The organism is Thauera butanivorans NBRC 103042 (assembly GCF_001591165.1).
Lineage (GTDB): Bacteria > Pseudomonadota > Gammaproteobacteria > Burkholderiales > Rhodocyclaceae > Thauera > Thauera butanivorans.
On sequence record NZ_BCUG01000045.1, the window covers coordinates 1 to 41551 of the forward strand.

A 41551-nucleotide genomic window follows, 5' to 3' on the forward strand; every position below is an offset into this window, starting at 1 on the left:
AAGGCCGACATCCAGATCGCGGACATGGATCGCGGCCACTATGCCGACTACGGCCTGACGCTTGCCCGCCATCCGTCCGAGACCGACGAGCGGATGATGGTGCGGCTGCTGGCCTTCGCGCTGTTCGCCGATCCGGCGCTGGGCTTCGGCAAGGGCTTGTGCGTGGACGACGAGCCGGACCTGTGGCGCAAGGACCTGACCGGCGCGATCGAGTGCTGGATCGACGTCGGCCAGCCCGACGAGAAATGGGTGCGCAAGGCCTGCGGACGGGCGGACGAGGTGATCGTGCTCGCCTACGGCCGCGCGCTGGACGTATGGTGGAACGGCGTGCGCGAGAAACTGGCGCGCCAGCCTTCGCTGCAGGTCATCGAGCTGGCACGCGAGGCGAGCGGCGAACTGGCGAAACTGGCCGAGCGCACGATGCGCCTGCAGTTCAGCATCCAGGACGGCCACGTCTGGGTGACCAACGGTCGCGATAGTGTGTCCATCGAACCCCGCTTCCTGCTGGGCGGCGGCCAGGCCTGACCGGCGTGCCGATGCGCGGCGGATGAATTCCCCGCGTACGCCTTTTGCAGCATGCGCGGGTGAAGAACGCCGGGCAGGGTGCTGCCGATCCTGCGCGGCCGAATACCCGCGGCAGGCGCGCTTCAGCCAAGGGCCTGGAGAAAGCGCTTGATTTCGGCCGCCGCCGCGTCCGGTGTCTCCTGCATGAAGCAGTGCCCGCCCGGCACCAGTTGCTCGCGTATTGCCGGGTTGCCCGCGCACCAGCGCGCGATGCTCTTGGCGGCGAAAGGGTAGCTGCGATCGCCGCGCAACACCAGCGTGGGGGTACGTACCCGTGCCAGCGAGGACCACAGGCGGCGGGGATAGGAGCCGAAGATCTCGGCTTCGCGGCTGGGCCGGCACTTGAGTTCGACGCCGCCTGCCGGACTTTCACGCAGGGCGTGGTCGACGTAGGCTTGCAGCGCGTCCTCGTGCCAGCCGCGGAACATGCCGCGCTCCTGCAGCCCGAGGTAGGCGGCGGTGCGGTCCGGCCAGTGGTGGCGGCGCTTGCGTGCGCGGCTGGCGAGCGTGTTGCGCGACAGCAGGCCGACGACGTCGGACAGTGCCATCAGGCCGATCATCGCCGGCGGGAACAGCACCGGATCGAGCAGCACTGCACCACGCGCGAACAGATCCGGCTCGCGGGCCAGCATCAGGCAACTGATGACACTGCCGAAGCTGTGGCCGACGGCGTAGGCCGGCACATCGCCGAACTGTGCCAACTGCGCCCGCCAGGCCTCGGCGGCGAATTCCGCGGTCCGGTTCCAGCCGTGGAAACGGCCGCCCTGGTCGCTGTCGCCATGACCCTGGATGTCGGACAGGAAGAGATCGAAGTCTTCCGCCAGGCGCTCCAGCATCGGCGCATAGGTCAGCCCGCAATAGCCGTTGCCGTGCAGGAAGTGGATCACCGGGCGGCCGGAGGGCGGGCTGTGTTGCCCGCGCAGGGTGAATCCGGCCGTGGTGGTGTGATGCCAGGGCTGCAGCTTCATGCTTGGTCCAGCGTTCATGTCGGGTAGGCGGCACGGCTGCTGAGCGCCTCAGTGGCCCGGGCGTCGATGCGGAGCAGGGTGTCCGGGCCGAGTGCCGCCAGTGGTTCAGCTTTCCCTGCGTTTGCGGGGCTTGCCCGCGCCGTGCGAGGCTGGGCGCGGCGTGTCGGCGGGGCGACTGAAGTTGCGGTGGTGGCCACCGGCGTCCGGGCGCGACGGACCATGGTCTTGCCGCTGCTGGCCGTCCGACGAGCGCTCGCGTGCCTTCCAGTCGCCTTTCGGGTAGCCGCCTGTCGGTCTGGATTCGCGGCGCTCGAAGCCGCCTGGTTTGCGCTCCTGTTTGTTGTCGCGCCAACCGCCGTCGTCGCGCGGCGGGCGGCGGCGTTCCGGCGTGGCGGCGGCTTCGGCCGCCGACAGCGCACGGATATTCAATTGCATCTGCCGCACGCGGGTGCGCTTCAGGGTGTCCATCAGCTCGGCCGGCAGGTTGGCCGGCAGCTCGACGGTGGAGAAATCGTCGAACAGATGGATCTGGCCGATGAAGCGGCCTTCGATGCCGCCTTCGTTGGCGATCGCGCCGACGATCTCCTTCGGGCTGGCGCCCTGGTTGCGGCCGACTTCGATGCGATAGCGCACCAGTGCGCCGTCGGCGAAGGCACGGCGGCGGGCAAGGATCTCGTCGCGGTTGGGGCGGGGCGTGCGTTCGCGCGGCGCGCCGGTGGTGAAATGCTCGTCGCGCGGCGGCCGGCCGCCGCTGCCCGGCTGGGCGGTGGCCAGATCCCAGCCGCGGCCGGCCTGCTCGATCAGCAGCGGCCGATCGCGCTGGGCGAGATAGGCGAGCGCGGCGGCGATCTCATGCACGTCCAGCTCGTTCTCGTCGGCGAGGTTGTTGACCACGTCCATGTAGAAACCCAGTTCCTGCTCCGCGGCCGTCTCGACCACCGTGCGCTTGAACTGCGCCACGCGCAGGTTGGTCACTTCCTCGCTGCTCGGCAGCGCGATCGGCGTGATCGGCTGGCGGGTGGCGCGCTCGATCATCTTCAGCATGCGCGTCTCGCGCGGCGCGACGAACAGGATCGCGACGCCTTCGCGGCCGGCGCGGCCGGTGCGGCCGATCCGATGCACATAGGCCTCGGTGTCGTAGGGAATGTCGTAGTTGATGACGTGGCTGACGCGCGGCACGTCGATGCCGCGCGCGGCGACGTCGGTGGCGATGACGATGTCGAGCGCGCCGCTCTTCAGCTGCTCGATCACGCGCTCGCGCAGGCCCTGGGTCATGTCGCCGTTCAGCGCTGCCGCTGCATAGCCGCGTGCGGCGAGCTTGTCGGCGAGTTCCTCGGTGGCGATCTTGGTGCGCACGAAGACGATTGCGGCATCGAAGCTTTCCTCGGCGTCGAGGATGCGGGTCAACGCGTCGAGTTTGTCGACGCCGCGCACCAGCCAGTAGCGCTGGCTGATCTTCGCCACCGTGGCGGTGGCGGCGCGGATCCTGATTTCTTCGGGCTCGCGCAGATGGCGGCGGGCGACGTCGCGGATCGCGTGCGGCATCGTCGCCGAGAACAGCGCGGTCTGGCGTTCTGCCGGCGTGTGCTCGAGAATCCATTCGACGTCGTCGATGAAGCCCATGCGCAGCATTTCGTCGGCTTCGTCGAGCACGATCGCCTTCAGCGCGTCGAGCTTCAGGCTCTCGCGCTCGAGGTGGTCCATGACGCGGCCGGGCGTGCCGACGATGACCTGGGCGCCGCGCGACAGCTGGCGCAGCTGCACCACCATGCTCTGGCCGCCGTAGATCGGCAGCACATGGAAGTTCTTCAGGTGGTGCGCATATTTGGCGAAGGCTTCGGCGACCTGGATGGCCAGTTCGCGGGTCGGTGTCAGCACCAGCACCTGCGGCCGGCTGTCGGCCAGATCGAGACGGGCCAGCATCGGCAGCGCGAAGGCGGCGGTCTTGCCGGTGCCGGTCTGGGCTTCACCGAGGATGTCGCGCCCGGCCAGCAGTTGCGGAATGCAGGCGGCCTGGATCGGCGAGGGTGTTTCGTAGCCGACTTCGGCCAGCGCGGAGAGGATGGGCGCGGGAAGGTCGAGATCGGTGAAGCGCAGCGTCTCCCGCGAGGCGGGCTCGTGGCTGGGAGATTCGTTGGGAACGGTGTCGGTCATGGCAGTCGAGCCGCGTTGGCGGCAATGGGCAGCGATGCTGCGAAGTCGCGATTATCGGCGAATCCGGCGCAGCAAACGAGTGAGGCGGCGTAAAGGGGTGTGAAGCGGGGGTATACGGGGGAGCGGGGCGCGACAGGCGGCCGTGCTTGCCGCGACCTCCTGGTGCAGCGCCTGGAGGGTGTTGGTGCCTTGCAGCAGAAAAGCAAAAAACGCGGCGCAAGGCCGCGTTTCGTCTTGAATCGATCGACGTCGCCGACGTCGAAGCGATTACAGCGGGCGGATGTTGGCCGCCTGCAGGCCCTTCGGGCCGGTCTTGACTTCGAATTCGACGCGCTGGTTTTCAGCCAGGCTCTTGAAACCCTTGCTCTGGATTTCGGAGAAGTGGGCGAACAGGTCGTCGCCGCCGTTTTCCGGGGTGATGAAGCCGAAGCCCTTGGCGTCGTTGAACCACTTGACGGTACCGGTTTGAGTGCTCATTTGCGTTCCATATAAAAAATGACTGGGCATGCGCCCCAAAATGCAGGAACGATCAAGAAACGTAATCCAGAGGAATCAGACCGGCACGCGTTCTTGTAGAACACGCTGGACAACCACCAGAACAACCACTGCTTGAATCGACTGCGAGCCGCACGATACACCGTTTCCGGGGCATGGGGAATTTATTTTGCGTGCCGGGCGAAAAAAATTTCTGCCGGAGAGGGCGCGCGGAGAACGGGCAGGTGGCGCCTGAAATTGTTGTGCATTGCATCATGCAGGGCGCGGTGCGCCAGCCGGGAAAGAAGGTGTAAAGCGGCGGGGCGATGGGATAATGCGCGCACCCGAAAAAACGGCGATGAGCTAAAGCATGTCAATCCAGTGGTTTCCCGGTCACATGGCGTCGGCGCGGAAGAAGGCGGCCGAGGCCATGGCGGCCATCGACGTCGTCATCGAAGTGACCGATGCGCGCCTGCCCGAGGCCAGCAGCAATCCGATGATTTCCGAGCTGCGGCGCTTCCGCAACCGTCCCTGCCTGAAGCTGCTGAACAAGGCCGACCTGGCCGATCCGGCGGTGACCCGGGTCTGGATGGACTTCTACAATCGCCAGCCGGGCGTCAAGGCGGTTGCGGTTTCGGCCAGGAATGCGTCCGATGCCGCGCGCGTGCCGGCCCTGTGCCGCCAGCTCGCGCCGCATCGCGACGACGGCACCAAGCCGCTGCGGATGATGATCATGGGCATTCCCAACGTCGGCAAATCGACGCTGATGAATGCGCTGCTGAAGCGCAAGGTGGCCAAGGTCGGCGACGAGCCGGCGGTGACCAAGCACCAGCAGACGCTGGACCTGGGGCCGGGCATGACGCTGACCGACACGCCGGGAATGATGTGGCCCAAGATCGACTACGACCCGGATGGCTACATGCTGGCGGCCAGCCATGCGATCGGCCGCAATGCCGTCATCGACGAAGAGGTCGCGGCCTTCCTCGGCAGCATCCTGCTGGAGCGTTATCCGGCGCTGCTGGCGGCCCGCTACCGTATCGATCCGTCGTCGCTGGATGCACAGGCGCTGGTGGAGGCGATCGGGCGCAGGCGGGGCTGCCTGGTCAAGGGCGGCGGGCTGGATCTGGAAAAGGCCTCGCTGATCCTGCTGCAGGATTACCGCGATGGCGTGATCGGCCGCATCAGCCTGGAAACGCCGGAGTCGCGGGCGGCGATGATCGCGCGGATCGAGACCGAGCGCGCCGAGGCTGCTGCCGGCGATGGCCAGGCGGATGACGGCGAGGAATAAGACCTGAAACACCTGCGGGTCCCGGATGCGGCCCGCAGGACTGCGCTCAGCCTCCGGCCGCGATCTCGACCCAGCGCAGCCACTGGCCGCAGGCATTGCGCGGCCCGCGCAGGCTGCCGTGCCAAGGAGGTGCCGCGGCTGTCCTCGGGGTCGATGCGGACCGTGCTGCCGTCTTCCGCCAGCGTGCGCTTGCCGCCCCAGCGGTTGCAGGTGGGGCAGCGGCGAAGCTCTGCAATCGGAGAAATGCTCGTCGGCCGCATGGCTGAGGTGGATCCGGGCAGGATGCGTTCGGCCGGGCGATGATGCGCGAGCCGTCCGCATCGCGGCTGTCGGGGCGCCGGAGGGGCTTTGCTATCATTCGGCGATGAAAAGTTCTCGTTCCCGTTTCCTGGATATCCGTGGCCTGCGCCTGCATCTGCGCGAGTGGGGCAGGGAAGGCGCGCCCCGGCTTTACCTGCTGCACGGCTGGATGGATGCGTCGGCATCGTTCCAGTTCATGGTCGATGCGCTGGCCGGCGACTGGCATGTGGTCGCACCCGACTGGCGCGGTTTCGGCCTCAGCGCCTGGAGCCATGCCGACGGCTACTGGTATCCGGATTACTTTGCCGACCTCGATGCGATCCTGCGCGCGGTCGAAGGGGAGGATGCGGCGCCGGTGCGTCTCGTCGGCCACAGCATGGGCGGCAATGTCGCGCTGATGTATGCCGGCATCCGCCCGGCACGGGTCGGCCGCGTCGTCGCGCTCGATGCCTTCGGCCTGCCGGACCGTCCGGCCGGCGAGGCGCCCGGACGCTATCAGAAGTGGCTGCGGGAACTGACCGAAGTGCCGCGGCCGCGGATCTACCCCAGCCTCGACGCGCTGGCCGAGCGCCTGCGGCGGGACAATCCGCGCCTCGACGCGGCGCGCGCGGGCTGGCTGGCGGAAACGCTGGCGCAGCCCGACGACGGTGATGGCGGCAGGGGCTGGCGGATTGCCGGCGACCCCTTGCATCGCCGGGTCAATCCGGTGCTCTACCGCCGTGCCGAGGCCGAGGCCTGCTGGCGGCGGGTGACGGCACCGGTGCTGGCGATCGAGCCCGCCAATGCCGACTTGCGCGAGCGTATCGGCGTCAGCGACGAGGACCACGCGGCGGCCTTCGCATGCTTCGCATCGATCGAGGTGCGCAGCATCGATGATGCCGGCCACAATCTGCACCACGACCAGCCGCAGCGGATCGCGGAGATCGTCGAAGCGTTTTTCCTGTCCGATGGACAATGACGCTTCTTTCCGGAGCCTTCAGATGAAATTCGCCGACCTGCATGCACTCAATGCCGACCTCCATTGCCATTCCACCGTGTCCGACGGCTGGCTGGAGCCTGCCGACGTGGTTGCGCGGGCGAAGGCGAACGGCGTCGAACTGCTGGCACTGACCGACCATGACGAACTCGGCGGGCTCGGCATCGCCGCCGCGGCGGCGGCCGGCCTGGGACTGCGTTTCGTTCCGGGGGTGGAAATCTCGGTGTCCTTCGCCGATGAGACGATCCACATCGTCGGCCTCGGCATCGACCCGCAGGAGCCCGGCATCATTGCCGGCCTGCAGCAGATCCGCTCGGGGCGCGATGCGCGCGCCGCGCGCATCGGCGAAGCGCTGGCCGAAGCCGGCATCCGCGGCGCACTCGAAGGCGCGCGCCGCTTCGCGCGCAACCCGGCGCTGGTCAGCCGGGCCCATTTCGCCCGCCATCTGGTCGCCAGTGGCGTGATGCCGGACGTCAGGACGGTGTTCGACCATTACCTGGTGCGCGGCAAGCCCGGCTTCGTCGACCACGAGTGGGCCTCGCTCGAGGATGCGGTGGGCTGGATCCGCGGCGCCGGCGGCACCGCCGTCGTCGCCCATCCTGCGCGCTACCGGCTGTCCAATGCCGGCATGGAACGCCTGCTCGACCGCTTCGTGGCTGCCGGCGGCGAGGCGATCGAAGTCGTGTCCGGCGCCCACTCCGAGGATGAGATGCGCCGTTTCGCCACCGTCGCCCGCCGCCGCGGGCTGCTCGCCTCGCGCGCATCCGACTTCCACGGCGAAAACGAAAGTCCGGTCGACCTTGGCCGCTGCAACCCCCTTCCGCCCGACCTCACGCCGGTGTGGTCGCGCTTCATTTGAGAAAAAACGACGATCATGGCCCAGTTCTTTTCCCTCCACCCCGAGCAGCCCCAGCCGCGCCTGATCCGCCAGGCGGCGGAAATCATCCGCGGCGGCGGGCTGGTCGTGCTGCCGACGGATTCGGCCTACGCGCTGGCGTGTACGGTCGGCGATGCCGGCCTGCTCGAGCGTATCCGCAAGATTCGCGGCGTCGACGAACGGCATCACTTCACCCTGATGTGCCGCGACCTGTCCGAGATCGCCACCTACGCCCGGGTCGACAACAGCCAGTACCGTCTGCTCAAGGCGACCACGCCGGGGGCCTACACTTTCATTCTCGAAGGCACCAAGGAGCTGCCGCGCCGGGTGCTGCATCCCCGGCGCAAGACCATCGGCCTGCGCATTCCCGAGCACGCGGTGGTGTCGGCGCTGCTGGCCGAACTGGACGGCCCGATGCTGACTTCGACCTTGCTGCTGCCCGATGAGGATCTGCCGCTGACCGATGCCGAGGAGATCCGCGACCGCCTCGGCAAGCAGGTCGATCTGGTGATCGAGGCTGGCTATTGCGGTCCGGCAGCGACGACGGTGATCGATCTGACCACCGGCACGCCGCAACTGGTGCGCGCCGGCTGCGGCGCGCTCGAACCCTTCGGCCTGGAGGCGGACTGAGAAGGCGGCTGCAGCCGTGGTTCGCAGTGGCCTCGGCCGTGGGCTGCCGTGGGCGCATGTGCGCTCTGCTAGAATGCACGCTTTACTGCCGACGCTTCCATGGATTCTCTGATTTCGACGCTGGCGATCTGGGCGCTGCCCGTGGTGCTCGCCATCACCCTGCATGAGGCGGCGCACGGCTATGTCGCCCGCCATTTCGGCGATCCCACTGCCGATCTGGCCGGCCGCATCACGCTCAACCCCTTGCGCCACATCGATCCGGTGGGCACGATCCTGGTGCCGGCGGGCATCCTGGCGCTGAGTTCGCTGGCCGGCATCGGCGGCATCCTGTTCGGCTGGGCCAAGCCGGTGCCGGTCAATTTCGGCCGTCTGCGCAACCCGAAGGCGGACATGCTGTGGGTGGCCGCGGCCGGGCCGTTCATGAATCTGCTGATGGCGCTGGGCTGGGCGATCCTGTTCCGCATCGCGATGGCCGGTGAGCCGGGTGATTACACCTTGCCGATGATGAAGATGGCCGACGCCGGCATGCAGATCAACGCGGTGCTGATGGTATTGAACCTGTTGCCGATCCCGCCGCTGGACGGCGGCCGGATCGCCGTCAGCTTGCTGCCGAATCGCCTCGCCTGGGGCTTCGCCCGGCTCGAGCCTTATGGGTTTCCAATTCTGCTGGTGCTGTTGTTCACCGGTGTGCTGGGCACCATCCTGTGGCCGCTGATCGCGGGTTTCCGCTACCTGCTCGGCGTGATCGTGGGCATCTGACGCATATGTGCCGATGAACCTGTCGCTGGAACTGGCGCCGGTCGAGGAGCCCGGAGTGCTGGAGCACGTGGCGCGCATTTATGGCGAACCGCTGCTCGAACTGCCGAAAGACCTGTATATTCCGCCCGATGCGCTGGAAGTCTTCCTCGACGCTTTCGAGGGGCCGCTCGATCTGCTGCTGTACCTGATCCGCAAGGCCAACCTCGACGTCCTCGACATTCCGATGGCGCCGTTGACGGCGCAGTACCTCGAATACGTCGATGCGATGCGGGCGAGCAACCTGGAGCTGGCTGCCGAATATCTGCTGATGGCGGCGATGCTGCTCGAGATCAAGTCGCGCATGCTGCTGCCGCGGCCGCCGCGCGAGCATGCGGAAGAGGAAGATCCGCGCGCCGAACTGGTACGCCGCCTGCTGGAGTACGAACGCATGAAGCTGGCCGCGGCGCGGCTCGACACGCTGCCGCGTGCCGAGCGCGATTTCGAGTGGGTCGGCGTCTTCGTCGCCGAAAAGGTCGTCGAACGCCAGCCCGAAGTCAGCCTGCACGATCTGCAGCTTGCCTGGCTGCGGATCATGAAGAATGCGCGCCTGACCCAGCACCATCGTGTCGGGCGCGAGCAGCTTTCGGTGCGGGAGCACATGACCGGCATCCTGCGCAAGCTGGGCGGTGGCGGTTTCGTCGTTTTCGACGCCTTGTTCGATGTGAAGCTCGGCACGGCGGGCCTGGTCGTGAGCTTTCTCGCCGTGCTCGAGCTGGTGAAGGAAAAACTGGTGGAAGTGAGCCAGAACGAGGCCTTTGCGCCGATCTACGTGAAATTGGCCGATGCAGCCGGCGACGACGCCTGAAGCCTGGTCGCGCGTCATCGAGGCCGCGTTGTTCGCCGCGCCGGCGCCGCTGCCGGTGTCCGAACTGCGCCGCCTGTTCGACGAGGACCCGGGGCCGGAGCTGGTGCGCAAGCTGCTGGAAGAGCTGCGCGCCGAATGGGCGGCGGCCGAGCGCGGCATCGAGCTGGTGCAGCTCGCCAGCGGCTGGCGCTTCCAGACGCGCGCCGGCTACCAGGCTTATCTGGACCGCCTGAAGGAAGAAAAGCCGCCGCGCTACTCGCGCGCGGTCATGGAAACGCTGGCGATCATCGCCTACCGGCAGCCCGTCACGCGCGGCGACATCGAGGATGTGCGCGGCGTGGCGGTGTCGCCCAACATATTGAAGACTCTGGAATCGCGCGGCTGGATCGACATCGTCGGCCACCGCGACACGCCGGGCCGCCCGGCATTGTTCGCCACCACCCGGCGCTTTCTCGATGACATGGGCCTGCGCAGCCTCACCGAGCTGCCTGCGCTGACCGAAATCGAAAAAATCATGGACCTCGTCGATGCCTCGCAAACCGAACAGCCCGCTCCGCCCTCCGCAGAAGAAGTCTGACGCGATCGAGATCCTCGACCGTCCCCGCCGCGCGCCGCGCAAGGATGGGCGCGACGAGGACGCTCAGCCGCGCGACCCCAATGCCCATCTCAACGCCGATCCCCGTGGCCCGCGCGGGCAGGGCGGCCGGGGGGGCCAGGGCAGCGGCCGGCCGGGCGGCGGTGGTGACCCCGCACGCCGGCCGGATGCGCACAAGTCCGCGCTCGGCATGCCCGAGCGCGGCGACCGCGCGCCGCGCGCCCGGCCTCAGGGGCAGGGCGGCGGACGCAATGCGCCAATGACGCTGACCGAGCCCGAGCGCCTGCAGAAAGTGCTGGCCCAGGCCGGCGTGGCCTCGCGGCGGGAAATCGAGGAATGGGTGATCGCCGGCCGCATTTCGGTCAACGGCCTGCCGGCCGCGCTGGGCCAGAAGATCGGGCCGGGCGACCGCGTCAAGGTCAATGGCAAGCTGGTGCCGCTGCGCTTCACCCAGCGTTCGCCGAGGGTGCTGATCTACCACAAGCCGGAAGGCGAGATCGTCTCGCGCGACGATCCTGAAGGCCGTCCGACCGTGTTCGAGCGCCTGCCGCTGCTGCGCAAGGGCCGTTGGCTCGCCGTCGGCCGGCTGGACTTCAACACCTCGGGCCTGCTGCTGTTCACCAACGACGGCGATCTCGCCAACCGCCTGATGCATCCGCGCTACGAGCTGGAGCGCGAATACGCGGTGCGCCTGCTGGGCGAACTGACCGAGGAGCAGGCGAAGTCCTTGACCGAAGGCATCCAGCTCGCCGACGGCCCGGCGCGCTTCAACAGCCTGCGCGACGAGGGCGGCGAAGGCGCCAACCACTGGTACCGGGTGACGATCTCGGAAGGCCGCAACCGCGAGGTGCGGCGCATGTTCGAGGCAGTCGGCCTGACCGTCAGCCGCCTGATGCGGGTGCGCTACGGCACGGTGGAGCTGCCGACCCGCCTGAAGCGCGGCATGTGGATGGAGATGCCCGAAGCCGAGGCCTGTCGGCTCGCCGGCCTGCCGGAGCCGCAGCGCCAGGTGCAGAAAGGCGAACGGGCGAAACGTCCGCCGAAGATGCATCGGACCACGCCCGTGGCGCGCTGATCTTCAAGTTCCTGCGTCACCATGGCTGACGGCCGGGCCGGATTGCTGCGTTGCGGCAGTTTGCCCGGCTATCGGTTTTGAGGCTATACTCTCAAGGCTTTGATGGATGGCTTTCGTCCGCTCGCATCTTTGGGCGCACGGGAGCAGTCCTGCGGTTGTGATCAGCGGCGTGTTCCGGACAGGGGCGATGGGTTGATGGGCGTTAGGCCCATTTTTTATTTGTGCGCGGCAATCGTGTGCGCGGCGGAAGACAGGTATGCGAGCAGGAATCGAGAATCTGATCGAACAGGTGGTGACCGGCCTCGGCTATGAACTCGTGGACATCGAGTTTTCGCCGCGCGGGCGTCTGTTGCGCGTCTTCCTCGACATCGAGCGCGGCATCACCGTCGATGATTGCGCCACGGTGAGCAACCAGCTCCAGCGCGTGTTCGAGGTCGAGAACATCGACTACGACCGCCTCGAAGTGTCGTCGCCCGGCCTGGATCGTCCGCTGAAGAAGCTGGCCGATTTCGAGCGCTTCGCCGGCCAGGAAGCGCAGGTCCGGTTGTCGCTGCCGATCGGCAACCAACGTAATTTTGCCGGCGTGCTCGGCGGTGTGCGCGATGGCGCCGTGGTGCTCACGACCGAGAAGGGCGAGCAGTCGCTGCCTTTCGAGGACATCGAGAAAGCACGCCTTGTACCCAAATTCTGAGACTGTGGATGTGGAGGTTTTCCTGAAATGAGCCGCGAGATCCTGCTGCTTGTTGATGCATTGGCGCGTGAGAAGAACGTCGCCAAGGACATCGTTTTCGCCGCGCTGGAGTCCGCGCTGGCCTCCGCAACCAAGAAGCGCATCCATGACGACGCCGACGTGGCGGTGTCGATCGACCGCGAGACGGGCGACTACACCTCGTGCCGCCGCTGGGTGGTCATGCTCGACGAGGAAGTCACCAACGACGAAGCCGAGATGGGCATCATCGATGCGCGCGACATCCGCGCCGACGTGCAGCTCGGCGAATACATCGAGGAAGAACTCGAACCGATCGACTTCGGCCGCATCGGCGCACAGGCTGCCAAGCAGGTCATCCTGCAGAAGATCCGCGACGCCGAGCGCGAGCAGGTGCTGAACGACTTTCTCGAACGCAAGGAATTCCTCGTCTCCGGCGCGATCAAGCGCATGGAGCGCGGCAACGCCATCATCGAAGTCGGCCGCATGGAAGCCGTGCTGCCGCGCGACCAGCAGATCCCGCGCGAGAACCTGCGCGTCGGCGACCGCGTCAAGGCCTTCCTGCTGCGCATCGACCGCGGCGCCCGCGGCCCGCAGCTGATCCTGTCGCGCACCGCGCCCGAGTTCCTGATGAAACTGTTCGAACTCGAAGTCCCCGAGATCGAGGACGGCCTGCTCGAGATCAAGGCCTGCGCCCGCGACCCCGGCCTGCGCGCCAAGATCGCGGTCAAGTCGAACGACCCGCGCATCGACCCGATCGGCACCTGCGTCGGCCTGCGCGGCTCGCGCGTCACCGCGGTGCGCAACGAGATCGGCGGCGAGCAGATCGACATCATCGTGTGGGCCGCCGATCCGGCCCAGTTCGTCGTCGCCGCGCTGCAGCCGGCCGAAGTGGTGTCCATCGTCGTCGATGAGGAAGCCCACGCGATGGACGTGGTGGTCGACGAGAACAACCTCGCCATCGCCATCGGCCGCAACGGCCAGAACGTCAAGCTCGCTTCCGAGCTCACCGCCTGGACGATCAACCTGATGAGCGAGCAGGAGTCGGCCGAGAAGACCGCGCAGGAACAGCAGGGCCTGCGCGCGCTGTTCATGGAAAAACTGGATGTCGACGAGGAAATCGCCGACATCCTGATCGAGGAGGGGTTCTCCTCCCTGGAAGAAATCGCCTACGTGCCGCTGGCCGAGATGCTCGAGATCGAAGCCTTCGACGAAGAGACGGTCAACGAGCTGCGCAACCGCGCACGCAACGTGTTGCTGACCGAGGCGATCGTGACCGAAGAGCAGCTGGAGAACGTCTCCGACGATCTGCTCAATCTCGACGGCATGGAGAAATCCCTTGCCGCCAAACTGGCCCAGCAGGGTGTCCGCACCCGTGACGACCTCGCCGACCTCGCGGTCGACGAATTGGTCGAAATGGCCGGGATCGACGAAGAAAGAGCCAAGGCGCTGATTTCCGTTGCGCGCGCCCATTGGTTCCAGGAATGATGGGAGGGCAGTAATGGAAAACATGAGCGTGACCCAGTTTGCCGGCGAACTGAAGATGCCGGCCGCGGCGCTGCTCGAGCAGTTGAAGCGTGCCGGCGTCGACAAATCCGGTCCGACCGATCTGCTGACAGAACAGGACAAGGCGAGACTGCTGGAATACCTGCGCCGTTCGCACGGCGATACCGAGCCCAAGGGCAAGATCACCCTGACCCGCAAGCAGACGACCGAGATCCGCGCCACCGATTCGACCGGCCGCGCGCGTACCGTGCAGGTCGAAGTCCGCAAGAAGCGGACCTTCGTCAAGCGTGACGAAGTCGCCGCGGAGGCCCAGGCCGCCGCCGCTCCGGCACCGGAAGCGCTGGAAGAAGCGCCGCTGGCCGATCTGCCGCCCGTGCAGGCCGAAGCACCGGCGCCCGAGCCGGTGGCCGCAGCCGCCGCGCCGGCTGCGGCAGAGCCTGTACCGGCTGAAGCCGAAGCCCCGGTGGTGGAACAGCCCGTGGTGGCCGAGCCGCCTGCTCCGGAGCCCGCTCCGGCTGCCCAGCCCGAACCGGTCGCTGCCGAGCCTGAGCCCGAGCCGGCGGCCGAGCCCGCTCCGGCCGCCGTGCCGGCGGCATCGGCACCGACGAAAACCACCACCACGCTGGTGCGCTCGAAGCCGCTGCCGATCAACGAGATCCTCAGCGACGAGGAAATCGCCGCACGCAAGCGCGACGAAGAGCGCCTGCGTGCGCTCAGGGAGCGTCAGGCCGCCGATCTCCGTGCCCGCCAGGAACGCGAGGCCGCTGCACGCGCGGCGGCCGATGCGCGCCGTGCCGAGGAAGAAGCGCGTGTCGCTGCCGCATTGAAGAAGCAGGAAGAGCCGGCCAAGCCCGCTGCGGCCAAGCCGGGCAGCGGTACGCTGCACCGTCCGGCCAAGGCCGACGACAAGCCGGGTGCCAAGGATGCCAAGCGCGGTGCGCCTGGCCGCGATGCTGCCGATGGCGGCAAGCGCCGCGGCGGCCTGAAGACCCGCGGCGAAGTGGGCTCGGGCGGCAACAACTGGCGTGGCGCCGGCAAGGGCGGCGGCCGCCATGGCCGCCACCAGAGCGACGAACGCAGCAATTTCCAGGCACCGAGCGAGCCGATCGTGCGTGAAGTGCACGTGCCCGAGACCATCACCGTGGCCGATCTCGCCCACAAGATGGCGGTGAAGGCCACCGAAGTGATCAAGGTGCTGATGAAGATGGGCACCATGGTCACGATCAACCAGGTGCTCGACCAGGATACGGCGATGATCATCGTCGAGGAAATGGGCCATACCGCGCTGGCGGCCAAGCTGGACGATCCGGACGCCTTCCTCGACGAGCACGACGAGCACAAGGACGTCGAGCTGCTGCCGCGTGCGCCGGTGGTCACCGTCATGGGCCACGTCGACCACGGCAAGACCTCGCTGCTCGACTACATCCGCCGCGCCAAGGTGGCGTCGGGCGAATTCGGCGGCATCACCCAGCACATCGGCGCCTATCACGTCGAGACTTCGCGCGGCGTCGTCACCTTCCTCGACACGCCGGGCCACGAGGCCTTCACGGCGATGCGTGCGCGCGGCGCGAAGGCGACCGACATCGTCATCCTGGTGGTGGCGGCGGACGACGGCGTGATGCCGCAGACGCGCGAAGCCATCCACCACGCCCAGGCTGCCGGCGTGCCGCTGGTGGTGGCGATCAACAAGATCGACAAACCCGAAGCCAACCCCGAGCGGGTCAAGCAGGAACTGATTGCCGAGAGCGTGGTGCCGGAAGAGTACGGCGGCGACGTGATCTTCGTGCCGGTGTCGGCGAAGAAGGGCACGGGCGTCGACGAACTGCTCGAAGCCGTGCTGCTGCAGGCCGAAGTGCTGGAGCTGACCGCAGCGATCGATGCACCGGCCAAGGGCCTGATCATCGAAGCCCGCCTCGACAAGGGGCGCGGCCCGGTGGCTTCGCTGCTGGTGCAGTCCGGCACCCTGCGCAAGGGCGACGTGCTGCTGGCTGGTGCCACCTTCGGCCGCATCCGCGCGATGCTGGACGAGAACGGCAAGCAGATCGAGGAAGCCGGCCCGTCTATCCCGGTCGAGATCCTCGGCCTGTCGGACGTGCCGTCCGCCGGCGACGAGGCGATCGCGCTGGCCGACGAGCGCAAGGCGCGCGAGATCGCGCTGTTCCGCCAGGGCAAGTTCCGCGACGTCAAGCTGGCCAAGCAGCAGGCCGCCAAGCTCGAGACCCTGATGGAGCAGATGGCCGACGGCGAGGTCAAGAGCCTGCCACTGATCATCAAGGCCGACGTGCAGGGTTCGCAGGAAGCCTTGGTGCAGTCGCTGCTCAAGCTCTCCACCGACGAAGTGCGGGTCAACGTCATCCACGCCGCGGTGGGCGCGATCTCCGAATCCGACGTCAACCTGGCGCAGGCCTCGGGCGCGGTCATCCTCGGCTTCAGCATCCGTGCCGATGCCGGCGCGCGCAAGCTGGCCGAAACCTTCGGCGTCGATATCCGCTACTACAACATCATCTACGACGCGGTCGATGAGGTGAAGGCGGCGCTGTCCGGCATGCTGGCGCCCGAGAAGCGCGAGGAAGTCATCGGCATGGTCGAGATCCGCCAGGTGTTCACGATCTCCAGGGTCGGTTCGATCGCCGGCTGCTACGTGCTCGAAGGCATGGTCAAGCGCGGTTCGCACGTTCGCCTGCTGCGCAACCACACGGTGTTGTGGACCGGCGAGCTCGAATCGCTCAAGCGCTTCAAGGACGACGTCAAGGAAGTCAAGTTCGGCTACGAGTGCGGCCTGCAGCTCAAGAACTACAACGACATCCAGGAAGGCGACCAGCTCGAGGTGTTCGAGATCAAGGAAGTGGCGAGGACGCTGTAAGCGATGCCCAAGGAGTATTCCCGCAGCCAGCGCGTGGTGGAGCAGATCCGCCGCGAGCTGGCCGAGCTGATCCGGCTCGAAGTCAAGGATCCGCGCGTCGGCTTCATCACGCTGACCGACGTCGAGATCACGCCCGACTACGCCCACGCCAAGGTGTTCTTCACCTCGATGACGGGCGAGGCGGACGTGCCCGAAATCCTCAAGGGCCTGCGCCGGGCCGGCGGCTTCCTGCGCCGCGAGCTCGGCCGCCGCATCCGCATCCACACCATTCCCGAGCTGCATTTCCACTACGACCGCTCGGTGGAAGAAGGCTCGCGCCTGTCCCGGCTGATCGACGAAGTGGTGCGCGAGGACGAAGCGCGCAGCCAGGACGGCGACAAAGGCAAGGATGGCGGTGACGGTACGGATGGCAGCCGCGCCGCGGACGATGACGGCAAGGCCGGCGGCTGAGATGCAGGAGCTTGCGGCGCGTCCGCGCCGGCCGAAGCAGGTGCAGCGCAAGATCGTCCGCGCCATCGTCGATGGCGTGCTGCTGCTCGACAAGCCTCGGGGCATGAGTTCGAACGGCGCGCTGCAGACGGCGCGCCGCCTGCTCAACGCCGCCAAGGCCGGCCATACCGGCACGCTCGACCCGATGGCCAGCGGCCTGCTGCCGCTGACCTTCGGCGAGGCGACCAAGTTCTCGCAGATGCTGCTCGACGCCGACAAGACCTACGAAGCCGTCGTCCAGCTGGGTATCGAGACCGACAGCGGCGACGCCGAAGGGGCGGTGCTGGCGAGCCGGCCGGTGGCCGTCGAGCGGGCGCAGCTCGACGCCGTGCTCGAGAACTTCCGCGGCGACATCGAGCAGGTGCCGCCGATGTATTCGGCGCTGAAGCGCGACGGCAAGGCCTTGTACGAGTATGCGCGGGCGGGGATCGAGATCGAGCGCGAAGCGCGCAAGGTACGGATCCATGCGCTCGAACTGCTCGATTTCGCCGCTACCCGCTTCAGCATCCGCGTGGCCTGCAGCAAGGGCACCTACATCCGCAGCCTGGCGATGGACATCGGTTCGGCGCTGGGTTGCGGCGCGCATCTGTGCGCCCTGCGCCGCACCCGCATCGGCGCCTTCGACGTCGCCGATGCGCTGACGCTGGAAGCGCTGGAAGCGCAGCCGGCCGAAGCCCGCGCCGGCCTGCTGGCACCGGCCGATACGCTGGTGGCCGCATATCCGGCCTGCCATCTCGACGCCGAGCAGGCGCGCGGGCTGCTGCAGGGCAGGGTGCTGGCGCTGGGTGATGCTGGCACCGAAGGGCTCGCCGTGGGCCTGGTACGCGTCTACGGCCCGCAGGGCTTCCTCGGCCTGGGGCAGTGGCAGCTGGGCGGCAAGCTGGCGGCACGCCGGCTGATCGCCACCGGGGCGGATGCGCCTGGCGCATCTGCATGATTATCGATTGAGTTTCTGGCGCGGCTTTGGGTATAATCCTCCGCTTCTGATTGGCAGAAAAACACGAGTAAAGACACACATGGCTCTTGATACCGCATCCAAGTCGAAGATCGTCTCCGACTTCCAGCGCGCCCAGGGCGACACCGGTTCGCCGGAAGTCCAGGTTGCGCTCCTGACCGCCCGCATCAACGGGCTCGCCCCCCACTTCAAGGCCCACGGCAAGGATCACCACTCCCGCCGCGGCCTGCTGAAGATGGTCAGCCAGCGCCGCAAGCTGCTGGACTACCTGAAGGGCCGCAACGCCGAAAGCTATCGCAACCTGATCGAGCGTCTGGGCCTGCGCAAGTAATTGCGTCCATGACCAGCCCGACAGCGCCCGCCAGGGCGAGGTAAGCGACAAAGCCGGTGCGTGCCTCCGCGGCACCGCCGGCTTTGTGCCGTTTGCGGCACCGCAAACACCGGCTGGTTCTCCCGCGGCAGGATGCTTCCATCCGCAGCCGCCCGCAGTTGTGGTTCGCTGCATTCATCGTTAAAGGAATTCCCTTGCTGAACGCTATCAAGAAAACTTTTGCCTACGGCGCGCACACCGTCACTCTGGAAACCGGCGAGATCGCTCGCCAGGCCGGCGGCGCCGTCATCGTGAACATGGACGAGACCGTGGTGCTGGCCACCGTGGTGGCCGCCAAGGAAGCGCGCCCGGGCCAGGACTTCTTCCCGCTCACCGTCGACTACGTCGAGAAGTTCTATGCCGCGGGCCGCATCCCCGGCGGCTTCTTCAAGCGCGAAGGCCGCCCGAGCGAGAAGGAAATCCTCACCTCGCGCCTGATCGACCGCCCGATCCGCCCGCTTTTCCCCGAAGGCTTCATGAACGAAGTCCAGGTGATCGTGACCGTGCTGTCGCTGAACCCCGAAATCGACGCCGACATCCCGGCGATGATCGGCGCCTCCGCCGCGCTGGCGATCTCGGGCATTCCGTTCGACGGCCCGATCGGTGCCGCCCGCGTCGGCTATGCCGACGGCCAGTACATCCTGAACCCGACCGCGACCGAGCTGCAGACCAGCCAGATGAACCTGGTGGTCGCCGGTACCCAGGCCGCCGTGCTGATGGTCGAGTCCGAAGCGCAGGAGCTGCCCGAGCAGGTCATGCTGGGCGCGGTCGTGTTCGGCCACGAGCAGATGCAGAACGCGATCAAGGCCATCAACGAACTGGTCGAAGTCGCCGGCAAGCCCGAATGGGACTGGCAGGCAGCGGCGGGCAACGACGCGCTGATCGCCCGCGTCACCGAACTGGCCAAGGCCGACATGGAAGAAGCCTTCCGCATCACCAGCAAGCAGGAGCGCTCGGCCCGCCTAGGCGAGATCCGCAAGCGCGTGGCGGCGGCGCTGAGCGAAGGCGTCGACAACCCGCCGGCGGCCACCGAGCTGAAGGACATCTTCTTCAACATCGAATCGGGCATCGTCCGCAGCCGCATCCTGAACGGCGAGCCGCGCATCGACGGCCGCGACACCCGCACCGTGCGTCCGATCACGATCCGCACCGGCGTGCTGCCGCGCACCCACGGTTCGGCGCTGTTCACCCGAGGCGAGACCCAGGCGCTGGTCGTCGCCACGCTGGGCACCGGCCGCGACGAGCAGATCATCGACGCCATCGCCGGCGAGTACAAGGAGCGCTTCCTGCTCCACTACAACTTCCCGCCCTTCTGCACCGGCGAAACCGGCCGCTTCGGCGTCACCAAGCGCCGCGAAGTGGGTCACGGCCGCCTGGCCAAGCGCTCGCTGGTGGCGATGCTGCCGAAGGCCGAGGACTTCTCCTACACCGTGCGCGTGGTGTCCGAGATCACCGAGTCCAACGGTTCGTCGTCGATGGCTTCGGTCTGCGGCGGCTCGCTGGCGATGATGGATGCCGGCGTGCCGTTGAAGGACCACGTCGCCGGCATCGCCATGGGCCTGATCAAGGAAGGCAACCGTTTCGCCGTGCTGACCGACATCCTGGGCGACGAGGACCACCTCGGCGACATGGACTTCAAGGTCGCGGGCACCGAGAACGGCATCACCGGCCTGCAGATGGACATCAAGATCCAGGGCATCACCAAGGACATCATGCAGGTCGCGCTGGACCAGGCCAAGTCCGGCCGCCTGCACATCCTCGGCATCATGAAGGAATCGCTGGGCGCTTCGCGCGGCGAGGTGTCCGAATACGCGCCGCGCATGATCAACATGAAGATCAACCCCGAGAAGATCCGCGACGTGATCGGCAAGGGCGGCGCGGTGATCCGTGGCCTGCAGGAAGAAACCGGCACCGTGATCGAGATCGAGGACGACGGCCAGATCACGATCTCGTCGGTCAGCGCCGAAGGCGCCCAGGCGGCGAAGGCGAAGATCGAGGCGATCACCGCCGAAGTCGAAGTCGGCAAGGTCTACGAAGGTCCGGTCGTGCGCCTGCTCGACTTCGGCGCCATCGTCAACATCATGCCGGGCCGCGACGGCCTGCTGCACGTGTCGCAGATCGCCAACGAGCGCGTCAACAACGTCTCCGACTACGTCAAGGAAGGCCAGGTGGTGCGCGTGAAGGTGCTGGAGACCGACGAGCGCGGCAAGATCCGCCTGAGCATGAAGGCGCTGCTGAACGAGAACGCCGGCTGAGGATAGGCTGGCGGCGCGCAGCGGATTCCGGTCCGCTGCGGTGCACGCTCCAACGAAAAAGGACGCCACGGCGTCCTTTTTCGTTGTTGCAGCGGTTGGTGTTTACCTGGCGACCTGGCGTTCGCGCATTTCTTCCAGGGTCTTGCAGTCGATGCACAGCGTGGCGGTCGGACGGGCCTCCAGGCGCTTCAGGCCGATTTCCACGCCGCAGCTGTCGCAGTAGCCGTACTCGCCGTCATTGAGTCGCCCGAGGGCTTCGTCGATCTTCTTGATCAGCTTGCGCTCGCGGTCACGGTTGCGCAGTTCGAGTGCGATGTCGGATTCCTGGCTGGCGCGGTCGTTGGGGTCGGCGAACACGGTGGCTTCGTCCTGCATCGTGTGCACGGTGCGTTCGATGTCCTCCATCAATTCACCCTTCAGCGAGCCCAGGATTTCGCGGAAGTGGGCGATCTGCTTCTCGCTCATGTATTCCTCGCCAGCGGCGGGAACGTAGGGCGGGAATTGTTTGTGCAGGGTATCGTCAGCCATGAATCTCAACTTCCGTAGGTTGGTGAATGGTAGAGGCGACTTAATAGCAGAATCGGGGGGTGGCAGCAAGCCGACCGGCAGCTGCCGGAATGAAGCTGCGCGCGAAGCCGCGATCGCTCCGGGCCGTCCGGCGCCGGCGAGGCTTGCATGGCGATGAAGGAAGGGCGCGACAGGGGCGCCGAAAAGAAAAAGCCCGGACGCTTGACGGTCCGGGCTGAAATCCACACCTAAGGAGGAGGGTGGAGGAGACGGTTCAGATACTAACTGGATGGATTGTGCGATGCAATAATTCCAAATACAAAAAATTTTATGACCCCAGAAACATTATTTTGTGCGATGCAGCCTGCGTGGCCCGACCTGCGCAGCCCGACCCGGCCTACAGCGACCGGATGTGCTCGAACATCCTGCGGCGGCCGGCCTCGTCCGGCAGGCGGCCGCTTGCCGCACCGAGATTGTCGATGGCGTTGCGTGCCTGGCTGGTCGCCGGTGTGGCCACCGTGACCGCGGGGTGGGAGATCACGTATTTCAGGAAAAACTGGCCCCATGAGGCGATGTCGTATTCGGCCGCCCAGTCCGGCAGCACATGGCCGTCCACCTTCTGCCACAGCCGCGAGCGGCCGAAAGGCTGGTAGGCCAGCACGCCGATGCCGCGCTCCTGCGCCAGCGGGAAGATGCGTTCTTCCATCACCCGGTTGTCGATCGCGTAGTCCACGCCGATGAAGTTCAGCGGCTCGCTGCGCATGATGCGTTCCAGCTCCTCGTACTGGCCCGGGAAGGTGGTCGTCACGCCGATGTAGCGTACGCGCCCGGCGTCGCGGTACTCCTTGAGCAGGCCGAGCTGGGTGGGCACGTCGCCCAGGTTGTGCACATTGATCAGATCCATCTGCTCCTTTCCCAGCCGCGCCAGCGACTGCTCGATCTGGGCGCGGGCCGCGGCCGGATCGGCCTTGCCGCCGCCGCGCCCGGCCACGTTCACCTTGGTGGCCCAGAACAGCTTCCGGTTCAGCCCGGTCTCCTGGGCGATCCTGGCGGCCACTTCCTCGGCGGCGCCGTAGCTGGGTGCAGTATCGAAAACCGTGCCGCCTTCGCGCACGAAGGCTTCCAGCACCTCGCGCACTTGCTCGACCTTGCCTTCGCCGGCAATGCGGGAGAAAGATGCCGAACTGCCCAGGCCGACGGCCGGCAACTGCTCGCTGGTGCCGGGAATCGTTCGCGTGATCAGGCTGCGCTTGCCCTCGGCAGCCATCAGCAACCGGGGATGGGTGGCCAGGGCCAGGCCCGCAGCGGCGGAAAGCTTGAGGCAGTCTCGTCGTGTGATCATGGTGTTGGACTCCTTGTCGTGGAAGGTTCTCCCGGCGCTGCGGCCGGGACTGGAGGAAGGCTTGCTTCGCGTTCCGCGGCCAGGCGCTGCTGGGCGCGTCCCAGCCACAGCCCCAGTGCCGCCCAGGCCAGCGCCAGCGGAATCGCCACGCTCGCCAGGCCGGCCAGGCCCATGCCCAGCCGCCCGAGCAGACCCTCGACCTGGGCGCCGGCCACGTCGCCGCCGCGGTAGCCGAAAGTGTCGATGAAGGCCTTCGACTTGTACTTGTCCTCGCGGCTGACGACCGTGTACAGCGTCTCGCGTGCCGGCCGCGTCAGCGCGCGCTGCACGGCGCGAAACGTCGCTTCGAACACGATCAGCGCCGCCAGCGTGCCGACGATGGCCAGGCCGACGAAGCCCAGCACCACCGTCAGCGGCAGCAGCATCAGCGTCAGGTGGACGCCGAAGCGTTCCATGACACGGCCGGCGATCAGCGCCTGCAGCACCAGCGTCGTGAGCTGGGTGATCAGGTCGATGCGGGCGAACAGCGCCGTGCGCTGGTCCATGTCGCCGCCGAGCGCCGCCACCATCTGCAGGCGGGTGAAGTAGAGCAGGGTGGCGACCACCGCCATGATGATCACGTAGACCGCGATGCCGAGCAGGTAGCGCGAGGCGAACACCGCTTTCAGTCCCTGCCATGCGCTGCCGCCGATGATCGCATGTTCCGGCCGTTCCGCCTGCCCGGAGCCGTCTGCGCCGTCACTTGCGGCCCCGGATCGTTGGCTGCGCGCTACCGCCCATGCCGCGCCCAGCGCCAGCATCAGGAAGCCGGCCGACACCAGCAGCAGCGCCGGCGTGCCGAGAGGGCGCGCCAGCACCGAAGCCAGCCAGGGGCCGAAGATCGCGCCCAGCGTGCCCCCCACCGAAATCAGCGCGAAAAAGCGCTTGCTCTGCTCCAGCGTGAAGCGGTCCGCCATCAGCGCCCAGAACAGCATCGTCGCGAACAGGTTGAAGACGCTGAACCAGACGTAGAACACCTGCCCGCTGGTGATGCCGACCGCTTCCGGCGCCAGTACCAGCAGCAGATGGAAGCCGACCAGGCTCAGCGCGAAGAAGACATAGGTCGCGGCGATGAACGTCAGCCGCGGCAGGCGGCTGACCAGCCAGCCGAACACCGGATTGGCCAGCAGCGTCACCAGCGCAGTGCCCATGAACAACCAGCGCACCGCCTCGATGCCGCGCTGCATGCCCAGCGCGTCGCGCGCCGGGCGCAGCACCATCAGGGCGGTCAGCACGCAGAAGAAGAACAGGCCGGCCAGCAGCACCGGTACGGCTTCGTCGCGGCGAAGCTTGAAAAGTGCGCCAAGGCGCGTTTGCTTGAGCGAAGTTGTCATCGAGGCCGGCTCCGGGCAGACGGAACGATGTGCATGAGGAATGCCTGTGGAGGGATGGCTGCCGGCAGGTATGAGCGATTGTGCTGGAGGTGCCGAATCGGGGAGACAGCGGGAACGATCCAATGTTCCGGCGAAATCGGCGCCCTGCCGCGGAAAGCATTCCACCACGCAAGCACCGTGATCCGGCAACTGCGCGAGATTGTCGCACTGTGCGAACAGGAGGGGGATTTCGTCACGCGCGAGAAGCTGATGCCCCTGCTGCTCGATACCGAGGAAAACCACATTCGCTGGCTCGAACAGCAACTGCGCCTGATCGGCATGGTCGGCATGCCGAATTACCTGCAATGTCAAATGAAACTGGGAACGGCGGGGTGACCAGGGTGGCCAGAACGCCTTTGATCTCGCGACGGCTTCGATCAGCAGATGAGGATGCAATCTTCAGCGGATTCGATGGCAGGTTCGCGTGAATGCATCAATGCCCGTTTTCATAATAAGGTCATTTGAAAGACTTATGAAGCAAGGGTTTTTTCTTCTCTCGGCCCGGAATGGGCGAATGCGGCCTGAACCGGGTCTTGAGATCTGGTGTTTCGAAGATTAGTTTGTTAGTTTTCTGCAGCTCACCAAAGTCGGCAATGCTGCGCCGATACGTGGGGGGCCATATATTGCGAGGAATGGCTGTAGATAAATGTTCAAGGATGTTGTTGTTCTTACGTAAGGATCGATCCTTTGCAGTCCGGCAGCACGCCCAATCTGATATCTTTAGTCGGATGTATCCGCTCAGCCCTCCGGCACATCATGTCTGCGGCCCTGCGTTTCGGTCTTCGAAGCAAGGCTGCCATCCTTTTGGGTACGCTGGCCGTTGTACTGTTGATTGCCGCCTTCGCTACCAGCTGGATCTTCATTGAACTGACCCGCGAAAGCTACGGGGGTAACGTGGTTCGAAATCATGTGCTCCTGAGCAAGGCGCAATTCATGCTGCCTGTTGCCCGAGAGTTGGCCTTGTCGAAGAAGCTTGCGGATAGCGATGTAACCCGCCGGTTCCTGCGCGACGAAGGCAACGGGATTGATAAGGATGCGTTCTTTGTCGAAGCAGAGTCGTTCAGGCGCCTGTTCGGTGAGCATGTTCTGTTTGTCGGCGCAGCAGAAACCCGGCATTTCTACCTCAATGACAACGATCTGGCGTTCTCGGCGAATCCGCGCGGCACCATGCGGCGGGACGTGGCGGCTGACGCGTGGTTCTTTGCCAGTATCGCAAGACGAACACCTTATAACTTCAACATCAACACCAATCAGCAAGTGGGCGCCACGAAGGTCTGGATCAACGTTCTCGTAACGGATTCAGACGGCACGCCACTTGGGTTTGTCGGCACTGGCTATGATCTGGCACACTTCCTGCAACGTTTTGCCCGTCGCGAGACGTCCGGGGGGACTTCAATGCTGATAGCAGGCAATGGCGCGATTCAGGCCCACCCCGATCCCGAACAGATTGAACACCAGGCCATAACGGATAAGGTACCGACGCACACCCTGTTCAAGCTGCTGTCGGGACTGAATGACCAGCAGCGGGTGTCCGCGGCAATGCAGTTGCTACGTAACAATCAAAGCGACGTGGAGACATTGGACGTTGTGCTCGAGGGCAGGCGCCAGTTGCTGGGTATTACGTGGTTGCCCGAGCTGGACTGGTTCGTCGTTAGCGCAGTGGAAGCCCATACAGGAGCGTTCGCTGATTCCAATCTCCTGCTGGGGGCCTTGTCGGTGCTCGGTGGTCTGCTGGTTCTGGCGATGGTTTTGATGTACTACGGTGCTCACTTTCTGGTCCTCAAACCGCTTCTTGCCTTGAGCCAGGGAGTGCAGGAGATGGAGCGGGGTCAGTACGACATCAAGCTGCAACTGTATCGACACGACGAGATCGGCGAACTGGCCGGAGCGTTCAATCGCATGGCGAGGCGGGTCCGGCACCATACGGAGAACCTGGAAGCCGTTGTGAAAGAACGGACGAGAGCATTGACGGAGGTACTGACACGTCAGCAGGACAACATACATTGTGCCCGGATGATTCAAGATGCCATGTTGCAACAGGCAGCCTTGGCCGAAGTCAGCCACGGCAAGTTCCTGGTGCTATGGCGACCCAAGGATATTGTCAGCGGCGACTTGTATCTCTTCCATCGCGATTCGGACGGTTGGCTGATCGGGCTCATCGATTGTGCAGGTCATGGCGTAACCGGCGCAATGATGACCATGGTAGCGCATGGTGCTTTCCAGGCTGCTATTGACCGCGTAGGCAGTCACGATCCAGCAGCAATCCTCAATATGATGAACAAGATCGTGCGTGCGCCATTTGCCGAACAACTGGCCAGTCGCCAACGTGTTCCCACCAGCATGGAGGCAGCTTTGGTTCGCATCGATCCGGCTCAGGCCAGCCTCATCTACTCTGGCGCGGGCATTGGGCTCTTCTGCGTCGCCAGTGACGGATCAGTCAGGGTTCATAAGGGCTCTAAACGCGCTTTGGGCGGAAAGCGCCAGGAGATTTACCAGAACCTGGCCTTGCCGGCACTCGGACTGGACTGCTATCTGACTTCGGATGGCGCACTGGATCAGATCGGGGGGGAGAGGCGTTATGGATTCGGTGCCAGCCGCTTTGTTGAACTGCTAGGGGTGCTCCATACACTGCCATGGCCGGCTCGAAATACAGCTCTCGTTTCGTGCCTGAGTAACTGGCAGGGAGGGGAGACACAACTTGACGATATCTGTGTGATCGGGTTCTCGGCCTTGCCGAACGTTGGGATACCCGCTTGCGACCACGCCAACCACGCACCCATAACTGATGAATAGACGACACGATGCACCCACAAAATCTCCTTTTACTGCGTAACCTGTTCGAGCAGCACTACATCCTGCTGGCGTTCAACGGATTGTTTTCCGCTTCGTTGATCGAAGAGATTGGATTGGCATTGCGGAAACACCTCGAGGCATTGTCAGCCACTCCAACGGAAGTGACGGATGTGTTCACCATCTATATTGAGCTTACGCAGAACATCCGCCATTACTCGAAAAAAAAGGGGCTTTCCGATGAGCGTGCCAGCGGAACGATAACGATCTCCCGTGAGCAGAATCGTTACATCATCAATGCGGGGAACGTGGTGGAGATGGCTGATGGCGAAGAGTTATTCCGGCGTATTCATGAGTTAGCGCGTCTTGACAAGCTCGAACTCAAGGCGCTGTGGAAGAATCAGATGCGTCAGCCGCGCGCTCCCGGCGCCAGCACTGGGGCAGGTCTGGGACTGATCGATATGGCGCGCAAGGCTAGCCAACCGTTGGTCGCATCTTTCAACCGGCTTGACGAAAATTGGGGCTTCTTCAGCCTGCAGGTCATTCTTTGAAGATCATTAAACGTATGCAGGACATCCATCTACCTGGAACCACCTCAACTCCATCGATCCAGACCGACTGGCAGTCGGGACGCGTCAGTCTGTGTGGTGACTCTTATCCGGAAGATGCGTTCGAGTTCTTTGAACCGCTTCTCAACTGGATTAACGGCTATGTAGCAATTTCGGAGTCACCGCTGATACTTGAGCTCTCGCTTCTCTATATAAATACGAGCAGCATCCGTATGCTGATGGATCTCTTTGATGACATGGAATCGGCTCATCGAGCTGGTAAGAAGGTCAGCTTGATTTGGTATTACGATGCCGAGAACGAGCGCGTGGCCGAACTGGCCGAAGAGTTTCGGGAGGACTGTACTTTCCCTTTCGTGGTCCTCAAGCGGCAGAGCTAAGCGTGATGGCAGATATGCAGGAACTTGAAGTGGATATCGATGGGCTCCTGGCCGATCCGGCATGGCAGGGGCACCCGCTCCATCATGCATTAGGCGTATTGATGGAGAGGCATCGCGATCTGCTTCGCCAGCTGGAACGAATCACGCACATTGCCGATCGCTATCAAGGGGCCGAGCATGAGCGTGGCATGTCATACTGCCAACGCTACGAGAAACAGCTGCACCAACTTGAACGCCTGCTACGCATCAGCGACCGCTATCAGCAAATCATGCGCCGCCAGCATGAAGAACTGCGCCAACAGTCCACGCACGATCCGCTGACAGGCTTGTATAACCGCCGCTACATGCAAAGGCGCCTTCACGAAGAGGCGCTGAAGCTGGGTCGTCATCAAGACCAGCTCTTCTCGGTTGTACTGGCAGATATTGATCATTTCAAGGCCGTCAACGATACATTCGGCCACAATACTGGCGATGCGGTGCTGATGGAGGTTGCCCGGCGCTTCGTCTTGAATATACGAAAGTATGATGTTTGCGGACGTTGGGGCGGAGAAGAGTTTCTTCTATTGCTGCCGTCAACCACCGAAGCCCAGGCATACCGGGTGTGCGAAAATCTCCGCCGTGTGATTTCGGAGACCCAGTACCGTGGCACGGATGGACAATCCCTCGCCGTCAGCATGAGCTTCGGCTATGGCTCCTGCCGTGCGGTAGAGGATCTCGAGAACACCTTGAAGAAAGCCGATTCAGCCCTGTATGACGCGAAGCGCACAGGCCGAAATCGTGTTTCCCCCGTGATTGAAGATGAGGTTGGTACCATATAGGCGCCAGTGGATCTTCAGGCCGCCGATCAGGAGGGACTCGCTTGTGTGCATCCTTGTCGGCTCCGCAAGTGGATCCTCCATGTCAGAGTTCAAGCGCCGGCGCAATTGCAGCAGCGCTTGACTGTTCTTTTTTTAAACGAGGTGAATAATGAAGAAACTTGTTGCGTTCGGCATCCTTGCCCTCTCTCTGGTCGGCACGGTCTCCGCCCAGGTCAAACCCGAGGATCAGATAAAATATCGGCAAGCCGGTTATAGCTTTATGGCCTGGAACATGGGCAAGATCAAAGCCAGCCTGGATGGTGAATTCAACGTTCAACAGGTTCAGGCGGCGGCCAGCGCGGTTGCTGCCATCGCTGGTTCGGGGATGGGGGCCCTTTACGGCCCAGGGACTGAGAGCGACATTGGTGATCGCAAAACGCGCGTGAAGCCTGAAGCGTTTCAGAATATGGCGGATCTCGGCAAGCTCGCCACCGATTTCAATGCCGCTGCCGCGAACCTGGCGGACGCCGCCGCAAAGGGCGACAAAGCAGCCGTGCAAAAGGCATTTGGTGAAACAGGAGCCACCTGCAAGGCCTGTCACGATAAGTACCGGCTCGACTGAGTTTTCGAGAGCCATCGCGATTGCCGGCCCCGATCGGGGCGATCGCTGCGTCATCTTCCAGGTCAAGGCGCTGGGCGACTCACCCAGGGGGGCGCGCAACGCTTTCGATCGGGGCAGGCGGTGCAGGCCGGAGGATCGTATGCTTGCTTCAACCTTCCAACCGGCCGGACAGGAAGAACGGGATCAGGTCTGGATTGCCGCAGGCACCGGCGTGACACCATTCTCGCGCCTGGCCGGAGGCCTTGCAGGGGGATTACCGCCTGCTTGCGGCGTCCTCCAGCTCAGTTTGCACAAGCGCTTGCAGTGCCTCCACGCTTAGAGCAGCAAGAGGCCGGCCGTTTACGAAGAAGCTCGGAGTCGCATGTATATCAAGATTTCTCGCGTCCTCCAGATCCGTGCGAAGCGTTTCATTGATTGATTCCGAGTAGAGTTCGCCCTTTGCCTTGTCAATGTCAAGGCCTGCCATCTCAGCCGCTCGCCATGCGGCGGCCATCGCCGGATCTTGCCGCCACTCAGGCTGGGTCTCGAGAACCGCAGCGAGAACCGCGTCGTACAGCCCTTGGGATCTCGCTGATTCGATGATCCGTGCGGCGTATTCTCCTTGCTCGTCGAAAACGACGTAGCGATACACCAATCGAATGTCTTCAGGGGCCCGGTCGACGATTTCCTTGACGTAGGGGTGAATGAATGCACAGGTGCTGCATGAAGGGGAGAAAAACTCGACAATGGAGACTCTGGCGTCCTCAGGCCCGATCGCATGTGAATGCGATCGCTCCAGCGCGCTCCCCGGAGGCTCCTTTGTGTTGGAGGTGCCTGACGACAACATATGGAACGTTGCCGTGGCGATGAGAAACACAGCGCTTACTGCAAATGCAGTGGCTAGCAGCATTCGTCTCCTGGTCATGAGTGATCCTTTATGGAAACAGTTGTGAGCAGCGCAGTCATGGATAGGAACGATGCGAGAGAAAGCAAGGGTAGGGGAATGCCCATGACTTGCATGCTACGGTCGGTGCATGAGGGGCCCATGGTGCGTGCCACTTCAATCACCTCGGGAAGGGCGCTGAGATATGTCGTCGTGTGCACCAGTGCCAATACGGAACCAGCCACTGCGAGCGGCAACGCATAGATCCATGCAGTTGCGTCATCGCGGAAATTTGCGATCCCGAGGATGACAGCCAATGGAAACATCGCAATGCGCTGATACCAGCAAAGATCACACGGAGGCTGCCCCATGATCTCGCCGAGAAACACCGCGGTGGCAGTCGAGATCAGGGCGATGAGCCACGCGAGGAAAAGATAGGTCAGTTTATCCGCTCGATTCGACGGCATTGGTTCATCCTGTCTTGCCGAATGCATGGTCAAAGGTTCGCGCCTCACCGGAAAATAGGGTCAGTCTGCGAAGAACCTCTTCCACTCCCCCATCCTCAACAGGGCGCGGCACTCGTTGCGGTTCAGCCGGTTCCCGAGAAACTGACCGCGGTTGTATGCACGGTCTCGGCCAGTCAGTGCAACCAGTTTCTCCTTTCCAGAAAAATTATCTACTTCCTTGGCGACACGAAGTCGGGCCAGGCCGTACCGCACACTTTTCTCATCGTATCGTTCTTCACAATACTTCATTGCGCCTGAGAACGCGCCCAAACGGTATGCTGGATTGCGATCGTCTGCGAGAACGGATGCTGGCATGGCAAAGGCCATGAGCAAAAGCGATGCGACCATGCGATAGTGGATTGTTTTTCTGATGCAGAGAGCCATCTGTATGTCCTGATCGTGTTGAATTAAGTTAGGGAGCGAGGTCGACTACTAGCCTCGATACGGATCCGGCACCTGTCGGATGATGCCTAGCGTCATCTCGGCGTCGATCTCAGCCTCCAATCTTGTGAGGAGGTGCAGTTGCTTGGTAGTCAAATGAGGGGCAAGGTCCCGGAGCAAGCGCCTCCTGGCTTCGATCCGCTTTGAATCGAGAGAAAGCGATCCGCAGATCATCTTCAATGGAGTGCCGGCTTGGTCAAAGTCGTTATTGAACTGGTCAGCGTAATTTTCGAGGATTCGTAGTTGGGCCGAGCGTAATAGAGCGACGGTGTCGATGTATTCCCGGTACGCCGCGTCGAAGGGGGCGCTCTTTTCGGAGGAGAGCTCTATGCGGCTGCGAACCAGCTCCATGCGGCGCCGATCAAGCGTCGAGAACTGATCTCGAATGCGCGCAATCTCATCGGACTCGTTCGATTCCGGCGGTGAGGAGGGCGGCGAAGCATGTGCAGAAGCCGAGATCAGGATCACGCATAGAAGATGGAGTGCGACTTTTCCCATGATGGATTCGAATGTGGCGTCAGTGTCGAGGATTGGCCGTTGAGAAGAGATTCCGGATTGGATCGAGGCTGTGGTTCCATTGCCAACCGGGAGGACGGCACAGAGGATAATCGCTTGAAAGTAATTTTAGTCTGGCATCGGCCCAAATTGAGACGGCTCATAAATGAATCTATGCACGTATTGATGGACTGAATTTTGATTGCAGGGAAATCCCAGAGGGAGGCGTTCGATCTGGCTGGAAAGGCGGGGCGGTTTGATTGCGCAGAATGTCGGGACCTTCGATCATGGCTATTGACGGGCCCAAAATGGGCCGGAAGGCTGCATATCGGGCCGGGAAGTGTTTATTCTTCCGGTTCGACGAATTCGTGCGACTGCGATGAGCGTGAAATGACTGAGCGCTCATCGTTGCTGCCGGTTAACCGGCATGGCGTGGAACCTTGCAATTTGTCATGTGTTGCGAAGGCCCATTGCGCGGGATGGGGTTCATTTTCCGCCTGTTTCCGACTCTGATCTGTCCTGTTGCAAATGCAAGTTGATCGTCGATCGGTCACGGAATCTTATAAACATCGCTCCCGTCGCTAACGAGTGGCTCTTTTTTGGCGGGAGTAACCTGGCAGCCGGTTTTGGGCGGCCATTAATGACATGCGACATTCCAAAAATTTCGTTCTATGGGCAGGAGCGATCCTGGCCGTAATGACCGGCGGATGTGGTGACGCACCACCGCCAACCGGGATCCCCGAGGCAGTGAGGCCTGCACTCATAGTGACCGTCGATCGACAGATCTTGTACGACACGCTTCGTTTGCCGGGGCGTCTCCGCGCAGCCAGGCGTGCGGAATTATCGTTCGACGTGCCCGGATCGGTGGAACGCTTCAGGCTGGAAGAAGGGCGGCAGGTCAAAGCTGGTGACGTGGTCGCGCGCTTGGACGATGGTGTGTACAAGGCCAGGTTGGATGCAGCACGTGCCGAGTTCGAGCGGGCAACGGTTGATCTTGCGCGCTACCAGCGGCTCTGGGAAGAGGAGTTGGCTGTTGCGCGTGCGGAGGTTGACGACCGTCGCGCCCGGCTCGAAGCGGCCCGAACCAATCTGGCTGCCGCAGAGCAGGATCTTGCGGACACCGTCATCCGGGCGCCCTTCGATGGCGTGATTACCCGCCGTCGCATTGAAACTTTCACCAATGTGCAGGCTAAGCAGCCTATTGCCGAACTGCAGGACCTGCGTGAGCTGGAAGTGGTGATCAATGTCCCGGAGCGCTTGGTGCGGAGAATGCAGTCTCATCAGGAGGCCATCGCCTTCTTCGACGATGACGCCGAGCAGTCGTTGGCGCTCGAGCTCAAGTCCTTCGCTACGGACGCCGATCCATTGACTCAGACTTATGTCGCCGTACTTTCGGTGAAGTCGATTCCGAAGGGTCTGAATCTTTTGCCCGGCATGGCGGTGAACGTCCAGCCGGCTATGCGGAGGGAGGCCATGTCAAGCACGGAAGCGGCGGTGGCGGTCCCGCTGTCCGCCGTTGCGCCTGATGCACAAGGTGCGCCAGGCGTCTGGGTCGTCGATGAGGGCGGCCGCGTAGAGCGCAGGCCGATCGAGACTGGCGACATCCGTGGGGCCCGGATCGTCGTGCGATCCGGTCTTGAGCGCGGCCAGCGTATCGTTGCGGCCGGCGTGGGAGGGCTACGTGAAGGGATGCGGGTCCGGGCTCTAGCGATGACGACAGCGGATCGCCGCCAATGAACATTGCCGAATATACGCTCCGAAAATCGGTTGTCGCCTGGGTGGTGGTGCTACTCGTCCTGGTGGGCGGGTGGCTGTCGTACGAGCGCCTGGGGCGCTTCGAGGATCCGGAGTTCGTCATCCGCCAGGCGGTGGTGGTCACGGCCTATCCGGGTGCTTCGCCGGCACAGGTCGCCGAGGAGATCACCGACCTGATCGAAGGCGCGGTGCAACAGATGCAGGAGGTCGAAGAAGTGACCTCGGTATCGCGCGCCGGCGAGTCGCTGGTCAAGGTCGAGGCCAAGCTGGCCTTCTCGCGCACCCAGGCCGAGCTCGACCAGGTGTGGGACAAGCTGCGCAGCAAGATTGCCGACGCCGCCCGCGCCTTGCCGCCAGGTGCGGCCGAGCCCGTGGTCAAGGGCGACTTCGGCGATGTCTTCGCGCTGTTCTATGCCGTCACGGGCGACGGCTACAGCTCGCGCCAGCTCTGGGACTACGTCGATTTCCTGCGCCGTGAACTGGTGCTGGTGCCGGGTGTGGCACAGGTTGCGCTGCTGGGCGAGCGCAAGGAAGCGATCTACGTCGAGGTTTCCAGCGCCCGTGCCGCTCAGCTGGGCGTGCCGCTCGACCGGATCTATGCCTCGTTGCGCGCGCAGAACCTGATCGTGCCCGCGGGCGCCGTCAATGCAGGCCCACTGCGATTGCAGATCCAGCCGGCCGAGAGCGTCCTTGCGGTCGAGACGCTCGGCGACCTGGTGGTCGCGGGCGACGCCAACAGCGGCCTGCTGCGCCTTCGAGACGTGGCCAGCATCCATCGCGAATACGTCGATCCGCCCGCGGTGCTGATGCGCCACGATGGTCGTCCGGCGATCGGGCTGGGCATTTCCAACGTGCTCGGCGGCAACGTGGTCGAGATGGGCGACGCGGTGAAGCGGCGCCTGGCCGAGCTTGAAGGCCAGCGCCCGATCGGCATGGAGCTGAACGTCGTTTCCGTCCAGTCGGACGCGGTGCGCGCCGCAGTGTCGGGCTTCGTCGAGAACCTCGTGGCTGCGGTCGCGATCGTGGTCGTGGTGCTGTTGCTCTTCATGGGGCTGCGCAGCGGACTCATCATCGGCGCGGTCCTCGTGCTCACCGTAGCGGGTACCCTGATCGCGATGCTGATGGACGGCATCGCCATGCAGCGCATCTCGCTCGGCGCGCTGATCATCGCGCTCGGCATGCTGGTCGACAACGCCATCGTGGTCACCGACGGCATCCTGGTCCGGCTGCAGAAGGGCGAACCGCTTGCATCGGCCGCGGGCGCAGTGGTGCGCGCCACGGTGTGGCCACTGCTCGGGGGCACCGTGGTCGGCATCCTCGCCTTCAGCGCGATCGGCCTGTCGCCCACCGACATGGGTGAATACGCCGGGTCGCTGTTCTGGGTCATCCTGTATTCGATGCTGCTGTCGTGGCTGTTCGCGATCACGCTGACCCCGCTCCTGTGCGCGGCTTTCCTGAAGACCAAGGTGGATGCCGGCGCCGCAGAGGGGCGGTTGCTGCGTGGCTACCGCCGCGTGCTGCAGAGCGTGCTCGCCCACCGTGCCGCCAGCGGCGTGGTGCTGGCTGGGCTGCTGGCGGCCGGCGTGGTGGCCTTCGGTTTCGTTCCGCCCGGTTTCATGCCCGACTCCGCGCGGCCCCAGTTCGTGGTCGACCTGGCGCTGCCACAAGGGACCGACATCCACGCCACCGCGGCCATGGTGGCCAAGGTGGAGGAGACGGTGCGCGACGCACCGGGCGTCACCCACGTCACAAGCTTCGTCGGTCAGGGGGCGTTGCGCTTCATGTTGACTTACAGCCCGGAAGACCCGAACCCCGCCTACGGCCAGCTCCTGGTCGATGTCGAGCGCTTCGAGGACATCGCCGGCCTGATCGAACGTCTGCAGCCCGAACTCGAGAACGCCTTTCCGGAGGCCAGCGTCAAGGTGTGGAAGTTCATGCTCGGCCGCGGTGGCGGGAAGAAGATCGAAGCGGCCTTCCGCGGCCCCGACCCTGCCGTGCTGCGCCGGCTGGCCGAGGAGGCCAAGGCCATCATGGCCACGGACCCGGAAGCCGTTGCCATCCAGGACGACTGGCGCCAGGCGGTGCCGGTGGTGCGCCCGCGCTTCTCGGTCGAGGCCGCGCAACGCGCCGGCGTGCTGCCCTCGGATATCGCCGCGGCACTCGAGCGCACCTACGTCGGTCAGCAGATCGGCGTCTATCGCGAGGACGAGCGCCTGATCCCCATCCTCGCACGTGCGCCGGCCGACGAGCGCCGAGGCATCGAAGACCTCGGCAACGCCCAGGTGTTCAGCGCCACCGCCGGCAAGTACGTCCCGGTGAGCCAGTTCGTCGAGCGTATCGACACGGTGTGGGAGGATGCGCTGATCCGGCGCGAGAACCGCTTTCCGACCATCAAGGCACAGTGCGACCCGCCCGCGGGGCAGTTGTCCGCACCGCTGTTCGCGCGCCTTCGGCCGAAGATCGAGGCCATCGAGTTGCCACCGGGCTACGCGCTGGAATGGCACGGCGAGTACAAGGCCGCCACCGAGGCCAACGCCGGATTGGCCGCGGCCGCGCCGTTCGGCTTCGCGGCGATGGTGGTGGCGGTGATCGTGATGTTCAATGGCCTGCGCCAGACCGCGGTGATCTGGCTCACCGTGCCACTGGCGGTCGTGGGGGTGGCGATCGGACTGCTGGTGTTCCAGGCGCCGTTCGAGTTCATGGCCATTCTCGGCTTCCTGAGCCTGACGGGCATGCTGATCAAGAACGCGATCGTGCTGGTGGATCAGATCGACGTCGAGATCCGCGAGGGCAAGCCACGCCTGCTTGCGGTGCTCGATGCTTCGGCCAGCCGCGCCCGCCCGGTTTTTCTCGGTGCCGCAACCACGGTGCTCGGCGTGGCACCGCTGCTGGTCGACCCCTTCTTCCGCAGCATGGCGGTGACGATCATGTTCGGCCTGATCTTCGCGACCGGGCTGACCCTGGTCGTGGTGCCGCTACTGTACGCGAGCTTCTTCCGCATACGAGGTGAAGAGCTTGCGTACCCGGCAAGGCCGGAATCCGGACGGGAGGAGGCACGATGAGCCGCAGCACCCTGCGTACCGGCCTGCTGGATATCGCGCTTGCGAGGTTTGGCCGCCTGGGATGTCCGTTGGTGGTGGCTGCCCTGGTGGGCGGGTGCCAACCATCGGACTTCGTCCGCCCAAGCGTTGAGGTGCCCGAGCACTGGCGGCTGACGACAGAACGTGACGGCCACGACGATACGGCCGATCTCGCGAGCCTCCCATGGAACGTCCTGCTGCCCATCCCCGAACTGCAGGCACTGATCGAGGAGGCCCTGGTTGCGAACGCGACGTTGCGTATCGCCATCGAGCGCATCGAACTCGCCCGCGCCCAGTACGGCATCGAGCATGCCGCACGGTTCCCGGCCGTCAACGCCACCGGCGCCGGAACCCGGGAACGCATGCCGGGTATCGATCCGAGCGGGAACCGTGTGGGCGAGTCCGGTTCGGTCGCGCTCTCGATACCCGCCTGGGAAATCGATCTGTGGGGGCGCCTGGCCGCGCGTTCCGAGGCTGCCCGTCGCGAGGTGCTCGCCAGCGCGGCCCAGGCCGACGGCGTGCGCGCGAGCCTGATCGCACAGGTCGCCTCGCTGTATCTCGAGCTGCTCGACCTCGATGCGCAGCGCGAGATCACCCGCCGCACGATCGAGGGCCGGCGCAAGGCGCTGCGCCTGACGCGTGCGCGGTTCGACGAAGGCGTATCTTCCATCCTGGATGTGCGCCAGGCGGAATCCGTGCTCGCCGGCTCGGAGCAGGCGCTCGCCGACCAGGCACGCCGCATCGCGCAGGCCGAGAATGCGCTCGCGCTGCTGCTCGGCCGCAATCCCGGGCCGATTCTTCGCAGCGCACGGCTCGACGCGCTGGACACGCCCGTACGCCTCGACGCAGGCCTGCCGTCGGCGCTGTTGCAGCGTCGCCCCGACATCCGGGCGGCGGAGGAGGCGCTACGTGCCGCCGGCGCCAATCTGGACGCCGCACGCAAGGCCTTCCTGCCCCGGATCACCCTCACCACACTGCTCGGCTTCGCCAGTACCGATCTCGGCGAACTCTTCGACGGCAACCGCTACGCCTGGTCCCTGCAGCCCTCGTTCGGCCTGCCGCTGTTCGATGCCGGCCGACTGCGTTCAGGGGTGGCTGCGGCGGAAGCGCAGCAGCGCATCCTGGTCGAACAGTACAAGGCCACCATCCGCCAGGCTTTCCGCGAGGTCAGCGATGCCCTTGTCGCATTCGAGCGCCTGAGCGAACAACGCGAGGCCATGAGCAGGGTCGTGCAGGCCAACCGCGAACGCTTGCGGGTCACCAATGCACGCTATCTTGCGGGGATCTCCAGCTATTTCGAAGTCATTGACGCAGAACGCCAGCTCTTCGACAGCGAACTGTCGCAGTCGCAGACCAGTCGCGCGCTGCAACAGTCGATCGTCCAGCTTTACCAGGCGCTGGGCGGTGGATCGAGCACTGCTCCAGCGCAGATTCGAAGCTGAGGAAGCGCCGAATGGTTCATGACCGTTCGGCCTGGGCTTGTCGAAATCATTGATTTTTCAGGCAACGAACCTCGACAAGCTCGGGGCGAACGGATTTGTGCGTCAAGGGGTATCTCCGTTCATCGCAAGGCCGATCCAGTAGTGCCTACCCTTTCAGGCAGTCACGAGCACCCGATCAAAACGCATGATGAAGGTGGATGCGCCAGACCGCGAAAGCGGGAGGCGCTTCATCAGAGACCTTGTGACGCACTCACGACCCAGATTCGTCGTGGGGAGGCAGCTTCACATGCGCGAGCAATGACTCGATTTGCCTCGCCGTTGCCAGAAGACTTTTGACGGCTTCCCGAGTCAGATCGAAGGTTTCCTGGTCCACGGCGTTTCGTGAGACGACCCACCTGCCCAGCCCGGTTCTCTCCACCTTTCCAAGCGTTCTCAGCTTCTCGAGTTTTCGTCGAACGGTCTCCTTGGGTACTCCGGAGATCTGGACGATGTCCGCGACACGCACGGGATGCAACTCACCAACAAACATCCCTTTTTCGTTGATCACGTCGTCGGAAGGAAAGCCCGGGCGTATCGATCGAGCAATGCTGAGGTGCGCAATGATGCCCCAGATAAGCGCAGTCTCAAGTTCGAGTCCGATCCTGCTGTTATTGAGCCGTCGCATGTGATCAACGATGTAGCGATTGCAGGTGAATGCCACCACGCCGAAGGATCGCCGAAACCGGGCTTCGAATTCATCCATAGTCAGAGCCTAAAAGATTGCCACTCCGCACCGGCCGTAGCCGCGGGAAATGTCCACATTACATACGTATTCCAGGAAGGCCGACGCCCAGAGGAGCAAACGGACCGCCTCCCGGCTACGGGCCATGCAATCGAGATTGATTGGTCGAGGAGAGTGCAACCCCTCAGCGTCGCAGCACCAGTAAGAGAAGGTCAGATGGAGATCCGGTGAGTTCGCCCATCACCGCGATCCGACATTAGTAGGATCGTTGTATTCATTTCGGCAACCTTTGACTTTTCTCAAAGTCCCATTCAACTCTCGATTATTGAGGCTCAATTTGAGCCATTTTGCACTAATACGGGCGCTTGAGGCTCATATCGGGCCACGGCGTATATTGAAAAATTGAGAATGATGTAAAAATGGAGTTGGCTTTTAATGATTAAGCGAATTTCTTGATCGATAGATTTTTCGACTGAATCCAGGAGACTCTACTTCTGGTTAGGTGCGGAGCTGGTTGGCCTCCTTTCCTTTACTCACGAGCGTTCCAATTGATGACTGACGGTAGTCAAAAAAATATAGTGGGCCAATCAGACATGGGAGGGCAATCGAGTTGTCACATGGCGCTGATGCAGAGCGTTCATCTGTATCAAACCGTCATTGATAGCTCGTTCTCCGTGATCTATGTCACAGACATAAACGGACGATACAAATTCGTCAACGATGCGTTCAAGCGTCTGGTCGGCCTTCCGGAAGAGAAGATAATCGGGCATGACGCCAGTGACGTCTTCAAGAACATGGGTGGAGAAACGCTTCATTCGCGCAATCTTGAAATCGTCCTCACCCAAGAACCTCGGAAACTGGTCGAAGTCGTCGAGAGCGCCTGCGGTGTTAGATATGTCTATGAGGTGAATTATTTTCCGATCAAGGAAATAAGCGGCGCGGTCGCGGGAATGGGAGGGATTGCGCACGACATAACGGGCCGCTACCTCGCAGAGAAGAGGTTCGAGGTCGTAATCGGCGGATCAATGGATGCATTCTTTCTGCTTGCAGAGAGTGGGCAATTCATCGAGGTTAACCAGGCCGCGCAGGATCTGACCGGGTATTCACGCGACGAACTGTTGAGAAAGTCTGTGCGAGACATAGATGTTCCGCTCGATGGCCTGTCCGTTGTGGACAGGCTTAGGTCGGGCGGCGGCAACGCTGTTCGTTTCGAAAGCCGCCTTTCTAGAAAAGACGGCCATCTGCGCGATATCGAAGTGAGCATCTGTGGGGTGGCAACAGAAGATGAGGTTGGCGAGTTTTCGGAGCGTCTCTATTACGGGTTCGTCAGAGACATTACCGGAGAGAGGGTGGCAAGGCAGCGTATCGAGTATCTGGCCTACAACGACACGGTCACTGGCCTGCCCAATAGGGAAGGCTTCAAGAAAGATTACTGCAGCCTCACGAGTGGACGTCAGGACCGGTCGCTGCGTCACGTTCTCATGTACCTGGATGTCGACAACTTTAAAGCAGTGAATGACGCGTTGGGGCATTCCGCTGGCGACGCAGTCATCCGGGAAGTCGGTCGCAGAATTCGCCAGGTCATCGGCGATGATCAGTTGCTTGGAAGGGCTGGCGGAGATGAGTTTCTCGTGTGCTTGACCGAGGAAAACCTCGGTGGTACGGCAGAGGCCGTCGTTCGCGCAATCCTGGAGGCGGTCAGCGAACCCATTGATCTTGGGATTCGACAGACACGCGTGACGATGTCAGCTGGTGTGACGGTCTCATCTCGTCATAATGAAGAGCTCGAGCTTCTTCTGATGCAGGTTGATTTTGCTCTATTTGAAGCGAAAAGACACGGCCGGAGCAGATATGCCTTTTTCGATATTGATCTGCATGCATTGCACTCGGAGCGGTGCGTCCTGAGTGAAGAGCTGAGGAGCGCCATCGTACGCGGCGAGCTCAACATTCACTATCAGCCGAAAATCGGCCTGTCGTCCGGTGCATTTGTTGGCGTGGAGGCCCTTCTGCGCTGGCACAGTCCAACGCTTGGAAGCGTCTCGCCTGCAAGGTTCGTCCCCATTGCCGAAGAAACCGGCTGCATAGTGGAGCTGGGGGCGTGGGTACTCCGGCGTGCATGTTCGGATTTTGTCGGGTGGAGAGCAGGGGGGTGTGGCCTGGAAAGACTGTCCGTGAATCTCTCGCCCATCCAGTTTCGAATGCCTGGATTCGTGGACTTCGTTCGTGAAGTGCTCGATGAAACGGGATTTCCGTGTGATCGTCTTGAACTGGAGTTGACTGAATCGACCCTGATTGAAGGAACCGATGAAATCCTCAGGACTTTGAATGATCTTGCCGAGCTGGGGGTGTCCTTGTCGATTGACGATTTCGGCACAGGCTTCTCAAGCCTGTCTTATCTTAAGAAGCTTCCGGTAAGAGCTTTGAAGCTCGATAAATCATTCGTCACGAACATCGATTCTGATGTCAATGACAGGACGCTGGTTGATGGAATCATCCGGCTGGCACGCAGTTTCGGACTTTCAACGATTGCAGAGGGGGTCGAGACGAAGGCGGTCAGTGACATGCTGCATCAGATGGGATGTGATCAGGGGCAAGGCTATTACTTTGCAAAACCGATGGATCTCGATTCTCTGAAGGATTGGGTGTCATCGGCGGACGTATTGAAGCGGCTTTAGGTATGGCGAGGGGGGGCGAGATCACCAGACGATAACGGTGTCGACGATCGATGAAAGCGAGAGGAAAATTGGTCGGGTGTATTTTTCCGGGCTGGGAGGTTGAGTCAAAAGTCACATGCAACGTATCTTTCTTGGCCAGGATCCAGCCGCTTGAACGATAATCCGAAGGTGCGTTCGAACGAACTGCTGGAGTATGGGGTTTCCTTGAAAGTGCAATACTGTACGGAATTGGGTTGTGGCTTTGGCGATAGAATCTAGATTTAGAACACTGAGGGCAAAGCTACTCCTGGTGCTCGTCGGCTGTATCGTAATCCCCGGGGGGGCTGTGACGACCATCATCTGGGCACAGCAGGAAATGCTGCGAAACGAAATAAGAGAGCATCGGCTTGTGCGTTTAAGGGATGCGATTGCCGCACAGGAAGAGAAGATTGTCGTACGAGTGATCTCGTTTCTCGATAAGGTGGGTGAGCGCTATGCGCAAAACGCTGATTTTCGAGCCGCTGGAGATCC

The 41551-nt window shown here is 63.6% G+C and carries 38 protein-coding genes; 27 read left to right on the forward strand and 11 right to left on the reverse strand.

What is annotated here, in order from left to right:
* Positions 1-525, forward strand: a 525-nt coding sequence (locus tag TBU01S_RS16490) for a YaeQ family protein (protein WP_157659179.1), incomplete at its 5' end; no start/stop codon positions are given.
* Between the two features lie 122 nt (positions 526-647).
* Here TBU01S_RS16490 and TBU01S_RS16495 read toward each other — a convergent pair.
* The 3 genes from TBU01S_RS16495 to cspE all read right to left on the reverse strand — a co-directional run bounded on the left by TBU01S_RS16495 (position 648) and on the right by cspE (position 4163).
* Positions 648-1532, reverse strand: a complete 885-nt coding sequence (locus TBU01S_RS16495; protein WP_068638108.1) for an alpha/beta fold hydrolase — start codon at positions 1530-1532, stop codon at positions 648-650.
* Between the two features lie 105 nt (positions 1533-1637).
* Positions 1638-3686: a DEAD/DEAH box helicase gene (locus TBU01S_RS16500; RefSeq protein ID WP_068638110.1), complete on the reverse strand. Its 2049-nt coding sequence runs from the start codon at positions 3684-3686 to the stop codon at positions 1638-1640.
* A 267-nt stretch (positions 3687-3953) separates the two neighbouring features.
* On the reverse strand, positions 3954-4163 hold the full coding sequence (gene cspE, locus TBU01S_RS16505; RefSeq protein ID WP_004260632.1) for a transcription antiterminator/RNA stability regulator CspE: 210 nt from the start codon (positions 4161-4163) through the stop codon (positions 3954-3956).
* A 367-nt stretch (positions 4164-4530) separates the two neighbouring features.
* Between cspE and ylqF the strand changes: the two genes are divergently transcribed.
* The 15 genes from ylqF to pnp all read left to right on the forward strand — a co-directional run bounded on the left by ylqF (position 4531) and on the right by pnp (position 20648).
* Entirely contained in the window at positions 4531-5448 is a 918-nt protein-coding gene (gene ylqF, locus TBU01S_RS16510; RefSeq protein WP_068638112.1) for a ribosome biogenesis GTPase YlqF, read from the forward strand.
* A 364-nt stretch (positions 5449-5812) separates the two neighbouring features.
* Positions 5813-6706, forward strand: coding sequence for an alpha/beta fold hydrolase (locus tag TBU01S_RS16515; protein ID WP_068638114.1), 894 nt, complete (start codon positions 5813-5815; stop codon positions 6704-6706).
* Positions 6707-6728: 22 nt separating this feature from the next.
* Complete coding sequence (locus TBU01S_RS16520; protein WP_068638121.1) at positions 6729-7583, forward strand: 3',5'-nucleoside bisphosphate phosphatase; 855 nt, start codon at positions 6729-6731, stop codon at positions 7581-7583.
* A 15-nt stretch (positions 7584-7598) separates the two neighbouring features.
* Positions 7599-8231, forward strand: a complete 633-nt coding sequence (locus tag TBU01S_RS16525) for an L-threonylcarbamoyladenylate synthase (protein ID WP_068638124.1) — start codon at positions 7599-7601, stop codon at positions 8229-8231.
* A 99-nt stretch (positions 8232-8330) separates the two neighbouring features.
* Positions 8331-8990: a site-2 protease family protein gene (locus TBU01S_RS16530; RefSeq protein ID WP_068638125.1), complete on the forward strand. Its 660-nt coding sequence runs from the start codon at positions 8331-8333 to the stop codon at positions 8988-8990.
* A 13-nt stretch (positions 8991-9003) separates the two neighbouring features.
* On the forward strand, positions 9004-9834 hold the full coding sequence (locus tag TBU01S_RS16535; protein WP_068638129.1) for a segregation and condensation protein A: 831 nt from the start codon (positions 9004-9006) through the stop codon (positions 9832-9834).
* Entirely contained in the window at positions 9812-10411 is a 600-nt protein-coding gene (gene scpB / locus TBU01S_RS16540) for an SMC-Scp complex subunit ScpB (RefSeq protein WP_068638131.1), read from the forward strand. Before TBU01S_RS16535 ends, scpB begins: the two co-directional genes overlap by 23 nt.
* Complete coding sequence (gene rluB, locus TBU01S_RS16545; protein WP_068638132.1) at positions 10362-11504, forward strand: 23S rRNA pseudouridine(2605) synthase RluB; 1143 nt, start codon at positions 10362-10364, stop codon at positions 11502-11504. Before scpB ends, rluB begins: the two co-directional genes overlap by 50 nt.
* Before the next feature lie 256 nt (positions 11505-11760).
* Positions 11761-12195 (forward strand): ribosome maturation factor RimP, encoded by a 435-nt coding sequence (gene rimP / locus TBU01S_RS16550; protein ID WP_068638137.1) that lies wholly within the window; start codon positions 11761-11763, stop codon positions 12193-12195.
* Between the two features lie 27 nt (positions 12196-12222).
* Positions 12223-13698 (forward strand): transcription termination factor NusA, encoded by a 1476-nt coding sequence (nusA, locus tag TBU01S_RS16555; protein WP_068638140.1) that lies wholly within the window; start codon positions 12223-12225, stop codon positions 13696-13698.
* Positions 13699-13711: 13 nt separating this feature from the next.
* Positions 13712-16579 carry a translation initiation factor IF-2 gene (gene infB / locus TBU01S_RS16560; RefSeq protein ID WP_068638141.1) on the forward strand — a complete coding sequence of 956 codons (2868 nt, stop codon included), beginning with the start codon at positions 13712-13714 and terminating at the stop codon, positions 16577-16579.
* A 3-nt stretch (positions 16580-16582) separates the two neighbouring features.
* Entirely contained in the window at positions 16583-17029 is a 447-nt protein-coding gene (gene rbfA, locus TBU01S_RS16565; RefSeq protein WP_068638142.1) for a 30S ribosome-binding factor RbfA, read from the forward strand.
* A 1-nt stretch (position 17030) separates the two neighbouring features.
* Positions 17031-18005: a tRNA pseudouridine(55) synthase TruB gene (gene truB / locus TBU01S_RS16570; protein ID WP_245650950.1), complete on the forward strand. Its 975-nt coding sequence runs from the start codon at positions 17031-17033 to the stop codon at positions 18003-18005.
* A 79-nt stretch (positions 18006-18084) separates the two neighbouring features.
* Positions 18085-18354, forward strand: a complete 270-nt coding sequence (gene rpsO / locus TBU01S_RS16575) for a 30S ribosomal protein S15 (RefSeq protein WP_068638143.1) — start codon at positions 18085-18087, stop codon at positions 18352-18354.
* Between the two features lie 194 nt (positions 18355-18548).
* Positions 18549-20648, forward strand: a complete 2100-nt coding sequence (pnp, locus tag TBU01S_RS16580; RefSeq protein ID WP_068638144.1) for a polyribonucleotide nucleotidyltransferase — start codon at positions 18549-18551, stop codon at positions 20646-20648.
* A 102-nt stretch (positions 20649-20750) separates the two neighbouring features.
* On the opposite strand, the gene dksA is transcribed toward pnp, so the two are convergent.
* From dksA to TBU01S_RS16595, 3 genes are all read right to left on the reverse strand, one after another.
* Positions 20751-21176 (reverse strand): RNA polymerase-binding protein DksA, encoded by a 426-nt coding sequence (dksA, locus tag TBU01S_RS16585; protein ID WP_068638146.1) that lies wholly within the window; start codon positions 21174-21176, stop codon positions 20751-20753.
* A gap of 376 nt (positions 21177-21552) precedes the next feature.
* On the reverse strand, positions 21553-22497 hold the full coding sequence (locus TBU01S_RS16590; RefSeq protein WP_068638148.1) for an aldo/keto reductase: 945 nt from the start codon (positions 22495-22497) through the stop codon (positions 21553-21555).
* Complete coding sequence (locus tag TBU01S_RS16595) at positions 22494-23870, reverse strand: NTP/NDP exchange transporter (protein ID WP_068638150.1); 1377 nt, start codon at positions 23868-23870, stop codon at positions 22494-22496. The genes TBU01S_RS16590 and TBU01S_RS16595 overlap by 4 nt, the downstream gene beginning before the upstream one ends.
* A gap of 54 nt (positions 23871-23924) precedes the next feature.
* Between TBU01S_RS16595 and TBU01S_RS25005 the strand changes: the two genes are divergently transcribed.
* The 6 genes from TBU01S_RS25005 (at position 23925) to TBU01S_RS16625 (ending at position 29064) form a co-directional block, all read left to right on the forward strand.
* A complete protein-coding gene (locus TBU01S_RS25005; protein WP_281178459.1) occupies positions 23925-24245 on the forward strand; it encodes a ferritin-like domain-containing protein in 321 nt (106 codons plus the stop codon).
* Between the two features lie 420 nt (positions 24246-24665).
* A complete protein-coding gene (locus tag TBU01S_RS16605) occupies positions 24666-26702 on the forward strand; it encodes a SpoIIE family protein phosphatase (RefSeq protein WP_157659180.1) in 2037 nt (678 codons plus the stop codon).
* A gap of 8 nt (positions 26703-26710) precedes the next feature.
* On the forward strand, positions 26711-27250 hold the full coding sequence (gene siaB, locus TBU01S_RS16610) for a biofilm regulation protein kinase SiaB (RefSeq protein WP_068638154.1): 540 nt from the start codon (positions 26711-26713) through the stop codon (positions 27248-27250).
* A gap of 14 nt (positions 27251-27264) precedes the next feature.
* Positions 27265-27645 (forward strand): biofilm regulation phosphoprotein SiaC, encoded by a 381-nt coding sequence (gene siaC / locus TBU01S_RS16615; RefSeq protein WP_068638156.1) that lies wholly within the window; start codon positions 27265-27267, stop codon positions 27643-27645.
* 5 nt (positions 27646-27650) lie between these two features.
* Positions 27651-28463, forward strand: a complete 813-nt coding sequence (gene siaD, locus TBU01S_RS16620; protein WP_157659181.1) for a biofilm regulation diguanylate cyclase SiaD — start codon at positions 27651-27653, stop codon at positions 28461-28463.
* Positions 28464-28611: 148 nt separating this feature from the next.
* Positions 28612-29064, forward strand: coding sequence for a c-type cytochrome (locus tag TBU01S_RS16625; RefSeq protein WP_068638160.1), 453 nt, complete (start codon positions 28612-28614; stop codon positions 29062-29064).
* Between the two features lie 253 nt (positions 29065-29317).
* Here the strand turns inward: TBU01S_RS16625 and TBU01S_RS16630 are convergent, their stop codons facing one another.
* From TBU01S_RS16630 to TBU01S_RS16645, 4 genes are read right to left on the reverse strand one after another with little or no spacing between them, the layout of a single operon-like run.
* Positions 29318-29953: a DsbA family protein gene (locus TBU01S_RS16630; RefSeq protein WP_068638162.1), complete on the reverse strand. Its 636-nt coding sequence runs from the start codon at positions 29951-29953 to the stop codon at positions 29318-29320.
* Positions 29954-29964: 11 nt separating this feature from the next.
* Positions 29965-30393 (reverse strand): disulfide bond formation protein B, encoded by a 429-nt coding sequence (locus tag TBU01S_RS16635; protein ID WP_174524548.1) that lies wholly within the window; start codon positions 30391-30393, stop codon positions 29965-29967.
* 60 nt (positions 30394-30453) lie between these two features.
* Entirely contained in the window at positions 30454-30816 is a 363-nt protein-coding gene (locus tag TBU01S_RS16640; RefSeq protein ID WP_068638169.1) for a hypothetical protein, read from the reverse strand.
* A gap of 48 nt (positions 30817-30864) precedes the next feature.
* Positions 30865-31371: a hypothetical protein gene (locus tag TBU01S_RS16645; protein ID WP_157659182.1), complete on the reverse strand. Its 507-nt coding sequence runs from the start codon at positions 31369-31371 to the stop codon at positions 30865-30867.
* 693 nt (positions 31372-32064) lie between these two features.
* Here TBU01S_RS16645 and TBU01S_RS16650 point away from each other — a divergent pair.
* From TBU01S_RS16650 to TBU01S_RS16660, 3 genes are all read left to right on the forward strand, one after another.
* Positions 32065-33105 carry an efflux RND transporter periplasmic adaptor subunit gene (locus TBU01S_RS16650; RefSeq protein ID WP_281178460.1) on the forward strand — a complete coding sequence of 347 codons (1041 nt, stop codon included), beginning with the start codon at positions 32065-32067 and terminating at the stop codon, positions 33103-33105.
* Positions 33102-36185: an efflux RND transporter permease subunit gene (locus TBU01S_RS16655; RefSeq protein ID WP_068638172.1), complete on the forward strand. Its 3084-nt coding sequence runs from the start codon at positions 33102-33104 to the stop codon at positions 36183-36185. Before TBU01S_RS16650 ends, TBU01S_RS16655 begins: the two co-directional genes overlap by 4 nt.
* 71 nt (positions 36186-36256) lie before the next feature.
* Entirely contained in the window at positions 36257-37645 is a 1389-nt protein-coding gene (locus TBU01S_RS16660) for an efflux transporter outer membrane subunit (protein ID WP_245650953.1), read from the forward strand.
* Positions 37646-37895: 250 nt separating this feature from the next.
* Here the strand turns inward: TBU01S_RS16660 and TBU01S_RS16665 are convergent, their stop codons facing one another.
* Complete coding sequence (locus tag TBU01S_RS16665; protein ID WP_068638174.1) at positions 37896-38387, reverse strand: helix-turn-helix domain-containing protein; 492 nt, start codon at positions 38385-38387, stop codon at positions 37896-37898.
* 596 nt (positions 38388-38983) lie between these two features.
* Between TBU01S_RS16665 and TBU01S_RS16670 the strand changes: the two genes are divergently transcribed.
* Both TBU01S_RS16670 and TBU01S_RS24565 read left to right on the forward strand, forming a co-directional pair.
* Entirely contained in the window at positions 38984-41041 is a 2058-nt protein-coding gene (locus TBU01S_RS16670; RefSeq protein WP_068638176.1) for an EAL domain-containing protein, read from the forward strand.
* Positions 41042-41366: 325 nt separating this feature from the next.
* On the forward strand, positions 41367-41551 hold a 185-nt coding region (locus TBU01S_RS24565), incomplete at its 3' end, for a hypothetical protein (protein ID WP_217999650.1).

What these genes read in the sequence shown, in the direction of transcription:
- nusA (WP_068638140.1), top strand. Translation starts at nt 12,223, where the DNA reads ATGAGCCGCGAGATCCTGCTGCTTGTTGATGCATTGGCGCGTGAGAAG.
- scpB (WP_068638131.1), top strand. Translation starts at nt 9,812, where the DNA reads ATGCAGCCGGCGACGACGCCTGAAGCCTGGTCGCGCGTCATCGAGGCC.
- TBU01S_RS16665 (WP_068638174.1), bottom strand. Translation starts at nt 38,387, where the DNA reads ATGGATGAATTCGAAGCCCGGTTTCGGCGATCCTTCGGCGTGGTGGCA.
- truB (WP_245650950.1), top strand. Translation starts at nt 17,031, where the DNA reads ATGCAGGAGCTTGCGGCGCGTCCGCGCCGGCCGAAGCAGGTGCAGCGC.
- TBU01S_RS25005 (WP_281178459.1), top strand. Translation starts at nt 23,925, where the DNA reads ATGGCTGCCGGCAGGTATGAGCGATTGTGCTGGAGGTGCCGAATCGGG.
- TBU01S_RS16525 (WP_068638124.1), top strand. Translation starts at nt 7,599, where the DNA reads ATGGCCCAGTTCTTTTCCCTCCACCCCGAGCAGCCCCAGCCGCGCCTG.
- siaD (WP_157659181.1), top strand. Translation starts at nt 27,651, where the DNA reads ATGGCAGATATGCAGGAACTTGAAGTGGATATCGATGGGCTCCTGGCC.
- TBU01S_RS16520 (WP_068638121.1), top strand. Translation starts at nt 6,729, where the DNA reads ATGAAATTCGCCGACCTGCATGCACTCAATGCCGACCTCCATTGCCAT.
- TBU01S_RS16515 (WP_068638114.1), top strand. Translation starts at nt 5,813, where the DNA reads ATGAAAAGTTCTCGTTCCCGTTTCCTGGATATCCGTGGCCTGCGCCTG.
- dksA (WP_068638146.1), bottom strand. Translation starts at nt 21,176, where the DNA reads ATGGCTGACGATACCCTGCACAAACAATTCCCGCCCTACGTTCCCGCC.
- TBU01S_RS16595 (WP_068638150.1), bottom strand. Translation starts at nt 23,870, where the DNA reads ATGACAACTTCGCTCAAGCAAACGCGCCTTGGCGCACTTTTCAAGCTT.
- cspE (WP_004260632.1), bottom strand. Translation starts at nt 4,163, where the DNA reads ATGAGCACTCAAACCGGTACCGTCAAGTGGTTCAACGACGCCAAGGGC.
- TBU01S_RS16645 (WP_157659182.1), bottom strand. Translation starts at nt 31,371, where the DNA reads ATGGGAAAAGTCGCACTCCATCTTCTATGCGTGATCCTGATCTCGGCT.
- ylqF (WP_068638112.1), top strand. Translation starts at nt 4,531, where the DNA reads ATGTCAATCCAGTGGTTTCCCGGTCACATGGCGTCGGCGCGGAAGAAG.
- TBU01S_RS16605 (WP_157659180.1), top strand. Translation starts at nt 24,666, where the DNA reads ATGTCTGCGGCCCTGCGTTTCGGTCTTCGAAGCAAGGCTGCCATCCTT.
- TBU01S_RS16535 (WP_068638129.1), top strand. Translation starts at nt 9,004, where the DNA reads ATGAACCTGTCGCTGGAACTGGCGCCGGTCGAGGAGCCCGGAGTGCTG.
- TBU01S_RS16590 (WP_068638148.1), bottom strand. Translation starts at nt 22,497, where the DNA reads ATGATCACACGACGAGACTGCCTCAAGCTTTCCGCCGCTGCGGGCCTG.
- TBU01S_RS16670 (WP_068638176.1), top strand. Translation starts at nt 38,984, where the DNA reads ATGGCGCTGATGCAGAGCGTTCATCTGTATCAAACCGTCATTGATAGC.
- TBU01S_RS16640 (WP_068638169.1), bottom strand. Translation starts at nt 30,816, where the DNA reads ATGGCTCTCTGCATCAGAAAAACAATCCACTATCGCATGGTCGCATCG.
- rpsO (WP_068638143.1), top strand. Translation starts at nt 18,085, where the DNA reads ATGGCTCTTGATACCGCATCCAAGTCGAAGATCGTCTCCGACTTCCAG.
- TBU01S_RS16500 (WP_068638110.1), bottom strand. Translation starts at nt 3,686, where the DNA reads ATGACCGACACCGTTCCCAACGAATCTCCCAGCCACGAGCCCGCCTCG.
- rluB (WP_068638132.1), top strand. Translation starts at nt 10,362, where the DNA reads ATGCCTCGCAAACCGAACAGCCCGCTCCGCCCTCCGCAGAAGAAGTCT.
- TBU01S_RS16625 (WP_068638160.1), top strand. Translation starts at nt 28,612, where the DNA reads ATGAAGAAACTTGTTGCGTTCGGCATCCTTGCCCTCTCTCTGGTCGGC.
- siaC (WP_068638156.1), top strand. Translation starts at nt 27,265, where the DNA reads ATGCAGGACATCCATCTACCTGGAACCACCTCAACTCCATCGATCCAG.
- TBU01S_RS16650 (WP_281178460.1), top strand. Translation starts at nt 32,065, where the DNA reads ATGACCGGCGGATGTGGTGACGCACCACCGCCAACCGGGATCCCCGAG.
- TBU01S_RS16655 (WP_068638172.1), top strand. Translation starts at nt 33,102, where the DNA reads ATGAACATTGCCGAATATACGCTCCGAAAATCGGTTGTCGCCTGGGTG.
- TBU01S_RS16635 (WP_174524548.1), bottom strand. Translation starts at nt 30,393, where the DNA reads ATGCCGTCGAATCGAGCGGATAAACTGACCTATCTTTTCCTCGCGTGG.
- TBU01S_RS16495 (WP_068638108.1), bottom strand. Translation starts at nt 1,532, where the DNA reads ATGAAGCTGCAGCCCTGGCATCACACCACCACGGCCGGATTCACCCTG.
- rbfA (WP_068638142.1), top strand. Translation starts at nt 16,583, where the DNA reads ATGCCCAAGGAGTATTCCCGCAGCCAGCGCGTGGTGGAGCAGATCCGC.
- rimP (WP_068638137.1), top strand. Translation starts at nt 11,761, where the DNA reads ATGCGAGCAGGAATCGAGAATCTGATCGAACAGGTGGTGACCGGCCTC.
- TBU01S_RS16530 (WP_068638125.1), top strand. Translation starts at nt 8,331, where the DNA reads ATGGATTCTCTGATTTCGACGCTGGCGATCTGGGCGCTGCCCGTGGTG.
- infB (WP_068638141.1), top strand. Translation starts at nt 13,712, where the DNA reads ATGGAAAACATGAGCGTGACCCAGTTTGCCGGCGAACTGAAGATGCCG.
- siaB (WP_068638154.1), top strand. Translation starts at nt 26,711, where the DNA reads ATGCACCCACAAAATCTCCTTTTACTGCGTAACCTGTTCGAGCAGCAC.
- TBU01S_RS16630 (WP_068638162.1), bottom strand. Translation starts at nt 29,953, where the DNA reads ATGCTGCTAGCCACTGCATTTGCAGTAAGCGCTGTGTTTCTCATCGCC.